63 protein-coding genes, 1 tRNA gene and 2 pseudogenes (2 of these 66 only partly in view) are annotated in these 57,671 nt (G+C 37.1%); 9 read left to right on the forward strand and 57 right to left on the reverse strand.

Annotation, left to right across the window (positions count from 1 at the left end; genetic code table 11):
- Both hslO and dusB read left to right on the forward strand, forming a co-directional pair.
- Positions 1-39, forward strand: the 3' portion of a protein-coding gene (hslO, locus tag DQN23_RS08375) for an Hsp33 family molecular chaperone HslO (RefSeq protein ID WP_043895138.1). Its footprint begins 828 nt before the window's first position; only the last 39 of its 867 coding nucleotides appear in the window; its start codon lies off the left edge, out of view; it ends in the stop codon at positions 37-39.
- The gene (gene dusB / locus DQN23_RS08380) at positions 32-1,009 is read left to right on the forward strand and encodes a tRNA dihydrouridine synthase DusB (protein WP_020917566.1); all 978 of its coding nucleotides are present in this window, start codon (positions 32-34) and stop codon (positions 1,007-1,009) included. The genes hslO and dusB overlap by 8 nt, the downstream gene beginning before the upstream one ends.
- Positions 1,010-1,094: 85 nt before the next feature.
- Here the strand turns inward: dusB and DQN23_RS08385 are convergent, their stop codons facing one another.
- Both DQN23_RS08385 and DQN23_RS08390 read right to left on the reverse strand, forming a co-directional pair.
- Complete coding sequence (locus DQN23_RS08385) at positions 1,095-3,536, reverse strand: ATP-dependent Clp protease ATP-binding subunit (RefSeq protein ID WP_111713028.1); 2,442 nt, start codon at positions 3,534-3,536, stop codon at positions 1,095-1,097.
- Positions 3,533-3,994, reverse strand: a complete 462-nt coding sequence (locus DQN23_RS08390) for a CtsR family transcriptional regulator (protein ID WP_039696152.1) — start codon at positions 3,992-3,994, stop codon at positions 3,533-3,535. The genes DQN23_RS08385 and DQN23_RS08390 overlap by 4 nt, the downstream gene beginning before the upstream one ends.
- Positions 3,995-4,251: 257 nt before the next feature.
- Between DQN23_RS08390 and DQN23_RS08395 the strand changes: the two genes are divergently transcribed.
- Entirely contained in the window at positions 4,252-4,716 is a 465-nt protein-coding gene (locus DQN23_RS08395; protein WP_020917569.1) for a COG2426 family protein, read from the forward strand.
- A 99-nt stretch (positions 4,717-4,815) separates the two neighbouring features.
- On the opposite strand, the gene tsf is transcribed toward DQN23_RS08395, so the two are convergent.
- From tsf to DQN23_RS08410, 3 genes are all read right to left on the reverse strand, one after another.
- Complete coding sequence (gene tsf, locus DQN23_RS08400; RefSeq protein ID WP_020917570.1) at positions 4,816-5,853, reverse strand: translation elongation factor Ts; 1,038 nt, start codon at positions 5,851-5,853, stop codon at positions 4,816-4,818.
- A 108-nt stretch (positions 5,854-5,961) separates the two neighbouring features.
- Positions 5,962-6,729, reverse strand: a complete 768-nt coding sequence (gene rpsB / locus DQN23_RS08405) for a 30S ribosomal protein S2 (RefSeq protein ID WP_043895139.1) — start codon at positions 6,727-6,729, stop codon at positions 5,962-5,964.
- Positions 6,730-7,025: 296 nt separating this feature from the next.
- Positions 7,026-7,096: transfer RNA gene (locus DQN23_RS08410), tRNA-Cys, on the reverse strand.
- Between the two features lie 153 nt (positions 7,097-7,249).
- Between DQN23_RS08410 and DQN23_RS08415 the strand changes: the two genes are divergently transcribed.
- On the forward strand, positions 7,250-8,203 hold the full coding sequence (locus DQN23_RS08415; RefSeq protein WP_111713029.1) for a S66 family peptidase: 954 nt from the start codon (positions 7,250-7,252) through the stop codon (positions 8,201-8,203).
- Positions 8,204-8,290: 87 nt separating this feature from the next.
- Here DQN23_RS08415 and DQN23_RS08420 read toward each other — a convergent pair whose 3' ends face one another.
- The 14 genes and pseudogenes from DQN23_RS08420 to DQN23_RS08480 all read right to left on the reverse strand — a co-directional run bounded on the left by DQN23_RS08420 (position 8,291) and on the right by DQN23_RS08480 (position 18,882).
- Positions 8,291-8,797 (reverse strand): thioredoxin domain-containing protein, encoded by a 507-nt coding sequence (locus DQN23_RS08420; RefSeq protein WP_111713030.1) that lies wholly within the window; start codon positions 8,795-8,797, stop codon positions 8,291-8,293.
- Between the two features lie 373 nt (positions 8,798-9,170).
- Entirely contained in the window at positions 9,171-9,446 is a 276-nt protein-coding gene (locus DQN23_RS08430) for a hypothetical protein (RefSeq protein WP_058832872.1), read from the reverse strand.
- A 226-nt stretch (positions 9,447-9,672) separates the two neighbouring features.
- The gene (locus DQN23_RS08435; RefSeq protein ID WP_061409008.1) at positions 9,673-10,752 is read right to left on the reverse strand and encodes a hypothetical protein; all 1,080 of its coding nucleotides are present in this window, start codon (positions 10,750-10,752) and stop codon (positions 9,673-9,675) included.
- Entirely contained in the window at positions 10,733-10,972 is a 240-nt protein-coding gene (locus DQN23_RS09465) for a hypothetical protein (RefSeq protein WP_231997009.1), read from the reverse strand. The genes DQN23_RS08435 and DQN23_RS09465 overlap by 20 nt, the downstream gene beginning before the upstream one ends.
- 10 nt (positions 10,973-10,982) lie before the next feature.
- On the reverse strand, positions 10,983-11,207 hold the full coding sequence (locus DQN23_RS09470) for a P-loop NTPase family protein (RefSeq protein ID WP_228380497.1): 225 nt from the start codon (positions 11,205-11,207) through the stop codon (positions 10,983-10,985).
- 42 nt (positions 11,208-11,249) lie between these two features.
- Positions 11,250-11,462 (reverse strand): ATP-binding cassette domain-containing protein, encoded by a 213-nt coding sequence (locus DQN23_RS09475; RefSeq protein WP_228380498.1) that lies wholly within the window; start codon positions 11,460-11,462, stop codon positions 11,250-11,252.
- A 49-nt stretch (positions 11,463-11,511) separates the two neighbouring features.
- On the reverse strand, positions 11,512-11,727 hold the full coding sequence (locus DQN23_RS08445; protein WP_043895140.1) for a hypothetical protein: 216 nt from the start codon (positions 11,725-11,727) through the stop codon (positions 11,512-11,514).
- Positions 11,728-12,292: 565 nt separating this feature from the next.
- Positions 12,293-13,183 (reverse strand): helix-turn-helix domain-containing protein, encoded by an 891-nt coding sequence (locus DQN23_RS08450; RefSeq protein ID WP_111713032.1) that lies wholly within the window; start codon positions 13,181-13,183, stop codon positions 12,293-12,295.
- A gap of 230 nt (positions 13,184-13,413) precedes the next feature.
- Positions 13,414-15,309, reverse strand: a complete 1,896-nt coding sequence (locus DQN23_RS08455; RefSeq protein ID WP_058814318.1) for a M13 family metallopeptidase — start codon at positions 15,307-15,309, stop codon at positions 13,414-13,416.
- A 163-nt stretch (positions 15,310-15,472) separates the two neighbouring features.
- Positions 15,473-16,018, reverse strand: a pseudogene (locus tag DQN23_RS08460) (class C sortase); the annotation flags it as partial.
- Between the two features lie 168 nt (positions 16,019-16,186).
- On the reverse strand, positions 16,187-16,816 hold the full coding sequence (locus DQN23_RS08465) for a hypothetical protein (RefSeq protein ID WP_111699131.1): 630 nt from the start codon (positions 16,814-16,816) through the stop codon (positions 16,187-16,189).
- 129 nt (positions 16,817-16,945) lie between these two features.
- Complete coding sequence (locus DQN23_RS08470; RefSeq protein WP_020917583.1) at positions 16,946-17,230, reverse strand: hypothetical protein; 285 nt, start codon at positions 17,228-17,230, stop codon at positions 16,946-16,948.
- Positions 17,231-17,278: 48 nt separating this feature from the next.
- Complete coding sequence (locus tag DQN23_RS08475; RefSeq protein ID WP_111713033.1) at positions 17,279-18,643, reverse strand: SpaA isopeptide-forming pilin-related protein; 1,365 nt, start codon at positions 18,641-18,643, stop codon at positions 17,279-17,281.
- Positions 18,640-18,882, reverse strand: a complete 243-nt coding sequence (locus DQN23_RS08480) for a hypothetical protein (protein WP_111699135.1) — start codon at positions 18,880-18,882, stop codon at positions 18,640-18,642. The genes DQN23_RS08475 and DQN23_RS08480 overlap by 4 nt, the downstream gene beginning before the upstream one ends.
- 391 nt (positions 18,883-19,273) lie before the next feature.
- On the opposite strand from DQN23_RS08480, the gene DQN23_RS08485 reads away from it, so the two are divergent.
- Complete coding sequence (locus DQN23_RS08485; RefSeq protein ID WP_020917586.1) at positions 19,274-19,885, forward strand: TetR/AcrR family transcriptional regulator; 612 nt, start codon at positions 19,274-19,276, stop codon at positions 19,883-19,885.
- Between the two features lie 548 nt (positions 19,886-20,433).
- Here the strand turns inward: DQN23_RS08485 and nrdG are convergent.
- From nrdG to argR, 20 genes are all read right to left on the reverse strand, one after another.
- The gene (gene nrdG / locus DQN23_RS08490; RefSeq protein WP_020917588.1) at positions 20,434-21,048 is read right to left on the reverse strand and encodes an anaerobic ribonucleoside-triphosphate reductase activating protein; all 615 of its coding nucleotides are present in this window, start codon (positions 21,046-21,048) and stop codon (positions 20,434-20,436) included.
- Between the two features lie 40 nt (positions 21,049-21,088).
- Positions 21,089-21,595 (reverse strand): GNAT family N-acetyltransferase, encoded by a 507-nt coding sequence (locus DQN23_RS08495; protein ID WP_020917589.1) that lies wholly within the window; start codon positions 21,593-21,595, stop codon positions 21,089-21,091.
- 11 nt (positions 21,596-21,606) lie between these two features.
- The gene (locus tag DQN23_RS09110) at positions 21,607-21,753 is read right to left on the reverse strand and encodes a hypothetical protein (protein ID WP_006531408.1); all 147 of its coding nucleotides are present in this window, start codon (positions 21,751-21,753) and stop codon (positions 21,607-21,609) included.
- 116 nt (positions 21,754-21,869) lie between these two features.
- Positions 21,870-24,095 (reverse strand): anaerobic ribonucleoside-triphosphate reductase, encoded by a 2,226-nt coding sequence (gene nrdD / locus DQN23_RS08500; protein WP_058832874.1) that lies wholly within the window; start codon positions 24,093-24,095, stop codon positions 21,870-21,872.
- A 100-nt stretch (positions 24,096-24,195) separates the two neighbouring features.
- Positions 24,196-25,770 (reverse strand): glycosyltransferase family protein, encoded by a 1,575-nt coding sequence (locus tag DQN23_RS08505; protein ID WP_111713034.1) that lies wholly within the window; start codon positions 25,768-25,770, stop codon positions 24,196-24,198.
- Between the two features lie 42 nt (positions 25,771-25,812).
- Complete coding sequence (locus DQN23_RS09545; protein WP_260665378.1) at positions 25,813-25,941, reverse strand: hypothetical protein; 129 nt, start codon at positions 25,939-25,941, stop codon at positions 25,813-25,815.
- 125 nt (positions 25,942-26,066) lie between these two features.
- On the reverse strand, positions 26,067-26,384 hold the full coding sequence (locus DQN23_RS08510) for a DUF1292 domain-containing protein (protein ID WP_111713035.1): 318 nt from the start codon (positions 26,382-26,384) through the stop codon (positions 26,067-26,069).
- Between the two features lie 32 nt (positions 26,385-26,416).
- Positions 26,417-26,836 (reverse strand): Holliday junction resolvase RuvX, encoded by a 420-nt coding sequence (gene ruvX / locus DQN23_RS08515; RefSeq protein WP_111713036.1) that lies wholly within the window; start codon positions 26,834-26,836, stop codon positions 26,417-26,419.
- Positions 26,833-27,102, reverse strand: a complete 270-nt coding sequence (locus DQN23_RS08520) for an IreB family regulatory phosphoprotein (protein WP_003066890.1) — start codon at positions 27,100-27,102, stop codon at positions 26,833-26,835. Before DQN23_RS08520 ends, ruvX begins: the two co-directional genes overlap by 4 nt.
- 246 nt (positions 27,103-27,348) lie before the next feature.
- A complete protein-coding gene (gene spx / locus DQN23_RS08525) occupies positions 27,349-27,747 on the reverse strand; it encodes a transcriptional regulator Spx (protein ID WP_004233512.1) in 399 nt (132 codons plus the stop codon).
- Positions 27,748-27,944: 197 nt separating this feature from the next.
- Positions 27,945-29,099, reverse strand: coding sequence for a recombinase RecA (gene recA, locus DQN23_RS08530; RefSeq protein ID WP_020917594.1), 1,155 nt, complete (start codon positions 29,097-29,099; stop codon positions 27,945-27,947).
- 46 nt (positions 29,100-29,145) lie between these two features.
- The gene (locus DQN23_RS08535; protein ID WP_111713037.1) at positions 29,146-30,405 is read right to left on the reverse strand and encodes a competence/damage-inducible protein A; all 1,260 of its coding nucleotides are present in this window, start codon (positions 30,403-30,405) and stop codon (positions 29,146-29,148) included.
- A 296-nt stretch (positions 30,406-30,701) separates the two neighbouring features.
- A complete protein-coding gene (locus tag DQN23_RS09480; protein WP_233422881.1) occupies positions 30,702-30,854 on the reverse strand; it encodes a hypothetical protein in 153 nt (50 codons plus the stop codon).
- A gap of 25 nt (positions 30,855-30,879) precedes the next feature.
- The gene (locus DQN23_RS09485) at positions 30,880-31,107 is read right to left on the reverse strand and encodes an MFS transporter (RefSeq protein ID WP_233422882.1); all 228 of its coding nucleotides are present in this window, start codon (positions 31,105-31,107) and stop codon (positions 30,880-30,882) included.
- A 200-nt stretch (positions 31,108-31,307) separates the two neighbouring features.
- Positions 31,308-31,859, reverse strand: coding sequence for a DNA-3-methyladenine glycosylase I (locus DQN23_RS08545; RefSeq protein WP_058814328.1), 552 nt, complete (start codon positions 31,857-31,859; stop codon positions 31,308-31,310).
- 29 nt (positions 31,860-31,888) lie between these two features.
- A complete protein-coding gene (ruvA, locus tag DQN23_RS08550; protein ID WP_020917597.1) occupies positions 31,889-32,482 on the reverse strand; it encodes a Holliday junction branch migration protein RuvA in 594 nt (197 codons plus the stop codon).
- Complete coding sequence (mutL, locus tag DQN23_RS08555; RefSeq protein ID WP_020917598.1) at positions 32,483-34,423, reverse strand: DNA mismatch repair endonuclease MutL; 1,941 nt, start codon at positions 34,421-34,423, stop codon at positions 32,483-32,485.
- A 119-nt stretch (positions 34,424-34,542) separates the two neighbouring features.
- On the reverse strand, positions 34,543-37,110 hold the full coding sequence (mutS, locus tag DQN23_RS08560; RefSeq protein WP_058814330.1) for a DNA mismatch repair protein MutS: 2,568 nt from the start codon (positions 37,108-37,110) through the stop codon (positions 34,543-34,545).
- Positions 37,097-37,450, reverse strand: a complete 354-nt coding sequence (locus DQN23_RS08565; RefSeq protein ID WP_020917600.1) for a YlbF family regulator — start codon at positions 37,448-37,450, stop codon at positions 37,097-37,099. The genes mutS and DQN23_RS08565 overlap by 14 nt, the downstream gene beginning before the upstream one ends.
- A complete protein-coding gene (argR, locus tag DQN23_RS08570; RefSeq protein ID WP_020917601.1) occupies positions 37,447-37,884 on the reverse strand; it encodes an arginine repressor in 438 nt (145 codons plus the stop codon). The genes DQN23_RS08565 and argR overlap by 4 nt, the downstream gene beginning before the upstream one ends.
- A gap of 189 nt (positions 37,885-38,073) precedes the next feature.
- Here argR and argS point away from each other — a divergent pair, with 189 nt between their 5' ends.
- Positions 38,074-39,765, forward strand: coding sequence for an arginine--tRNA ligase (gene argS, locus DQN23_RS08575; protein WP_111713039.1), 1,692 nt, complete (start codon positions 38,074-38,076; stop codon positions 39,763-39,765).
- Positions 39,766-39,812: 47 nt separating this feature from the next.
- Here the strand turns inward: argS and DQN23_RS08580 are convergent, their stop codons facing one another.
- From DQN23_RS08580 to hisS, 5 genes are all read right to left on the reverse strand, one after another.
- On the reverse strand, positions 39,813-41,231 hold the full coding sequence (locus DQN23_RS08580) for a prolyl oligopeptidase family serine peptidase (RefSeq protein WP_111699143.1): 1,419 nt from the start codon (positions 41,229-41,231) through the stop codon (positions 39,813-39,815).
- 103 nt (positions 41,232-41,334) lie between these two features.
- Positions 41,335-42,201, reverse strand: a complete 867-nt coding sequence (locus DQN23_RS08585) for a YitT family protein (RefSeq protein ID WP_111713040.1) — start codon at positions 42,199-42,201, stop codon at positions 41,335-41,337.
- A 44-nt stretch (positions 42,202-42,245) separates the two neighbouring features.
- Entirely contained in the window at positions 42,246-43,184 is a 939-nt protein-coding gene (locus tag DQN23_RS08590; protein ID WP_020917605.1) for a YitT family protein, read from the reverse strand.
- Positions 43,177-44,925: an aspartate--tRNA ligase gene (gene aspS / locus DQN23_RS08595; protein WP_020917606.1), complete on the reverse strand. Its 1,749-nt coding sequence runs from the start codon at positions 44,923-44,925 to the stop codon at positions 43,177-43,179. Before aspS ends, DQN23_RS08590 begins: the two co-directional genes overlap by 8 nt.
- A gap of 155 nt (positions 44,926-45,080) precedes the next feature.
- Positions 45,081-46,358 carry a histidine--tRNA ligase gene (hisS, locus tag DQN23_RS08600; RefSeq protein WP_111713041.1) on the reverse strand — a complete coding sequence of 426 codons (1,278 nt, stop codon included), beginning with the start codon at positions 46,356-46,358 and terminating at the stop codon, positions 45,081-45,083.
- A 288-nt stretch (positions 46,359-46,646) separates the two neighbouring features.
- Between hisS and rpmF the strand changes: the two genes are divergently transcribed.
- The 3 genes from rpmF (at position 46,647) to DQN23_RS08615 (ending at position 48,517) form a co-directional block, all read left to right on the forward strand.
- Positions 46,647-46,823, forward strand: a complete 177-nt coding sequence (gene rpmF, locus DQN23_RS08605; RefSeq protein ID WP_003066947.1) for a 50S ribosomal protein L32 — start codon at positions 46,647-46,649, stop codon at positions 46,821-46,823.
- A 15-nt stretch (positions 46,824-46,838) separates the two neighbouring features.
- Complete coding sequence (rpmG, locus tag DQN23_RS08610; protein WP_002262412.1) at positions 46,839-46,988, forward strand: 50S ribosomal protein L33; 150 nt, start codon at positions 46,839-46,841, stop codon at positions 46,986-46,988.
- Positions 46,989-47,134: 146 nt separating this feature from the next.
- On the forward strand, positions 47,135-48,517 hold the full coding sequence (locus DQN23_RS08615; RefSeq protein ID WP_111713042.1) for a hypothetical protein: 1,383 nt from the start codon (positions 47,135-47,137) through the stop codon (positions 48,515-48,517).
- A gap of 86 nt (positions 48,518-48,603) precedes the next feature.
- Here the strand turns inward: DQN23_RS08615 and DQN23_RS08620 are convergent, their stop codons facing one another.
- The 13 genes and pseudogenes from DQN23_RS08620 to DQN23_RS09490 form a co-directional block, all read right to left on the reverse strand.
- Complete coding sequence (locus DQN23_RS08620; RefSeq protein WP_111713043.1) at positions 48,604-50,100, reverse strand: tyrosine-type recombinase/integrase; 1,497 nt, start codon at positions 50,098-50,100, stop codon at positions 48,604-48,606.
- Between the two features lie 15 nt (positions 50,101-50,115).
- Positions 50,116-50,364, reverse strand: coding sequence for a hypothetical protein (locus DQN23_RS08625; RefSeq protein WP_111713044.1), 249 nt, complete (start codon positions 50,362-50,364; stop codon positions 50,116-50,118).
- On the reverse strand, positions 50,351-51,265 hold the full coding sequence (locus DQN23_RS08630; protein WP_233422883.1) for an FtsK/SpoIIIE domain-containing protein: 915 nt from the start codon (positions 51,263-51,265) through the stop codon (positions 50,351-50,353). Before DQN23_RS08630 ends, DQN23_RS08625 begins: the two co-directional genes overlap by 14 nt.
- Positions 51,216-51,467: a hypothetical protein gene (locus DQN23_RS08635; protein WP_111713045.1), complete on the reverse strand. Its 252-nt coding sequence runs from the start codon at positions 51,465-51,467 to the stop codon at positions 51,216-51,218. The genes DQN23_RS08630 and DQN23_RS08635 overlap by 50 nt, the downstream gene beginning before the upstream one ends.
- Before the next feature lie 57 nt (positions 51,468-51,524).
- Positions 51,525-51,845: a hypothetical protein gene (locus DQN23_RS08640; RefSeq protein ID WP_111713046.1), complete on the reverse strand. Its 321-nt coding sequence runs from the start codon at positions 51,843-51,845 to the stop codon at positions 51,525-51,527.
- Between the two features lie 195 nt (positions 51,846-52,040).
- Positions 52,041-52,547: a hypothetical protein gene (locus DQN23_RS08645; protein ID WP_111713047.1), complete on the reverse strand. Its 507-nt coding sequence runs from the start codon at positions 52,545-52,547 to the stop codon at positions 52,041-52,043.
- A gap of 620 nt (positions 52,548-53,167) precedes the next feature.
- Entirely contained in the window at positions 53,168-53,689 is a 522-nt protein-coding gene (locus tag DQN23_RS08650) for a ClbS/DfsB family four-helix bundle protein (protein WP_111713096.1), read from the reverse strand.
- Positions 53,690-53,786: 97 nt separating this feature from the next.
- Positions 53,787-55,271: a tyrosine-type recombinase/integrase gene (locus DQN23_RS08655; protein ID WP_111713048.1), complete on the reverse strand. Its 1,485-nt coding sequence runs from the start codon at positions 55,269-55,271 to the stop codon at positions 53,787-53,789.
- Positions 55,272-55,280: 9 nt separating this feature from the next.
- Positions 55,281-55,529 (reverse strand): hypothetical protein, encoded by a 249-nt coding sequence (locus DQN23_RS08660; protein WP_111713049.1) that lies wholly within the window; start codon positions 55,527-55,529, stop codon positions 55,281-55,283.
- 67 nt (positions 55,530-55,596) lie between these two features.
- On the reverse strand, positions 55,597-56,625 hold the full coding sequence (locus tag DQN23_RS08665; RefSeq protein WP_020917611.1) for a replication initiation factor domain-containing protein: 1,029 nt from the start codon (positions 56,623-56,625) through the stop codon (positions 55,597-55,599).
- Between the two features lie 2 nt (positions 56,626-56,627).
- Positions 56,628-57,059 carry a hypothetical protein gene (locus tag DQN23_RS08670; RefSeq protein ID WP_000159997.1) on the reverse strand — a complete coding sequence of 144 codons (432 nt, stop codon included), beginning with the start codon at positions 57,057-57,059 and terminating at the stop codon, positions 56,628-56,630.
- A 44-nt stretch (positions 57,060-57,103) separates the two neighbouring features.
- Positions 57,104-57,337 (reverse strand): hypothetical protein, encoded by a 234-nt coding sequence (locus tag DQN23_RS09615; protein WP_043895152.1) that lies wholly within the window; start codon positions 57,335-57,337, stop codon positions 57,104-57,106.
- Positions 57,334-57,671: pseudogene (locus DQN23_RS09490) on the reverse strand (hypothetical protein) (it continues 117 nt past the right edge of the window). The gene DQN23_RS09615 and the pseudogene DQN23_RS09490 overlap by 4 nt, the downstream one beginning before the upstream one ends.

The raw sequence follows: 57,671 nt of genomic DNA on the forward strand, positions 1-57,671 counted from the left end.
TTTACTGAAGATGATTTGGAGGGCTTGATTAATGACTAATCTCAGCTCATCTTTCATGATTGGTGATGTTGAAATTCCTCACCGCACGGTTCTAGCACCCATGGCAGGGGTGACAAACTCTGCTTTTCGTACTATTGCCAAAGAATTTGGAGCTGGCTTAGTCGTTATGGAGATGATTTCTGAAAAAGGACTTCTCTATAACAACGAAAAAACCCTGCACATGCTACACATTGATGAAACTGAACATCCGATGTCTATTCAACTTTTCGGTGGCGATGCAGATGGTCTAAAACGCGCAGCTGAATACATCCAAGAAAATACAAAAGCTGACATCGTTGACATCAATATGGGCTGTCCTGTCAATAAAGTTGTCAAAAACGAAGCAGGAGCAAAATGGCTCAAAGACCCTGATAAAATTTATCACATCATCGATGAAGTCACTTCCGTTCTTGACATTCCGCTTACTGTCAAAATGCGTACTGGATGGTCAGATAACAAACTAGCTGTTGAAAACGCGCTTGCCGCTGAATCAGCTGGTGTCTCTGCCCTTGCTATGCATGGACGCACACGTGAACAAATGTACACAGGTAAATGTGACCTTGAAACACTTGCTCGCGTTTCAGAAGCCATCACTAAAATTCCATTTATCGGAAACGGTGACGTGCGCAGCGTTCACGATGCGAAATACATGATTGAAGAAATCGGTGTAGATGCCGTTATGGTTGGACGCGCAGCCATGAACAATCCTTACATCTTCACCCAAATTAATCATTATTTTGAAACAGGTGAAGAATTACCAGACCTTCCATTTGTCAAAAAATTGGACATCGCCGAAGATCACCTTAAACGTCTCATCGACCTCAAAGGTGAAAAAATCGCTGTCCGTGAATTCCGTGGCTTAGCTCCACATTACCTTCGTGGTACTGCTGGGGCTGCTAAAATCCGCGGGGCCGTCTCACGCGCAGAAACAATCGACGAAGTCAAAGAAATTTTCAACAGCTTACGATGATATAGAAACTCCCCGATAACAAAAGTTACTCGGGGAGTTATTATAACAAATAACCCTGCTTGTTTTATCCAAGCAGGGTTATTTGTTATGCAATATCAAATTTGAGTTGTCCTTTTGAAACACCAATTTTAAGAGTATTTCCACTTGCCAAATTACCTGATAGGATAAGTTCAGATAGTTTATCTTCGACTTTATCTTGAATAGTACGGCGAAGTGGACGAGCACCCATTTCTGGGTCGTATCCAGCTTCAGCAAGGTATTTAAGCGCTGATGGTTGGAATTTAAGTGTGATATCTTTTTCAGCCAATGTTGCAATCAATGGTTTAACCATAATTTTAACAACATCACGCATATTTTCTTGTGTTAGGTGGTGGAAGACAACTTTTTCATCAATACGGTTGATGAATTCTGGACGATAAGTTTTCTTAAGCTCTTCCATGATGCGTTTTTGCATAGCATCATAATCATGAGCCATGTCACGCGCCCCAAATCCAACTGTCTTATCATCACGAAGGGCAGTTGCACCAAGGTTTGACGTCATGATAATAATAGTATTTGAGAAGTCAACTTTACGACCACGACTATCTGTCAACACGCCATCATCCAAGACTTGAAGTAAGACATTGAAAATATCTGGGTGAGCTTTTTCAACCTCATCAAAAAGAAGCACTGAATAAGGTTTGTTACGAACTTTTTCTGTAAGTTCTCCACCTTCTTCATAGCCAACATATCCTGGAGGCGCTCCGTTAAGACGACTCGCTGCAAATTTTTCCATGTATTCAGACATATCAAAGCGGATAAGTGCTGATTCATCATCAAAAAGTAGCTCTGCTAAAGCCTTAGCTAATTCTGTCTTACCAACACCTGTTGGTCCTAAGAACATAAATGAACCAATTGGACGTTTTCCTGTACGGATACCAGCTTGATTTCGACGAATAGCACGGCTAATGGCAGAAATTGCAGCATCTTGACCAATAACACGTTTGTGCAATTCTTTTTCAAGCGTCAAATATTTCTTACTGTCAGCTTGCGTCATTTTTTCAACAGGAATACCTGACAAACGGCTAAGAGTTGCCATGATGTCATCTTCTGTCACAGCTGTTGGCTTACGTGTCACAGCTTTACGTAATGCTTTTAGCAATTTTGTAGCTTTTTTGAAATCACCTTCTAAGATAGCTTGGTCAGCTGGAGTTAAGTCAGAAGGTGTTTCTTTTTTCACCAAACCTTGAACGGTTGCACTAGCTTCATCAAGCAAATCAATAGCTGAGTCTGGTAGATTCTTACTTGTCAAATAACGGTGGGCAGCTTTAACTGCTGTCAACACAGCATCATCAGAAATCATTACATTGTGGAAAGTTTCGTAAGATCTTTTAAGTCCAAGTAAAATCTGATAAGCATCTTCAACACTTGGTTCTTCAATCGTAATTTTCGCAAAACGACGTGAAAGAGCTGCATCTTTTTCGATATGTTTTTGATATTCTTCTTGAGTTGTCGCACCAACCATGTGAAGTGTACCGCGCGCAAGAGCTGGTTTTAAGATGTTAGCAGCATCCAAAGTACTATCAATACCTGAACCAGAACCCATGATAGTGTGGACTTCATCGATAAACAAAATAATATGACCATCTTCTTCGATATCTGAGATGATTTGGTTCATGCGCTCCTCAAAGTCACCACGGAAACGAGTCCCCGCAACAACACTCATCATATCAAGCTCTAAGACACGCATATCTTGGAGTTCATAAGGAATTTCACCATCGACAATACGTTGTGCCAAACCATAAGCAAGAGCCGTTTTTCCGACACCGGCTTCACCAACTAAGACAGGATTATTTTTAGTCTTACGGCTAAGTACTTGAACCATGCGAGAGACTTCTTTTTCACGTCCGATAACTGGCTCAAGTTTTCCTTGACGAGCTAATTCAGTCAAATCACGAGTGAAGTCTGATAATTCTCCCGCAGTTGACTGAGGTTTCATCATTTCTGAGAAAGCTCCGCCCATTGTAGCTTTTTTAGGCTTACGAAGATCATGGATAGCTTTGATTTTTTCTTTGGTAAATCCAGCATTACGTGACAATGATTTACGTAAATCAAGCAAGCGTGCTGAATCACCATCTTCTTTATTTTTAAATCCAGCAACTTCCAAAAGACGTGTCGCAAACAAATCGAGATTCAACAACATAGCATAAAGGACATGCTCTGTTCCGACTTCAGTGCTGCCAGTCACTTTGCAAATTGATTCAGCAAAAGCTAAGACGTCTTTTAGGGCTTTAGATTGTTCTAAGAACTGCACATTTTTCACATCTGCCAAAGGTGATTTTCCGAGCGCCAAAACAGCCGCCGCTTCGTACTCTTCGTAAGCAATCTTATTTTGGTATTCAGCAAATGTTAACCCTGCCACTGAATCATGAACAGCTACCATGGCTAAAAGCACATGCCAACTTTCTAAATATGGGCTTTCAAATCGCGCCGCCTGATACTGGGCGATACTGAAAACCTCCTGCATTTTCATTGAATATTCACTCATAAATGGAATCCTTTTCTATCTAATCTTTGTAAGATTTTTCGCAACATACGTGCACGAATTTCAGGAGCATCTTTTCCTAAAACCTCATCAGTAGCTGTTGCTAAAATCAGATTTCCTTCACGTTCACTAATAATTTTTTCGTCAAAAAGTAATTGAATCAAATCTGTAAAGACTTGCTCGCTGATACGTTCACCGATATTTGCCATAAGATTATCAAACATTTGGTGTTGGTCTGAAAAACGCACTCTAGCAATGCGAATATAACCACCACCACCACGCTTACTTTCGACTGTATAGCCACGACTTTCTGTAAAACGTGTTTTAATCACGTAGTTAATTTGGCTAGGAACAACTTGAAAGGCATCTGCCAAGTTTGACCGCTTAATCTCAGCAATACCTGATTGGGCAAGTAATTGCTTGATGTATTCTTCAATACTATCAGATGTATTTTTTGCCATTAGCTTCCTCCTTTTCAAGATTAAAGACCATTTCAATATGGACTCTCTTTGACTATAACTGACTAATATTATAACAAAAATATCACTTTTTATAAACGAAAATACACCAAATGACCTGCTATCGTAAGCTTTTCTCACCATTTAAAATAAATAGCGCTTATTAAGCAATAGTATTTTACTATTAGAACAGATTTTAGTTGAGTTTGTTTCCTAGATAAGATACAATTAACCTTGTAACAAATGAAAGGTTTCAAGTAATGAACTATATTATTACATTTTTAATCGGCATGGTGCCACTTATTGAGCTTCGTGGTGCTGTTCCTTATGCTATCGCAACTGGTATTCCAATGTGGCAAGCACTGATTATCGGGGTTGTTGCCAACATGCTTCCAGTTCCAATTATCTTCTTCTTTGCTCGCCGTGTTTTAGAATGGGGAGCTGATAAACCTGTTATCGGCGGTTTCTTTACTTGGTGTTTGAAAAAAGGTCACAAAGGTGGTAAAAAACTTGCAGATACTGCTGGTGACAAAGGAATTTTCATTGCTCTTCTTCTCTTTGTAGGAATTCCAATTCCTGGAACAGGAGCTTGGACAGGAACACTTGCTGCTTCAATTCTTGACTGGAACTTCAAACGCAGTATTACAGCGGTTATGCTAGGGGTTATCCTTGCAGGCTTAATTATGGGAGCACTAACTGTTCTTGGCTTGGGCGCTTTATCTTAATTTGAAAAAACAAGAGCTTGGAAATTCCAAGCTCTTTAATGTTACACACAAAAAAAGAAGACCACTAAGTGATCTTCTTTTTATATTAGCAAGCTAGTCTTATTTGTTAAGAGCTGCTGCCATTGTAGCTGCAACTTCTGATTCAAAGTCGTTAGCTGCTTTTTCGATACCTTCACCAACTTCGAAACGAGTGAAAGTAACAACTTTTGCGTTTACTGAATCAAGGTATTGTTCAACAGTTTTGCTATCGTCCATGATGTAAACTTGTGCAAGAAGTGTGTATTGTTGGTCAACCTTAGTGTTGTCAAGCATGAAGCGATCCATTTTACCAGGGATGATTTTATCCCAGATTTTTTCTGGTTTACCTTCAGCTTTAAGTTCTGCTTTAATATCTTCTTCAGCTTGAGCGATGATTTCATCAGTCAATTGTGATTTAGAACCATATTTCAAGTGTGGAAGAGCTGGTTTGTTAACCATTGCACGTGATTCGTTATCAAGATCGATAGCGTGGTTCATTTGAGCCAATTCATCGTAGATGAATTGTTCGTCAAGTTCTTTGTATGAAAGAACTGTTGGTTTCATAGCTGCAACGTGCATTGAAACTTGTTTTGCAAGAGCTTCGTCGCCACCTTCAAGAACTGTGATAACACCGATACGTCCACCGTTGTGTTGGTAAGCACCGAAGTGTTGTTCATCAGTTTTTTCGATAAGTGCAAAGCGACGGAATGAGATTTTTTCACCGATAGTTGCAGTTGCATTAACGTAAGCTGCTTCCAAAGTTTCACCTGAAGCCAAAGTTACTTTAAGTGCTTCTTCGTTGTTGGCAGGTTTTTGTTCAGCGATAGCTTTAGCTGTTTCTTTAACCAATTCAACGAATTGTGCGTTTTGAGCAACGAAGTCAGTTTCAGCGTTAACTTCAACAACTGCTGCAACGTTACCGTCAACGTAAATACCAGTCAAACCCTCAGCAGCAACGCGGTCAGCTTTTTTAGCTGCTTTAGCCATACCTTTTTCACGAAGCAATTCAATTGCTTTTTCCATGTCACCGTCAGTTTCAACAAGTGCTTTTTTAGCGTCCATGACACCAGCACCTGATTTTTCACGCAATTCTTTTACTTGAGCTGCAGTAATTGCCATTTTTATGTCCTCCAGGATTTTTTTGTTTACCAAATAATAAAAACGAGACAGAGCGGTTTGCTTTCTGCCCCGTTTTAAAGCATATCAAAGACTGTTAAGCCTCTAATCTTATTCGTTGTCGCCTTCTACAACTTCAACGATTTCTTCGATTGAATCAGCTTTTGCTTCTGCATGGAAATCAGCGTCAGCATCTTCACCTTGGCGTCCTTCGATAACAGCGTCAGCCAATTTAGAAGTGATCAATTTAACGGCGCGGATAGCGTCATCGTTAGCTGGGATGATAACATCGATATCATCTGGATCAGCATTAGTATCAACCATAGCTACTACAGGGATACCAAGTTTTTTAGCTTCTTTAACAGCGATTTGTTCTTTGTGTGGGTCAACAATGTACATTACGTCTGGAATACGTGGCATATCTTCGATACCGCCCAAGAATTTTTCAAGACGAGCACGTTGTTTGTTAAGAAGAGCAACTTCTTTCTTAGGAAGAACTTCAAAAATTCCATCTTCTTCCATACGTTTGATTTCTTTCAAACGAGCGATACGTTTTTGGATAGTATCCCAGTTTGTAAGAGTTCCACCCAACCAACGGTGGTTGATGTAGTATTGACCTGCGCGTTCTGCTTCTTCTTTAACAGCGTCAGCAGCTTGTTTTTTAGTACCAACAAACAAGATTACAGCGTCGTTAGCAGCTGCATCACGAACGAATTCGTAAGCTGCATCAGCCATTTTTACAGTTTGTTGAAGGTCGATAACGTGGATACCGTTACGTTCTGTGAAGATGTATTTAGCCATCTTAGGGTTCCAGCGACGAGTTTGGTGACCGAAGTGAACACCAGCTTCAAGAAGTTGTTTCATTGAAATTACTGCCATGAGTAGTTTCTCCTTTATAAAATGTTTTTTCCCTCTTCCAGACTTCATCTTGCAAATCCACTCATAATGAGCAACAGACTCACAATACATCCAGAATGAGTATTTGTTGCATAATACAACTATCATATTCTACCATAAAAGCAAACTCTTGGCAAGCCATATGCGGCTTGAAAGAGTTTTTATTTTAGGCTTTTTGAAGCCTTTTGATAACTGAAAATGACCACTAAATTTTCACGATTTTTTTCCAAGATAAAAACAAAAAAAGCTCGATTAATCGAGCTTACTTGGCATTATGAAGGCGGTAGACGGATTTGAACCGACGATCAAGCTTTTGCAGAGCCGTGCCTTACCACTTGGCTATACCGCCATAACAGATATTATTCTACCCTAAAATCAAAAACATGTCAAGTCTAATTCATGAAATTCTGAAAGAGGATTATGAAAATAAAAGAATTCACGGCTTTACCCTTGAAATTTCAACAATCTATGCTATAATACTAAAAATCTTTGGAGGTGTTTTATGAAAAAACTAAGTCCTGACAGTCACATTCGCGTACTCAGTCCGTCAGATTCAATTGCTCGCTTGGGTGGATTTGAAGCCAATCTTTCTGCCAAAGAAACGTTAGAAAATCTAGGATTTCGTGTGTCATTTTCAGAACATTATTTAGAATCTGATATGCTCGATTCTTCTTCAATCGAAAGTCGCGTCGCTGATTTACACGCTGCCTTTTTGGATGACTCTGTCGACGCCATTTTGGCTACCATTGGTGGCTTTAATTCTAATGAGTTATTACCCTATCTTGACTATGACTTAATTACCAAACACCCCAAAATTATCTGCGGTTATTCTGATTCAACAGCTTTTTTAAATGCTATCTATGCTAAAACTGGAATGCTGACATACATGGGACCTTCATATTCTAGTTTTAAAATGAAAGAAGGTCAAGATTACCAGAGCAAGGCTTGGTTAAATGCCATGACAAAATCAGCTTATGACCTTGTTCCAAGTCAGGAGTGGTCAAGCGACCCTTGGTATGACCCAACACAACCACGTCATTTTATGCCAACAGAATGGAAAATTTACAACGCAGGGAAAGCTTCTGGCACCATTATTGGTGGAAATTTATCTACTTTTGGACTTCTTCGCGGAACACCTTACACCCCTCAAGTCAACGATTATGTCCTTTTCTTAGAAGAGGCAGAAGAAGATGACTATCATGATTTTGATCGCAATTTAGCAGCCATTTTACAAGCTTACCCCAATCCAAAAGCGGTGCTTATCGGACGCTTCCCAAAGGAATGCCAAATGACACCCGAAATATTAACCTATATCCTAGACAAGCACCCACTTCTTAAAACCATTCCTGTCATGTATGACCTTGATTTTGCCCACACTCAGCCACTCTTTACAATCACTATCGGCGCACAAGCAAGCATTGACACTGATACTTTGAGTATTCATATCGAGGAATAAAACTCCTCTATGAAGAATTTTATATATGAGTATGAACTAAAAAACAAAAACGCCTTTTCGTAAAAACGAATTGGCGTATTTTATCTTTCAGCTTTGACTAAATGCAATCATTTTATCTAGGATTTTAACTAGACGTTGTTCTTGATCTTTAGTCATTTTATCTTTAGTGGCATCATGGTCATCGACCATACCAACGTGAACTTTAACATCTCCTGAACTATTAATTGCAACGACAAAAGGAACGTATAATTTGTCTTCTTTGGTATAAGTTTGAGAGAATTTTTTCACGATAGCATTATCAGCGTCGCTATAATGTTTACCTCGAACATCGACTGTATAGGCTTTACCATGGTCTGCTTGTAATTCCTTGTCTAAGACAGGCAATAACTCAACACACCACGGACAGGTTGGAAAGCCAAAATAATACATGCCTTGTTCTTTAGCTTCTAAGCGACTAACCACATCATCTTGATTATCTTTAACCAGCTGAGCCGTTTCATCAACATAAGCACTTGTTCCGTTTAATTTATTGGTAACGATATAACTACCACCAAAAATAATCACAAACAAAATGATAAAGAGACCAAGTTTCACAGTTTTTTATTTTTCACTATTTTTCTCCTTTTGAATCAGTTGAACAATTGACAGTAAAATCACCTCGCCATCTGCTGTGAATGGTAAGAGGTTAAACAGATTCATTAGACAAGTTACCTTCAATACGAGGGTGTAGTAATTTAGAGGGATTAAAATGCCAATTAGAGTTAACAGAAATGGTGATATAAAAGCAATTAAGAAATTGTCTAAGGGACGGTTTTGATTTCTATACTCTACTTGAAAAGCCAGAACACCAACGTGTTTAAAACACGCTTGGTAATGCAGTGCTCGTGCCACCAAGTAATGCAATATCTCATATAATCTGACCGCAGCATAAACTGACAGAATCGTAACAACGACTAGAATGAATAACTCAGTCATATTTCTTTTCACTGAATTTATCAGTGAGATAAGTTAAAGCACAGACAAGGCAAAAAGAAATGATAAATGCAATTAATGTTTGCCAAGACAAGTCAAATGTTGTAGAAATTTTATGCTCAGTAATTTTGTTATCAATGGTGATGCCTAACAAAGTTTTTACTGAAGCTGACGATCCGCCAAGCTGAAATAATTTCCAAAGGCTTGTAAACACAACTAAGGCAGCGTAGGTCACTACACTAATCCCAAGACAACGACTAAAATCTTTCATATCTTAACCTCCTAAGAAGACTATAGTGAATACCTGCTAATAGGATAATAACTATCAAACCCAAGCTCGCGTTTTTCACAACAAGTGTGACTAAGATAAAAATAATCCCTAATAAAAACATTGACGTGATCTCATTGAGATTTCCGCGTGATTTTGGGAAAAGATAGCCCAGCATAAAAGCTGATTGAGCAAAAGCAACTGACACCATCACTTGGTTAATGGTAGCTCAATGAAAGGCAAAGCAAATCAATAAAGGTATTTCCAACAATACAAGAAGTAAATACTGACCAAAGTATTCTTCCCATACTGTAATCCTCAGGAGATTATACTGATTTCGGAAATCCTCTGTGCTATCGCCATGTGAAAGTAATAATAAGCCATTAAACGCAAGTAATGTTGGTAAGACTGCCAGAACTGCTTTTACACCACTCTGATAAGCCATAATGTCAATAACAATCACAGGAAAAATCAAGTAATACCAATTTGTTTTATAACGAAAGGTGACTTTATCAAGAACAGGTACTTTAATAAAGCGACTGCGACTAGTAACTAAAGTGTCAGCCAAAGGCAAATGTAAAAGCAAATAAACAACGACAACTAGACAGCCAAAACTACCAAGGAATGCCCCTAGAATCAACTCATGAATGGAAAATGGAGAAGAAGCTAATCGTGATTCTAGTGCATAACGCCATTGAAAGAAATAAGCCAAACTAGTTATTAAAATTAAATTTGCTAGGAGTAGTTTAATCACAAGCAAGTGTTTTATCTGACTTTGCAAAAGCCTATCTAGCCCTAAAAATAAGCCTTCTAAGCTGATGATAACAAGAAAGAATGAAAAATGTTGACTAAGGAAAAACAAGCCAAAATCTCCCACAGAAGTTGTAACCAACTTGATAGCAGGCGTTGCAATGATCATGACTAATTCATAAATCCCAACCATTAGCAACAAACGAAACAAAGAGTAAGCCCTTTGAATATCACGCTTTCGAAATGGTAAAGCTTTAACGAAATACAAAGATATCTTATCCAAAGCCAAGGTTGCCTCAATAAAAAGAAAGGACAAGCAACCCAAGACAAGAGTATTGCTGAAATAGCTAAAAAAGATTTGTTTCTGCCCAGTTTCCAAAATAGCAAGAGGAACATTTGTTCTGATGGATGATATTTTTGCCAGCTCTTTCATGTTGTAGAGATAATACAAAATATAAAGCAGGTATAGGAAAGTGACAAAGGAACGTCTTACCCATTTTGATTTGAAAATCGGGCGATTTAAGAAACCTTTCAAAGCATTATTTAGAAACATTGTCATCAAAAGTTGCGTATCTTTGAATGAACGTGATTTTATCATGAACAGACTCCGTGCGTAACACCTCTGCTTTCAATTGACTAGCATCACCAGTAAAAGGGACTAATTTCCCATTAGACATCAAAAAGATATGGTCACAAAAGTGATTGATTATGGTCGTATTATGTGAAATTAAGACAAGACTGCAATGACCAAGTAAAGCCTGAACGAGTTTTACTGTCATCAAAGTGGTTTCAAAATCCAAGCCATTTAAAAAATTCATCTCCTAAAACATAAGGAGCATTTGATAAGACAGCAGCGATAATTTGAACTTTCTTTTTCATCCCAAAAGAATACGACTCTAACAGCTGATGCTTAGCTTCCTTCAAATCATATAATTTAAAGAAAGAATCAACCTTATCAAGGTCTGCATTTGGATAACGCGCCAAAACAAATTGAATGTATTCATTTCCTGTCATGTAATCCGGAAGATAAAAATCAGATGGAATGTAAAAGACTTGCTACTTGAAGGCATCAGATTGATTATGGTGACCGTCGATCCAAATCTCACCTTCACTCGGGCGTTTGAAACCAACGACACAATCTAGAAATATCGTCTTTCCACTGCCATTAATACCAACAATAACACTCACTTGTCTTTCAGGAAAAGTCACTGAAATATCATTTAAAACCAAGCGCTTATATGTTTTAGATAAGTGTTCAATCTTAATCATAAATTCCTTATTCTAACACCTTCTCTTAAAAATAAAGAGAAGAGCGATATTATTTAGTACAGTTAAATGTTACATGAATAACATCAGGAACACCTAACTTGATTCCGCCAGTAAAATTCCCTGATCGTGACGTACAATAAGCCGCATAACCAATGACTGCAATGACAGAAATAAGAGCGCAAACTGCCCAAACCCACTTAACAGTCACTTTTGAAGCATATTTAGCTTGCAAAGCAACCAAGTAGTTGTCCATAAGTCCTAACATAATCTTATGTTTTCCTTTCAACTTTTTAAAAATAAGAGGACAAAAAATGCCCATACAAATGACAAATCACTCTTATCTATCAGGTGTTCTTTTTCGAAAAATAATTACCGATAACGTAAACTATTTAAACAGATTACACCAACATCATATCATCCGAAAGTTAAGATTTCTGAAAATTGTATATTTGCTTAACAAAAAAAGTTTATTTGCGTATTTGCAAATAAACCGATTTTAATATTTTCGCTGATACAATGAAGACATAACATTAAGGAGGATACTACTAATGCTTAAACTAACCCTTAAACCATTACTTAAAAGAGTCGTTCTGGTACTTCCATTCTTTGTATATTACCCGTAAAACCCATTCAAAATAATCAATCAGCCCCAAGTAATAACATTCATCCCTTCCCCTGCCCTAAGAAATGTTGTTACTCACAAAACTTATGAATAATACGTAATATATAAAATTTGGAGGATACTTATTATGTTCACATTGAAAAAAACTGCTAAACAATTGACGAAGCTAATTCTAGTTGTGCCTATTTTTGCCGTAGGGGTATTTTTCCTAATTTAAATTAGAAGTTTCATCTTTTGGGGATTCAAAAATACTTTTTAATTGCATCTTTAAAAATGCAATTAAAGTCGGATTCCCAATTTCTTCAACACATTTTAAAAAGTATTCTAAATCAGAAAAATTACTTGAATCATTTTCTATGTGAGATATAATTTTTTTCAGAAATTTTAAACTAGTTATTGCAAACATGTCTTGATAAGTCAAAATTTTTTCTAGACATTCAATGAAATAGTTAGCCTGATAAATTTTTCGGTAACTAATTAATAATAAAATTAAGTTTAAAAAAACAATTTCTGCATTCTTCTTATGACTTGGAATAGATAAGAATACTTTATCCCTATCAACAAATGCTTTTCCCAAAAAAATTAAGTCTGACTCAGATAAAATTGACATAGTATTTCCAAAAATAAAAAGTTCATATTCTGTCCATTCTTCAATTTCATAAAGGTAAGATGTCAGGAAATTCTTCTCTTCTTCTGTTATCGTATATGTCGAATCAAGTGTATATATGTATGTTTTAATGATTAACGTTGTTAAGCGATTATAAACATCAAAAACCTCAGTCTCCATATCTGACTCCAATAAGCCACGTAACCCTTCAACATCTTGCTTATTGTATAGCTCTGCGGCTTTATTTACCAAATGATATAATTTTGGTTCTTGATAGTTGTTAATCGCGTGTCCAAATTCTGCGAAGGTCATGTGGATGCCTGAAATGGCGATTAAGAGTTTATCTGCGGCAAGCATAGATTGGCCATTTTCAAAACGTGAGAGTTGAGATACAGAGAGATTTTCTCGTGCAACGTCTTTTAGTTTCAAACCACGCGCGATTCGCAGTTCACGATAAAGTTCACCCAATTGCATTGATTTTTCGAGTTTCATACAGTCTCCTTTTTTGAATCTATGATTTTCAAATTCTCCCAGCAAGAAAGGTCTTTAGCTATTATCCCAAACAACTTAGAAAAATCATAGTCTATATTTCTATATTAAAAATCTAGGTATATTCTAGGCATACTAATGTTTATTGTATCACATTTTTAAAAAAGGAATAGCAAAAAACAAGAACTTGGTTAAATCAAGTTCTTGTTTCTAACGATTTTATCGGTAACGACTTACCAAATAATCACTCGATTTTCTGGTGCACGCCACATTGGGTCACCTGCTTTGATGTCAAATTCTTCATGGAAGTCATCAAAGTTTGGCAATGTGACATTGGTACGAAGTTTGGCTGGCGCGTGCACATCAATGCTTGCTAGCATTTGCATGTATTCATCACGTGCCTTCATGCGCCAAATGGTTGCAAAGTTGATAAAGAAATCTCGTGCTGAGAAATCGTCATCCTGTTTTGCTGCTTCAAGCGCACAAGCCACACCACCAAGGTCAGCCACATTTTCAGAGACTGTCAATTTACCATTGACCTTAGCGCCATAAGAATCTAGCCCCTCAAATTGTTCAACGATTTTATCAGTACGTTCCGTGAAGGCTGTGTAATCTGCTTCTGTCCACCAATTGTTTAGGCTACCATTTTCATCAAATGAAGCACCGTTGGTATCAAAAGCATGTGAGATTTCATGGGCGATAACCGCTCCAATCCCACCATAGTTAGCAGATGAACTTTGTTCCAAGCTATAAAATGGAGCTTGTAAGATAGCCGCTGGGAAGACGATTTGGTTTTGTTGTGGGTCATAATAAGCATTTACCATGTGAGCTGGCATGTGCCATTCACTACGATCAACAGGCTTGTTCCACTTGCTCCAGCTGTGTGCGATAGAAATTTTAGCAAGGTTACGTGCATTTTCAACGAGCGACAAAGACTCATCAATGATTTTCTTCGCATAAGTTTCTGGTAATTTTTCCGGATAACCAATATGAGGAGTGATGACATTTAATTTCACAATAGCCTTATCACGAGTTTCTTTGGCTAACCAATCTGCGGATGCTAGACGTTTCTTGTAAACATCAATCATCGTTGCAACCTTATGTTCTACGTCAGCTTTTGCTTTAGGTGAGAATTTTTGACCTGCATACCAAAGACCAAGAGCTTGGCTATACGCACCAGATGCTAGATAATAAGCTGCTTTCTTCTTATCCATGGCTTGTGGTGTTCCTGAAAGAGCACGACTGTAAGTCCCTGAAAGCACTCGAATCTCATCTGTCAAATAGCTGTTGTAGCTTGTCGCTGCTGAAACAATCAAATCTGCTTTAAGCAATTCCCAGTTCTTTTCAGAATAATATTCTGCCGCAAATTCTTTCCAAAAACGTTCTTCTGGAACAATGACTTTGTCAGGAATTTCCCCAAGAATTTGTGTGAAAATCCTATCCAAAGGAAGATCTGGTGCTAGTTTGGTAAAATCAGCCCAGTCATAAGGATGATAAAGCTTAACATACTCAGAAGATTCTTCACGTGACAAGATATATTTAGCTAATTTGGCATCAAGTTCGATGGTTTTATTCAGCAAATCTTTGATTTCTTCTGCTGAAAAATCAAATTTTGCTAGCAATTCTTCTTGCATCTGACGCCATGTCGCTAACAATTCTTTACCTTTATCGTTGTCTTCAGCGTAATAAGTTGTATCAGGCAAAATTGTTCCAGGTGCATCTGCCCACAAAACATTAAGCTGCGCATTCATGAAATCCGGCGCCACACCAAATGGAAATTCATTTGGTTTTCCAGCCATTTCAAAATCCGCAATTTGTCCGGCAAAATCTGCAAAAGAAGCCAATTTCTTATATTCTTCAATCAAAGGAAGAACTGGTGCTACACCAACAGCTTCACGTTTTTCATAATCTGATGTCATGCGGTGGAATTTAACAAAATTTTGCAAAATGCTATCGTCTGGAAGATTTTTACCAGCCAACCACTCATCTGTAGTTGCTAACATTAAGTCTTCAATCTCATCAGCTAAATCTGAAAAACCACCAGTACGCGGTTTATCATCAGGAATGACAGCTGTCTTTTCCCATTCGCCGTTGACGGCTTCATAAAAATCATCTTGGTATCGAGTCATAGGAATCTCCTTCTAATCTGTTAAGAATATTCTATCAAAAATTCAGAAGAATAACAGTTACAAGGATTTTCAAAGATAAAATATCCAAGCTCTGCTTTTATCGCCCAAACAAAAAATCCAAAAGCCAGCCTATCTCTAAGCCAACTTTTGGATAACTCACAACTTAGTATCGCAGTTTACGATAAACGGTAATCACCAACAAAAGCAAAATGAAGATAAAGATTGCTAAAATCGGTGCAACCAATAACGGTTCAACACGACTAGCCTCAGAAATCACACGCGCATTCTTAATTTTAATTGGAATACGGTGACCACGCACCAAGAGACGGTGACTATTAACACCATAAGGCGTACACGTTACCAAGGTTACATAATCTTGATTTGGGTCAATGGCTAGCGCTGAAACATCATCTGGCAAGACCGTCAGAATTTGGTCAACCTCATAAGTCAAGGTTTCATCTAAGACCTAAATCATGAAGGTATCACCATCAACCAAACGGTCGATGTCTGTAAAGAGCTTAGCCGATAGCAAACCACGGTGACCTGAAATCACAGCGTGTATTCCCTTGCTACCAACTGGTAAAGATGTTCCAGGAATATGCCCAACGGCTACCTGCAAAATCGCATCATCCGTACCATGGTAGATTGGCAAAGTCGTGTTAATCTTTGGAATTTTGACATAAGCTATAATTCCTGTACCAGTCACATCACTGGTTTAAATTCTTTACCGTCTTTGTAAAGTGTGAAGTCGGCACCTTTCAATTTATTACCATCTTGGTCAACTTTGTTAATAATTGTTTGGTAGGTGAAAACTTTTACAGTATCTTTTGGAGTTTTACCAGTATCTGTAAATTCTACATAGTAGTGATTATAATCATCAACATGTTTTTTTAGGTAATTCTGCTGTCAATTGGAATGGAACAGTATCACCCATATCATAATCAGCAGCATCTTGCCACTTAGAGTTTGAATTTTCTTTTATTTTCTTTTGAACAGTTGGAACGTCATTTTTAACTTCGACAGATTCTGCACCAGTTACTTGCAACATAAAACGAGTATAAGCTCCATTTTTACTATCTTGTGAGCCATCTTTATCTTTTACCAAGTAATAACCAGGGGCATCTACTGTAAGCTCAACTGTATCACTAGTACTTTCTTTAGATGTAGCTGCAGTTGCAAGATGTTTGCTAGCTTTCTTTGCGAAATCTTTTGCAGTTTCTGAGTCAAATGCTTGACCTGAAAGTTTTTCAGCAATTTTAGCAGCATCTGATTTACCGTCGTATGTGAAGCCATTTTCATTTACACCAGAACCCCAGTGAATATTTGAAAGTGTCGGTGTCTTTGCACCGTTTTCTTTATAGAGATCACCACCAAAAATTTGGTAAGCTTCATAAGTGTGATCTTTTGATACATTATTAATTGTAATAGTATAAGCGGATACTTTCACACCAACGAATGCGAAAAGCGTAGCAACAAAAGCTGCTAAGAATAGCTTAAATTTCTTCATTGTAAAATCCTTTTCCTTCTTTCTTTTTTTAAACAAAAACTAAATTGTGTAAACTCCAAAATTGAAGTCATAACCTAAATCCTTACAGTAGTGAATCAGACATCACCACCTTTACCAGGAACTCTATCATCAGGAGTCACCTCCTTTTTGATAATCTCTGTAAATTTTTAGGGTGATTAATCCTAGGGAGAGCAGTGCCAAGCTTGCACCAATCACATAGTGCATCTCCACACCACTACCACCAGTCTCAGGCAATTCATATTGCTTCTGAGCTTTATTTTTAATGGTAATCTGACCATCCTCAGCACCTATTTTCGTATCAGCCGGATTATCAGAGGTCTTATAACCATTTGAATAAACAGTATTATAGCCAGGAACAGACGATGTTTCTTTAACATAGTAAGTGTAACCCACTTTATTACCACAGTCGTCCTTACCAGAAACTGGTAAATTCTTATATGTTCACGTCCAGTTATCAGCATGGGTCAATACTTCACCAGCTTTATAAACAGATTCGAAAGAGTAACCACATTGATTTGTCGCTACCTGAATCACGTCATAAGTGATTGAACCATCCGTACGCTCAGTTTTAGTGCCGTTAGATTTTAACCATTCTTTTTTAACGGTTAAGTTCATTTGCTTGATCTTTTTATTTTCAACATAAATCGAAGCACTCGTCTTGGCTAAGTTTACAGCTCCATATACCTTTTTATAATAATCATCATAAGCATCACATTCATTTGGAGAATAGTAAAAATAATGCTTTTCTGGATTCTTAGGTAATTCATAACCAAGTGGCGCAGAGGTTTCTTTGAAATAATAGGCTTGATTATCTTCAAAATTTTCTTTTAGATAGATCCAACCTACTGTAATCCCTCCAAGAAACGGAACATAAACTTGATAACATTTACCTGCTTCCATCAGTGTTTTTGAAATCGAAATATGTCCATTTTCATCACTGACATATTCTCCGACCACTTCATCATTGCTATCATCACAATCACCATCAGCCTTACAAACTGTAAAAACCGCACCTTCAAGCCCTTTAGCATAGTTACTTGAATCAACTTTGTTGATAACATAGGCATGCTCAGTATCAATACCAGCATCAGTACCAATTCTTTGCCAAGCTACGGCGGTTGTCGTATCAGTAGAACCATCACTAACTCCTGATAAAGTTGTCGTATTCTTAGGCCAATAAGTAGCTATTAAATCTGGATTTTTCTTAATCAAAGTGTAATCATATTTCAGCTTATAAGCTATCTCATCTTTTAGATTAATGGTTAAAGTACTTGTTAAATTACCCCAACCATCATCTGTTGATGACACTTTCCAAGACCAATCACTAGAAGGAACTTCTTGATTGCTGTCAGCATAATAAAGCTTAACGGAAGCTTGGTTTAAAGCAAGAGATATGTCCGTCCCGTAAATACTCATGACATCTGTCAAGGTTAACTTATCAGTACCATCTACTAAATCCTCAGCTTCTGAGTTAATTGATAAACTGTAGTGCAAGATACGGTTGATGTTATCCCAGCTACCTGTCTTAGTAATTGGTTTGACAACTTGCTTGTCTTTACCAAAGGTAATGATTGGAGTTTGACTATCTGAACCGTAATCTTTATTACCGTCAACAAGAACAGAAACCGTATTAGTTAAAGTATCTGTTACTTTCTTACCTGCTTCAGGTAACTTATCGTAAGCTGTCGTGTAAGTTAACCAAAAATCATTGTTATGACCAATGCTTTGTTTAAGGGTTCTAACATCAGTTGTTGAGAAATTCAATGTGACAACATTATCACCTGAAATGCTCCCATCGACCTTCATGTTCGTAGCCCCCACTCATACTGACCAGTTATAGCTGAAATGCTATTACCAGAAATCGTTGCAGGTGTTTGACTGTAGTGACGACCAAAAACCAGACCGGTTAGGTGAATACCATTTGGTAAATTATCTGTTACCGTCATAGTCTTAGCATCATCACTCAAATTAACCTTAACTTTCCAAGTAACAACACCATCCGTGCTAGTTTTCTTAGTAGTTGCATGATTTTCATCACCGTCCATTTTGATAACATTTGAATTATCAGTATGGTGATACTTAGCTTGGCTGGAATGGTCAGCAGAACTAATCGTATTCCAGAAATCAATATTAGCATTGCCATTTAGCTTAGCCGTTGACTAATATTGCAGAACAATATTTTTACTTGATTTGAAATCATCCGTTAGAATAAAGTGATACTTTTTTAGATTTTGTTTCCTAGTTCTAATTTTCTTAATATTTAGTCCCTAATCATTGTTAGGAAAGCTAACGATGATAAATATCTAAAGTCAAATATCGTTATTTTCGTAGGATTGATGTAGCTTAATTTTTTTCTTTATGTTACAATGCTAAGATGATTAGGTATAATTTTTGGTCTTTTCAGAAATATTACATCATTCAAGTAGAGGATTGTTTATGACAAATTTATCAAAAAAACACCAACAAGTTTTAGAAACTAAACAACGTTTATCAAAAGCACTTTATCTACTGATTACTGAACGACATTATGACAAAATCACTATCTATCAAATCTTAGACAGGGCCACTATCTCACGTCGAACATTTTATCGCTACTTTAATGATAAAGCAGACTTAATGGATTTCTGTCTAGAAAACTTTGTCAAAGGATACTACCTTCAACGCGATAACTTTATCGTGGCAAAAAAACCTGAAGATGTATTCTTAGTTACTTTGAATTTTATGTATAAAAACAAAGCCTTTATTTCATCACTTGTTGAAAGTGGTCACTTTGCACTACTTACAGAAAAATTCAATCAAAAATCTGCTCAAATTTACAAAAACATTAACCTGCCATGGTGTGTTGATGATACCGTAGATAGCAACATCGATTACATTTCCAAAGGTTTATTCGGTGCTTATCTTAACATTCTACAATTTTGGCTAAGTAAAGATGAGCCTGAAGAACCTGAACTCATTGCAAAAAACTTATCCCTTCTTTTTAATTCTATCCCTAGTTACTTCAATGCCCCTTCAGAAGAACATACGAAGATAAGAAATAAAAGATAGGGATATTTATTTTCTGAAATTTTCGTAATCATGCCTATAACCACCTTTCTTGACACCTTTTTACTATAAAGTTGACAAGAATTCAATGCTTAGTTAGCTAAACAATCAATAATAGTCTTAACTTATCCACAGATTAAAAGGAAATCGTTCAGTAAAACTTGCTTGATAAACCCAGTCTTTATTTTGTGTTCCCGCTGATAATAGCTTTCCTTTGGAAATCTAAAATAGATAAAAGTCGGTAAATTGACCGTTACCAGCTTTTTTGCATGAAAATTTCACCTTATTTAAGCTTTTTTTATTAGAAATAGAAAAATAGCTTGAAAATTCGCTTATTTTTACACAATTTACACAGAGTTATTCACAAGTTGTGTATAAGTGTGGTTATATACTGGGGATAACTTGTGTATAAACTAATAAGAAATGCCTTTATATCAATCTTTGAGAGCTATCCAAATTTTTGGAAAACTTACTGTTAATAACTTCAATTTTTAGCTTATTTTGGACAAAAAAAGGAGCCGATTCTTGAAAATCAGCTTCTTTTTCCACATTTATAGTAAGTCTTCACGACTAACTTGTTCAAATTTTTGATCACCATCATTTAATTTATCCCAAATCACAACTTTTCCGGCTTTCAAAGACTTTTGAACATCAATAATACGTTGGTTAGATGACCCACGGAATTGTAGCATCAAGTTTTTCTTAGTGATATCAAAGCGACCATCTACCAAAATATCAATTAGGCTTAGCATTTCTAGTTTATCTGGTGTTTCTTGCATCATTTCTTCCCAAGTATATCCAGTCCAAGACCAAATATCTTTTTCAGGAAGTTCTCGGCGCACGCGCTTAATTAATGGTAAGAGAAATCCTGTGTTTAAGAAAGGTTCACCGCCAAGAAGCGTCAAGCCTTGAACATAGGGCTGCGCCAAGTCAGCCATAATTTGCTCTTCTAACTCTTTCGTGTAAGGTTGCCCTGCCTTAAATGACCAAGTCGCAGCATTATAACACCCTTTACAGTGGAACATACAACCTGACACATAAAGGGAGTTACGTACCCCTTCACCATCAACAAAGTTATAGGCTTTATAATCGATAACGCGACCTTGACTTAATTCTTCTGACCTCCATTCACCAGGCTTGGGAGTATTCCAATTTTTTTCTTCCATCCTAGCCTTCCTTCTATCTTTTTATTTCTATTTATACTGATTAATCAGTCTCCAAGCTTATCCAGTAACGCTCAACAGCATCTAAAACATCTTCAAGCTGGCCACCATTGGCTAATATTACCTTATGGCTACCTTCATTGTCATCATGACATGTGACCAAAGCTTTAGTGATGTTTTTCTTCTTCGCTTCTAACAAACCTAAGCGTAGCTGTTCTTTAGCATATCCTTTACGACGTTCAGATGGACGGATAGAATACCCAATATGTCCACCTTGCTTCAAAAGATTCTCATTTAAACGTAAGCGCAAATGCAAAAATCCTAAAGCCCTACCATCATCAGAAAAAGATACAAACTGAACAGCTGGAACAAAGTTTTCAGGCACATTAATCCCCATCTCACTCAGGCGATTGCTTTCAAGCCAATCCTCGTAATCAAAGTTATCCACATCCCAGAAACCACCATCGTGGGCAGACTGGCTCATTTCAAACTCTTTCATCATCTCAATAACGGCTGCTTTATCTGATAATTCAGGTCTTCGTAATTGCATAAGCTTACCTCTTATTTACTTTTTTTCTTCGCTTTTTCCAAAAATTGTGCTTTCAATTCATTGACACGCGCTTTTTTATTACCTTTAGCAGTTGAATGTTTTTCATGAAAACGCTCGACTTGTTGCATGCCTTTATAATCTAATTGGTATTTTCCCACGATTTTTTCCTTTCTTCAAGTTTTTTATCAATATAATAAAGAAGCTGGGACAAGCGTCTCCAGCTTCAATATGTCATGAAACTGTCTAAACCATAATTATTGGTTAACGAGTCTTATTAACAACTCTTATCTTTGTGCATATGGTAGTCGCCAGGGTTTTTAATTGTTGATCCATTCATGTGTTTAACACGAGCAGAAATTTCTTTGTGACGACCATTAACCATTGGACGAGCTTGAGGGTTACCAAGGTATCCACAAGTACGTTTAACAACATCTACTGATTTTGGATCGCTGTTACCACAGTTTGGACAAACAAATCCACGTTCTGTTGGTGTGAAGTCTCCTTCAAAACCACATTTATAACAACGGTCGATTGGTGTATTTGTACCAAGGTATCCGACACGTGTATAAGCATAATCCCAAACAGCTTCTAGAGCTTTTGGATTTTGTTGAAGAACTGGATATTCACAATAATGAATGAATCCACCAGTTGCACCAGCTTCTGGGTAAACTTTTTCAAAGTCCAATTTTTCAAATGGTGTTGGGTTCTTACGTACATCATAGTGGAATGAGTTTGTGTAATATTCTTTATCTGTAATATCTTTAACAATACCAAATTTCTTAGTATCAAGACGACAGAAGCGGTCTGTCAAACTTTCAGATGGTGTTGAATAGATTGAGAAGTGATAATCGTATTCGTCTGACCATTTAACACAGTAATCTTTCATCTTACGGATAATGTCAACTGTGAATTCTTTAGCTTCTGGGTTAGTTTCCCATTCTGGTCCGAAGAAGACTGTACCGACTTCGTAAAGACCGATGTAACCAAGTGATACTGTGGCACGACGGTGACGGAAAAGTTCATCAACGTTATCGTATTTACCAAGACGTTTACCAAAAGCACCATATTGGTAAAGGATTGGAGCATTTGCTGGAGTAGCTTCTTTAACGCGTTCAACACGGTAAACAAGCGCATCTTTACAAATTCCCATACGTTCGTTGAAAAGTTCCCAGAATTTATCCATATCACCATGCGATTCCATAGCAATACGTGGAAGGTTAACTGTAACAACTCCAAGGTTCATACGGCCTGAGTTCACTTCAACACCATTTTCATCTTTCCATCCTTGAAGAAATGAACGACATCCCATTGGTGCTTTGAATGAACCAGTCAATTCAACAATTTTATCGTATGAAAGCACATCTGGATACATACGTTTTGTTGCGCATTCCAAAGCTAATTGTTTGATATCGTAGTTTGGTGTGCCTTCTTCAAGGTTAAGACTACTCTTCAATGTGAAGATAAGTTTAGGGAAGATAGCTGTACGGTGTTCGCTACCAAGACCTTGGATACGAATTTTAAGAATAGCTTTTTGAATTTCACGTTCAAACCAGTTTGTACCAAGACCAAAACCAAGTGATGTAAATGGTGTTTGTCCATTTGATGTGAACAAAGTATTAATTTCATATTCAAGACTTTGCATTGCATCGTAGATATCTTTTTTCGTTTTTGTGCGTGCGTAGTCTTCGCGGCGGTCTTCAGCAACCCATTCTTCAGCATCTTTTAAGTGCTTTTTGTAGTTGAGTTCAGCATATGGTGCCAAGAATTCATCGATACGGTCTGCTGTACAACCACCGTATTGACTTGACGCAACGTTAGCGATGATTTGTGAAATTTGTGCTGTTGCTGTTTGGATTGATTTTGGACTTTCAACTTCAGCATTACCAATCTTAAAGCCGTTACCCAACATTCCCTTGAAGTCAATCAAACAACAGTTTGTCATTGGAGTATATGGGCTGTAATCAAGATCGTGGAAATGAATATCACCTTTTTGGTGAGCATTAGCAACGTGAGCTGGCAACATTTTAAGACCGATTGATTTACCAACGATACCTGCAGTCAAGTCACGTTGTGTATTGAAGACTTCACTGTCCTTGTTAGCGTTTTCATTAACGACAGTTTGATCTTTGTTCAAAAGTTTATCAATCGAAAAGTTGATATCTGTCGCTTGAGAGCGTGCAAAATCGCGTTTTGTACGATAATTAATATATTCTTGAGCAATTGCATATTCATTAGCTTCTAAAAGTTCATGCTCAACGATATTTTGAATTTCATAAATTTTGACGTTGTCTTTGAAGCGATCAAAAATTTCAGCGATGATATTATCTGAAATAGTTTCCAATTTTGCTTCAACAACCGGTGACATTTTTGTCACATTATTGCTTGCTTTAACCAAAGCATTATAAATTTTATCTGAATCAAAGTTTACAGAACGTCCATCGCGTTTGATAACTTTTACAGTAGGTTGTGCAGCAATTTTTTCTTTTTCTAATGTAATCATATGAACACTCCTTCTTACTCGTCTATTATAACACGGGACAAAAAAAAATCAATATCTTGTGGCAGCTTTTTTTGTTGACCACAAGATATTGCGTTTTTCTTTATTTTTTATGATAGATGGTAAATCCTGTAATACCGCCGATTTGGACCTCTTCATAGTTAGAAGAAAAATTATTTTTAAGTGAATCAGAAATTTTTTGGTCCTTATTGACCACAATATATGACCCCATATTTTGTAGCAATTCATCTTCTAAAACTTTTTCATTAGCAGATTTAGCGGTATTCACAACTGGAGATGTAAATTGTGAACTACTTGCTAGTTTACTATTGATTCCAATTTTAGATGAGTCGTCCCAAACGTAAACAGTATCATCTTTTGTCGTATTTTTGGCAAGATAAGTTGCAATGATACCACGTTCACTATTGGCATTAGCAGATAAAACAGTGTGCACCAAAGGCTGCCCAACACCAAAGACAAGCACTAAAATTGGCAAATAGAAGTGACGTTTAAGATATAAACCAAAAATTCCAGCATTGTCTGATGCTTTTCTGCGACGGTGTGATATTTTAGTCAAACTACGTTGATATTGTTCACCCAAAACGATAGCAGTCAACACCAAACCAAAAGGCAGTGCTGCCAATAAGTTATAGAATTGATAACTTTGTGTAAATAAATCAATCGCAAAGAAGACGATAAAGACTAGTAAAATAAGCCATTTAGCTACCTTGTCTTCACCTTTGACAACTTTTCCAAATGACACCGCACCAAGTAAAAGCCCTGATGCCAAAGCCAATACAAGTTGGAACAACAATGTCAAAATCAAATTACCATCACTTACTGCAAAATTAGTAAATTGGTAAACAATAGCTTGTGTAATATAAGGTGACAATACCTGCGCATTCAAGATAAAGTATCCAGCTGTGTAAAAGACTAAAATAGTACCGAAAATGATACACAACAATTGGTAAAAACCACGCGCAAAATGTCTTTGTTTCAAATTAAAGACAATAATTGTTAGGAAAGAAAGCGCCCAGAACACCAAAGTACGTGGTTCTAGAAGCATAGCTGCAGCGCCCGCAAATCCATATAAAATAAAAGCTTCATCCTTGATAATATCAGCAAAATATTTTGTTAAGAACCACAATGAGACCATAACAAAAGGCATTGCAAATTGGATAGGATACAAACCACCAAAACCAAGGGCAACATTAAGTAGATAAAAAGCCCCACTAAATGCCACTGCCACACGTTGGCTGTTGGTGAAATAGTTAACCAATTTATAGAAATAGGTTCCTGATAAATAGAAAGTAACGATTTGAATTGGAACCAACCACAACGTTGAACCAAGGTAATAAGCCAAGGCAATCACTGCATAGTACAAGAAACCACCTGTCGCAAACATATCTGTAAATGGAAGATGTCCTTGTGTAAACATTAATCCAATATAAAGATTTTGTGATTGTAGGCTATTTGCCATGTCTGTACACATTGGCACGGCTACTGATAAGCAGCTCACCAAAACACTCAATAACAAAATATAAAGTTTATGAGGTTGAGGTACTTTTGTTCGTCTAGAAGGTTCTAGATGACTGCTAACTTCACCGATTTTACGAGATGAACGACTGTATGATGACACAGCGGTCTGATCTACATTTGCTTGTTCTGATGTATTCACTTATTCTCTCCTTGAATTGTCATACTCTAAGTATAACAAAAACTAATCATTAGTCAATTTACTAAGGATAGTACAGTAAGCTAAAAGTTCCCTAAAACGGTGATGGCAATTGGATTGGTAGCGTTTTAGGAAATCCTTTTCTTCTTTACTTAAACGACTATTTTTGTCCATAAAATAACCTCCTTTATTTTACTTATTCGTAAAATAAAAAAAGCCACTTTTGGGCTTCCTTAGTAGAGAGTTCAATACTAACAAAAAAGAGGCTAGGAATACTTCTAACCTCTCATCGTACAAACTTAGTCTTCATCCAAGAAGCTGTTGAAGACTTCTTCAATCATATCCCATTCAGCATCTGAATCTTCAGGGATTGGTTGAAGGTCACCTTCAGTACCATCTTCATTTTCAGTGAATGAGTAAGCTTGAATTTCAATTTGACCTTGTTCATCTTCTTCAGCACCTGCTGGTATCAAAAGAACATAGTTTTTACCGAATTCTTCGCGACCGTCGATTGTCAAAAGAATTTCAAAAAGAGTTTCATTACCTTGTTCGTCCACAAGTGTAATAACTTCATGTTCGTGATCATGGTTATAATCATGGTTATGGTTATGTGCCATAATATTCTCCTTTAAATGAGTTAATGATTAGATTAAAACATTCTATCTAAATAATTTTGCAAAATAAGCTGTGCAGCTAATTTGTCGATAACTTTTTTACGTTTACCACGACTAACGTCAGCCTGTTCTACTAACATACGTTCTGCTTGAACAGTTGTTAAACGTTCATCTTGATAATCCACAGGAATATTGAAAAGTTCTTTAATTTGATCACCGTAAGCCCTACTTGCTTCTACACGAGGTCCTTCAGTATAGTTCATATTCTTAGGTAAACCAACCACAAACTTATCAACTTTATACTGTTTAACTAACTCTCCAAGTCTTCCAAAGCCAAACTCGCCAGCTTCTTCATCAATTTTAATAATTTCTACGCCTTGTGCTGTAAAGCCAAGTGGGTCACTAATTGCCACACCAACAGTCTTCGAGCCGACATCTAGTCCCATGATTCTCATTTCAAATCGATTCCATTTCCTTTGAGATAATAGCGGACAAGCTCTTCAACAATTTCGTCACGTTCGTATTTACGAATCTGATTTCTAGCATCATTGTAACGAGGCACATAAGCAGGGTCACCACTTAGAACATAACCTACAATCTGATTAATTGGGTTATAACCTTTTTCATCAAGAGAGCGATAAACCGTTGTTAAAGTTTCACTAATTTCTTTCTTGTTGCTATCGTCTAAATTAAAGCGTACAGTTTCATCTGTAAATCCCATACTTACACCTTCTTTCTAAATAGCTGTCACCAATTATTATAGCTTATTCACTAAGATTTAACAAGAATCTGACTTTATTTAACCAAAGTTTATTCAGATTCTTAATCATTTTTAGCAAAAGTGGTCAGAAAAGCTGACATAAAGAGAATGTAAACTTTTTCATTTTTACACTTTTTAAGCTTTATTTCATACTAATTAAGAGTTAAAAAAAGACACCTAAAGGCATCTTTTCTACTATATAATATATTACAAAGCTGCGCGAAGACGAGCTTCAGCATTTTCCACATTACGAATTGAGCGTGGCAAGAAAGCACGGATATCATCCTCTTTATAACCAACTTGAAGACGTTTATCGTCAATCAAAATTGGGCTTTTTAGGATACGTGGATTAGCTTGGATAAGGTCGATAACCTCACTTAAACTTAATTCCTCAATATCGCAGTCAAGTGCTTTTGCATAACGGTTTTTAGATGAAACAATACTTTCAATACCGTTTTCTGTTTTTGTTAATATCGCTAAGATTTCTTCTCGTGATAGTGGTTCTTTTCCTAAATTCTGTTCTTTATAAGGGAGCTGATGAGCGTTGAGCCATGTTTTGGCTTTCTTACAGCTTGTACAACTTGAAATTGTGTAAATTTTAATCATATGCACTCTCACTTTCTATCCCATGATAGTTGTATTATAGCACACATACATAATGGAGCACATGGGACCTAAGACCTATTTTTTTCGAAAAGTCAATTAAAAAGAGTTATTTTTTTGCAAAAATTAACGACTTTTGAGCCACAAATAACCAAAAAAGCCTGAAACACATCGTTTCAAGCTTTAAAGTGCTTTCAAAATTATTCTTCAATTTCAATCGTATCATCCAAATCAAGAATAACTTCATCTACATTTTCAGTAGTTGCTGCTGATTCTTCAGAAAGTTTTGCTGCTTTTTCATCTTCAGTTTCTTCAACAAGTCCATAATGAACACGAACTTTGTGGTCGATTTCATCAAAGATTTCTGGGTGATCTGCCAAATATTTCTTAGCATTTTCAGAACCTTGACCAATCTTCTCACCATTGTAAGAGAACCAAGCACCAGCTTTTTTAATGATATCCAAGTCACTAGCGATTTTAATCAATTCACCAGTACGCGAAATTCCTTCACCATACATGATTTCCACTTCTGCAGTTTTAAATGGTGGAGCGACTTTATTTTTAACAACTTTGATCTTAGTTTCTTTACCAATGTTGCTATCTTTTTGGTCACCAGTACCTTTAATTTGTGTGTTTCCACGCACATCTAAACGAACTGAAGAGTAGAACTTAAGGGCACGACCACCAGGTGTAGTTTCTGGGTTACCAAACATAACACCAACTTTTTCACGCAACTGGTTGATAAAGATAGCAATTGTTTTTGTTTTATTGATAGATGCTGATAACTTGCGCATAGCTTGACTCATCATACGAGCTTGCAAACCAACGTGGTTATCACCAATATCACCATCGATTTCGGCACGTGGAACAAGGGCGGCAACAGAGTCGACAACAACAAGGTCAACAGCACCTGAATCGATCAATTTTCCAGCGATTTCAAGACCTTGTTCTCCTGAGTCAGGTTGTGACAAAAGAAGTTCATCAATATTAACACCAAGGGCCGCTGCATAAGCTGGGTCAAGGGCGTGTTCAGCATCGATAAAGGCTGCGATACCGCCTTCTTTTTGGGCTTGTGCTACAGCATGAAGGGCAACCGTTGTTTTACCTGAACTTTCAGGACCGTAGATTTCAATGATACGCCCTTTAGGGTAACCACCTGCACCAAGAGCGATATCAAGAGCCAAACTACCTGAGCTCATCACTTGAACTTTTTGTTCAGCGCGTTCACCAAGGCGCATAACAGCTCCCTTACCAAAATCTTTTTCAATTAGTTTCAAAGCATCATCAAGTGCTTTTTTACGCTCATCACCGAATTTCTTCGTGATAGCTTCTGTTTTCTTTGTCTTTTTAGCCAAATTTTTCCCTTTCTGTTTGTTCAAACTAGCTCTATTATAGCAGAATTTAATCCTGTAATAAAGCTTGACGTACCAAGTTAAAAGCATACAAACATGCAATATGACGCACGTCTGAACGTCTTCGTCCACCTATGAGAACACGAATAGAATGAACTTTTTCTCTAGTAGCAATACCAATGAAAACTGTTCCTGCTGGGTGACCTTCTAAGCTATCTGGTCCTGCAACTCCTGTCAATCCAATCCCAAAATCAGCATCTGTTAACTTGCGAGATTGCTCAGCCATTTTCTCAGCTGTAAAGTGACTAACAACCCCGTGTTCTTGCAACTTTTCTAATGGAATCTGAAGCATTTTTGATTTTTCTTCAATGCTATAAGTCACAAAACCACCATTAAAGACTGATGAAGAGCCTGAGAAGTCTGCAATACTTGATTGAAACAGCCCTGCTGTTAAACTTTCTGCAGCTGTAATGGTCTTGTGTTTTTTCTTAAGCAAATCAAAAACAACACGCGCCATACTATTGTCATCACCGTAACCATAAAGCAAATTCTCAAGCGGAATGCTATTTAAAGTCTTCTTAGAAAGAATTTTTTGCTCTAGCTGGTCTAGTTTTTCCTTAGCTGATTCAATGTCGTCTGCTTTCGTTGACAAACGCAGCGTTACTTCACCTGTCTTAGCATATGGCGCAATGGTTGGATCAGTTTGGTTGTCAATCAAATCTGATAAAACAGTTACCAGTTGGCTTTCTCCAATGCCAAAGAAACGCAAAACACGTGAATAAAGTTGCTTATGGTCGCTAGATAACAAAGGCACTAAATAATCCCAGACCATGGGCTTAAGCTCACTTGGTGGGCCAGGAAGAACAACATAAGTGACGCCGTCAACTTCAATCACTCCACCTACAGCCAAACCAGTGCTATTTTGCAAAGGAGTTGAACCTTCAATCAGTTGAGCTTGGCGTTCATTGTTAGCTGTTCTTGTAAATTGAGGACGTGTCGCAAAGAACTCATTTAGACGTTTACTTGCCTGTTCATCAAAGACCAGGTTACGCCCTAAATATTTTGCTAAGGTTTGCTTTGTCAAATCATCCTCAGTTGGTCCTAAACCACCACAGAGAACAACTAAATCGCTACGCTTATTTGCCAAATCAATGATAGACAAAAGACGCTCTTCATTGTCCCCAACAGCTGTTTGGAAAAAAACATCAATCCCTAACTTGGCAAATTCTTCAGATAAAAATTGCGCATTGGTATTTGTGATTTGTCCTGTTAAAATCTCTGTTCCTACAGCGATAATCTCAGCTTTCATAATTGCCACCTACTTATCTATTCGTAATTTAGTTTTATTCTATCAAAAAATACTGAAAATTAATGACTTTTTGCAAAAAATGACAGCCTAACTACAGAAAAAGGCTGTCAATAATCTTTACAAGCTTGTCAATTTCTTTTTATCTTAAAAAAGAAAAAGCTAACCAAGGTTGAAGCCGCTAAAAAAGTCGTTCTAAGGACATAAATATTGATACCGATGAATTGATAAAGGATACCACCTAAACTACTCCCAATTAGAAGCCCAATGATTTCCAAACGATTGCTAAGCGCCAAAAATCATTGAAGGTCACTTTCACGATGAGCCAGTTTTAATTGGTTAATAATATAAGCATCAAGAGTTCCACTATCCAGAGCGGCAGCTATCCCATAACAAAACCAAGCACCAAAAATCATGTAAAAGTTATAGCTGAAAAGCACAATCAAAAACATGACAATCAAAAATACCTTAGATAAGCTATAAAGATTTTTTCCGTGAGTGGTTATCCGCCAACAAACCACTTGGAAGTTCAAATAAGACAATCGCAATACTATAAGCAGATTGAATGAGTAAAATTTGCGATACACTTAATCCCTTTGCCAATAAAATAACCGTTAAAATCGAATGTGGCATGGAATAAGCTACTATCACTAAAAAATTTGCTAGCAAATAAACAAAAGTATTTCTCCTAATGATTGTCATCATCTCCACCTACCCTTGATTTGGTTTTCCTATTAAGATACAACCTTTTACAGGGAATATCAACAAAAAATCCTTATTTTATCAAGCAATAGCACCAGTTTTTAAAGACAAGGTGTAAAGAAGCGTTGACGCTACTTGACACTGTTGTCAATTTTTAAAAAGCCATAAAAAGCACCTGAATGACGTTTTCAGATGCTTTATCATTATTTAAAATCACAGTCGACTTCATGGTCATTAACCAAACCTGCCGCCTGAAGAAAGGAATAAACACAGACAGGTCCGACAAATTTGAAACCTCGTTTTTTTAAATCCTTAGAAAGCTCTTCAGATAAAGACGTGCTGGCAGGAAAGGTCGCATAATCCTCAACATCATTTACGATAGGTGTGTTATCAACCCAAGACCAGAGATAAGCATCAAAAGAACCGAATGCCTCTTGAACCTTCATAAACACCTGTGCGTTACTTCTGGTCACATAAATCTTACGACGATTTCGAACGATTGCTGGATTTTGCAACAAAGCCTCAAGTTCATCATCAGACATCTGCGCTACCTTTGCTACATCATAATCATAGAAGGCTTGGTTAAATGAGGCGCGTTTATTAAGAATGGTCTCCCACGAAAGTCCAGCTTGATACGTTTCAAGACATAAAAGTTCAAACAGTGCTTGATCATCGTGCAGTGGCTTTCCCCACTCCGTATCGTGGTAAGTAACATATAAAGGATTACTTTCTTTTACCCAACTACAACGTTTCATGTGAAACATCTCCTAAAATTCCTTGATTCTTAGCCTTTCATCAACATCTTAAGGCTTAATTTGATGTATTGTTCTGCTGTTTCATTTGTGCCTTCAAAGAACTTACGGATTTTCTTAAGCTCTGCTGCTTTATATCCAAGTGCCAAAAGAGCTTCCATGGCTTCTTCAAGCTGCTCGTTTGCTGCCGTTTTGGTCTGAGAAGCTTTGCCATTTTCCACAGAAACATCGACAAATTTTCCTGCCAAATCCAAAACCATTTGTTGGGCAGTTTTTTTCCCGATTTTTGGGAATTTCATCAAGTATTTAATGTTGCTTGTGTCGATGGCATTAACCAAACCTTCGTTATCATCCACCGCGATAATAGCTAGCGCTGTTGTAGGACCAATCCCTGAAACTGAAATCAGATTAAGAAAAACAGCCTTTTCGTCTTCAGTATGAAAGCCAAACAAAAGTTGAGCATCTTCACGAATTACTTGATGAAGGTAGACTTGGATATCTTGATTCATCACATCTGAAAAGCTGTACGGATTGGCAACGTTGACAATATAGCCTAATCCCCCTGCTTCAATAATAATGTATTTTGCAGTAATTTTAGTTAATTTTCCTTTGATATAATCGTACATTTAGTATTTTCCTAACTCTCTTAAACTTGTATGATTTTCTTGAATACGACGGAACATCTTTTCCATGTCTGACTTGGTGAAATTAACAAGCACTGGACGTCCGTGTGGGCAGTTATAAGGATTCTTACATTGTGATAATTGAACGATGAGTTGTCGGGCTGAATAGTCATCAAGGGTATGGTTAGCCTTGATTGATCGTTTACATGACATCATAATCGCTAACTCAGCACAGTATTTCTTGACAGAAACTTCATTGGTCAACAGTAACATGTCGCACATTTCATAAACAGCTGTCTCAATCTCCCCTTCCTTCATCCAAATAGGATGCTCACGAAGGATAAAAGTGTTATTGCCGTATGGTTCTAAATTAATACCAACTTGCTTTAGAAGCTCCATTTTTTCTTGAAGTTTGATGAAATCTGCCCCAGAAAATTCAAACAGATATGGCATCAGCAACTGTTGTAATGAGTCATCAACTTCGCCAATTTTGTCACGATAATACTCATACTTGATACGTTCCTGCGCCGCATGCTGGTCAATGATATAAAGCCCACCATTACCTTGTGCAAAAAGATAAGTACCGTGCATTTGCCCAAAGTACTCTAACTCAGGGAAAGTAGAGATTTCCTCCTTATCAAGACTTTCAATCATACGATTGATTTTCGTTTTATTTTTAAAATCAAGACTATCATGCTCATCATACTCTTGATCTGCCGCTGAACGCTGTGCATACCTAACCGAAGATTGCTTGTCAACTGGATTGACACCTTTGTCAACCTCATTAAACAACTGCACTGGCTCTTCTTCAACCGTATCTGATTTCACAAAGAAATCGTGACGTTCCTTATCATAGTAAAAGTTGGTTTGTTTTAAAGGCAGACTCGTTTGCTGGGGTTTTGGAAGACCTCGTGTACTTGACTTAGCTAGATTTTCAAGAGCATCTGGAATCAAATCTTGCTCACGCAAACTCTCTGCAATAGCTGAACTGATTAAGCTCATGAGTTCTTTTTCTTTTGAGATACGAATTTCTTGCTTGGTTGGGTGGACATTAACATCAGCAAGGTAAGGATCGATTTGAATATCGATGACAGCAATTGGGAAGCGACCAACCATCAATTTTGACCCGTAACCATCCAAAATCGCACGGTTGAGCAAGAAATTTTTGATGTAGCGACCATTGATTAAAATAGTAATGTAATTGCGATTGGCACGCGTCAATTCTGGTAAGCTAATATAACCTGACACTTCAAAATCAAGGTCGGCATTTGAGATTTCAATCATTTTCTTAGCTGTATTTAAACCGTAAATACCAGCAATGGCTTGACGCAAATCACCTGTCCCAGAAGTCGTTGTCATTTGATGACCATCATTAATCAAAGTAAAGGCAATTTCTGGATGAGCTAGGCTCAAGCGATTAACCACATCAACGATATGAGCCAACTCTGATTGCAAGCTTTTCATGTACTTAAGACGAGCAGGAGTGTTGTAAAAAAGATTTTCAACGGTAATTTTTGTCCCGACAGGCGTTGAAATTGGTTCTTGTCGCTCAATCTCGCCCCCTTTTGCCACTAAAAGCATTCCGTAGTGTTCATCAGCAGTCGCTGTTTTCACTGTGAAATGGCTAATTGAGGCAATGGAAGGGATGGCCTCACCGCGAAATCCCAAAGTTCTGATACGAAAAAGGTCTGCTTGGCTTTTAATCTTACTTGTAGCATGACGATGCAAACTCAACGCTACATCCTCTTGAGAAATTCCCTCACCATTATCAGTGACTTGAATCTTCTTAAGACCTGATTCTTCAATCTCGATGGTAATCTGACTACTTCCAGCATCAATCGAATTTTCAACCAATTCTTTAACCACACTAGCTGGTCGTTCAACAACTTCACCTGCAGCAATCTGGTTGGCCAAAACCTCTGGCAACTCAATAATTTTACTCATAATTTATCTGATAGAATGCAGTTTTGAAGCGGCATTCCTTTTCCTTTCATTCAGGATTGTTTACCTTTAATTATAACACAAAGTAAAAAGGCAATCTGCTTTTAGATTGCCTCTTACTTTTATAACATGTTTTTCAATTCATAAATGACATTCATGGCTTGCATTGGTGTTAGATTCATCAAGTCCACTTTTTTAAGAGCTTCAATCACTTCTTGGTTACTTGAGTCATCTGCAAATAAGCTAAGCTGCTCTGCAACAGGTTCTGCCGCTTCTGTCTTCACTTGAGTTTTCTCTTCAGTTTCTGCTGTCAAATGAAGCTGCGCAGCACCTGATTCGAGATTGGTTAAAATACTACCTGCTCGTTGCAACAAATCTTCTGGCAAACCTGCAATTTTCGCAACGTGAATACCATAAGATTTGTCAGCTGGTCCTTCTGCGATTTTATGAAGAAAAGTCACATCACCATTACGTTCAAGCGTTGCAACATGGACGTTTACAAGATGTGTCAAGGTAGTTGACAGAGATGTCAATTCATGATAGTGAGTCGCAAACATGGTCTTAGCACCAATGTGATCATGGATATACTCAATGATAGATTGTGCTAAAGCCATTCCATCATAAGTCGCTGTCCCGCGTCCCAATTCATCAAAGAGAATCAAAGATTTTTCACTAGCACGTTTAATGGCTTGGTTGGCTTCCATCATTTCCACCATGAAGGTTGACTGACCTGAAATCAAATCATCCGCCGCACCGATACGTGTGAAAATCGCATCAAAAACTGGAAGACTAACACTCTCAGCAGCAACGTATGACCCCATCTGTGCCATGATAACCGTCAAAGCTAACTGACGCATATAAGTTGATTTACCACTCATATTTGGACCAGTAATCAGCTGAATATTGGTATTTCTGCCAAATGTAATGGTATTTGGAATATACTCTTGCGTGCCCATGACTTTTTCAACAACTGCATGGCGACCTTTATCAATCTTAATTTCATGATTATTGTTGAAAGTTGGACGCACGTAATGATTATTTTCCGCAACCACTGCCAAACTTTGCAGAACATCGACTGTAGAAATAGCTTTTGCCAAATCTTGCAGACGTGAAATATAACGTTCCACCTGTGCGCGAACACGCATGAAAATATCGTATTCCAGACTCGCTGATTGCTCATGCGCTTCTAGCATTTCACCTTCAATTTTAGCCAATTCTGCTGTACCAAAACGCTCTGAATTCTTCAAAGTTGCTTTACGGAAGAAGTAATCTGGCACCAAAGAAAGGTTAGAATTTGTGACATGGAAATAATAGCCATCTTTTTTATTGTAATCAATTTTTAGATTGGTAATGCCACTTGCCGCACGTTCTTTAGCTTCAATCTCAGCAATCCAGCTTGTCCCTTCGCGCATGACTTTACGGTATTTGTCCAAAGTCTCATCAAAACCAGTTCTGATAATACTTCCTTCCGTAATCACCGCTTGAGCATCTGAATCAATAGCAGAGCTAATCAATGACTTTAGCTCTGGTAAAGTGTCAATGCTGTTGACAAGCTTGTCAAGGTACGGACTATCAAAAGACTCCAAGATAGCTTTAATCGTTGGCACTTGCCCCAAAGTGTGACCAAGTTGAAGCAAATCTTTTGGATTGGCTTTTCCAAATGACACGCGACTAGCCAAACGTTCAATATCATAGACACCTTTTAGACTGTCCGTCAAATCACTACGTTCAAAGAAGTTGTCTAAGAAAACTTGAATAATATTTTGACGTTCTTCAATTTGTTCTTGGTTAACCAATGGACGATCAATCCAGTTACGCAACAAACGCATCCCCATGGCAGTTTTAGTCTCATCAAGCAACCAATAAAGACTACCGTGTTTCTTGCTAGTACGGGCATTTTCTAGCAAATCAAGACTTGATTTTGTCGTATAAGACATTTGAAGATAGTCTTTGATTTCATAGTGAACAAGCTTTTGCAAGTGACTAAGTTCACGTTTTTGTGTTGTGTGAACGTATTGAAGTAATTTTTCAGCAGCAGAAATCTCTAACGCTGTTAAATTAGGGTCAATCAAATGCACATCTTCATAGCGCTCTTGCTCAAACGATAATAAGAGATTGAGTTGTTTAACCAAGCTGTGTTGCTCATCTTCAGAAAGGTCATAACCAACCACGATTTCACGAGCCTTGAGATTTAAAATCTCACTTTTTAGGCTTGTAAAATCAGACAAACTTGTCGCGTAAAACTCACCCGTTGACACATCCATGTATGCCAAACCAAAAGTTTTACCATCTGAATCGATGGCTACCAAGAAATTATTAGCATTATCTGGCTTAGAAGAATCAACCGCTGTCCCTGGTGTAATAACCTGAATGACTTCACGCTTAACCACACCCACTGCCTGCTTCGGATCTTCCATCTGCTCAGCAATGGCAACCTTATACCCCATCTCAACCAAGACATCAATGTATTGTTGGGCTGAATGATAAGGAACACCAGCCATCGGAATAGGATTGTCAGCATTTTTATTACGACTAGTTAAACTAATCTCTAAAATCTGTGCCGCCTTAACGGCGTCATCATAAAATAGTTCGTAAAAGTCTCCCATGCGGAAAAGTAAAAAAGCCTCTGGATAGTCTTTTTTGACATCCAAATACTGTTGCATGCCTGGAGAAATTTTATCTTTTGCCATTACTTAACTCCTCGTTAATTTTCGTTTCCAAGCTATTTGTTATATATTGAACTAGATCACTGGCATCTTGCATTTTTGCACGATAATCTTTGACAATTGGAAGGTCTGATAGTTCTTCTTGCAACTGGTCAGCTTGCTCACCAGCTTTTTTCTCAGCGTGCGCTTTATCAATCTTGTGAAAAAGCACAGCCTCCTGCTGATAAGCCTTCATATCTTTGACCAATTCTTCTAGTTCTGGAAAGTCCTTTACCCTTTCTTCAGCCTTCTGAAATTCGATGACGCTATCATGCTTTTTTATGACTTCTAGCAATCGTTCTACGGCTTCTTCATAGTTGCTCATAAGCCTATTGACAAGATACTTTCAAAGGCTTTTGCTGTTTCTTCATCTTTACAAATGACCAACAAAGTATCAGCGCCAGCCACAGTTCCTAAAATTTCAGCAATATCGCTGCTGTCAATCAAGTTGGCTAAAACATCTGCTTCACCAAGATTAGTATGTAACACCAACATGAAACCTGCACGAGCTACCTTTAAAATATATGAACGGATATTTGCTCCAAAAGTTGTCTCTGAAGTTTCTGATAGGCTGTAGTAGAGTTTTCCTGAAGCATCGCGTAATTTCAACAGTCCAATTTCACGAAGGTCACGTGACAAGGTCGCTTGAGTGACGTTAATGCCTTCTTCCTGCAAATGTCGCTTGATTTCCTCTTGCGTGCCGATATGGCCTGATTGAATCAAACGTTTGATTCGATTTTGACGTTCTATTTTATTCATTTAACTTTCCCTTTGTGTATATTTATCCTTAAAATTATACCAAAAAAATGGAATTTTTTCACCTTTCCTTGGGCTATCTTCCTTATAAAGTCTTAATGTTTACTCCTTCAAACGTTTTCTTATCACTTACCTCGTTTATTTCTTATTTTTATGTTAAAATAATATGACTAACTAATTTAGGAGAAAATCATGGATACTAAACGTACAATTGCAGAACGCATTCACACTATTGTTCCAGAATTAGACCAAGAACAAATTGTTAATCTGCTTGAAGTGCCAAAAAATTCTGACATGGGGGACCTTGCCTTTCCAGCATTCTCATTGGCTCGAATCCTTCGTAAAGCACCACAAATGATTGCAGCAGATATTGCTGAAAAAATGGACACAGCTGGCTTTGAAAAAATCGAAGCTGTTGGACCATATATCAACTTCTTCCTTGACAAAAAAAGCATTTCTGCTGATGTCCTAGGGCAAGTTATCGCAAACGGAAGCGACTACGCTAGCCAAGATGAAGGACACGGTCGCAATGTTGCTATCGATATGTCTAGTCCAAACATCGCTAAACCATTCTCAATTGGACACCTTCGTTCAACTGTTATCGGTGATAGCTTGGCTAATATTTTTGAAAAACTTGGTTATAAAGCTGTTAAAATCAACCACCTCGGTGACTGGGGTAAACAATTCGGTATGTTGATTGTTGCCTACAAAAAATGGGGTGACGAAGAAGCTGTTAAAGCTCACCCAATCGACGAACTCTTGAAACTTTACGTTCGTATCAACGCTGAAGTTGAGACACAACCAGAACTTGATGAAGAAGCTCGCGAATGGTTCCGTAAATTGGAAGTAGGCGACGAAGAAGCTATCTCACTATGGCAATGGTTCCGTGACGAAAGTCTTGTTGAATTTAACCGCCTTTACAATGAACTTAGTGTTTCATTTGATAGCTTTAACGGTGAAGCTTTCTACAACGATAAAATGGATGAAGTTGTCGATATCTTGACTGAAAAAGGTCTTCTTGAAGAATCTCAAGGTGCTCAAGTTGTTAACCTTGAAAAATACGGTATCGAACATCCAGCATTGATTAAAAAATCTGACGGTGCAACACTTTACATCACACGTGACCTGGCTGCCGCTCTTTACCGCAAACGTACTTATGACTTTGCCAAAGCCATCTACGTCGTTGGTAACGAACAATCAGCTCACTTCAAACAATTGAAAGCCGTTCTTAACGAAATGGACTTCAAATGGAATGAAGATATCACTCACGTACCATTTGGTCTTGTTACTAAAGAAGGTAAAAAACTTTCAACTCGCAAAGGTAACGTTATCCTTCTTGAACCGACAATCGCTGAAGCTGTTAAACGTGCTGAAGATCAAATCAACGCTAAAAACCCTAACCTTGCTGATAAAGAAGCTGTTGCTCATGCTGTCGGTGTCGGCGCTATCAAGTTCTACGATTTGAAAACAGACCGCTTGAACGGTTATGACTTCGACCTTGACGCTATGGTGTCATTTGAAGGTGAAACTGGACCTTACGTTCAATATGCTCACGCTCGTATCCAATCAATCCTTCGTAAAGCTGAGTTTACACCATCTGTAAACGACGTTTACAGCCTTGATGATGCTGAAAGCTGGGAAATTGTGAAACTTATCCAAGACTTCCCACGCATTATCAAACGTTCAGCTGATAACTTTGAACCATCAATCATTGCGAAATTCGCTATCAGCCTTGCACAAAGCTTCAACAAATACTACGCACACACACGTATCCTTGACGAAAGCCCTGAACGTGATAGCCGTCTAGCACTAAGCTACGCAACTGCTACAGTTCTTAAAGAAGCCCTTCGTCTCCTTGGCGTTGAAGCTCCTAATGAAATGTAATCATTTCTGACAATCATAGTCAAAAAGACCGTTTTAACGGTCTTTTATTATGCTTTCTTCTGGTCATTTAACCAATCAAAGATATTGTGATAGGTTTTCCCTGAGACTTTAGCTATGCTTATGCCGCCTTTTCCCTTATTACTTGGAGAAAAGCCTGATAAATCTTTCGCACTTTTGATAGCAGAAATATCCTGCACCCCTGACACTTGATCTTTAAAGAAATAAATCCAAGATAAATGCCCAAGGTAAGAGACACCTTGCATGTCTGTTCCCTCGACACTTTCAAAGTATGAAAACCACTTGTTCTCAGCTCCGCTATCTAGCAAATTCTTATAAATAGGCAGTGAATAATCCTTTGGATTAACAATCGTGTCATTGGCTGCGTGGATAAACCACATCGGTATCGCTTTTAGCGATAGTATTTTTTCCTCATCAAAATAAAGGGCATCGTTACGAATGAAGCTATTAGAAAAAGGTGAGATAGCGTATGAAACGTCAGTATTTCTCTCATATTGATAATAAGAATAGGCTGCCGCTTGAGGGACTAGAGCCGCAAAATAACCAGGATTTGAAATAGCAAGATTAATCGTCATGTAGCCGCCATTTGAACAACCTGCTAGGTAAATGCGCTTGGTATCCACAGCTGGCGTGCTCGCAACATAATTTTTGATAGTATCCATCAAAATCTCTGTGTAACGCGAATTACCAGCGCCCGCACCATTGGTCCCATCGCCCTCATCCATCCAATATGTTGGCGATTGAACCGCTAAAACATAAACTCCTTTTTGATCATTTGTTGAAAAATGTGATTGAATCTCAGGTCTTGCAAGAGCTACTACTTCATTTCCAAGAAGGGTAATATCCGTGTCTACCCCGCCTTCACCTTGACCATGAAGCCAGATAAGTAAAGGAAAACTCTCTCCCGATTTTAAGGGTTTAGGTTCGTAAGCCACATAGTGAAGGGTGAGTTTTTCATTTTCTTTCGTCAATGGATTAAGATAAGTGCCAGAATAAAAGCCACGCTTATTAAAGTTATCAGTATCCGGCGATAGACGGTTATGGATAATATCAAAAGTTCCAGATAGTTCAGCCACTTCACCACCAAAAAATACTTCTAATCCCTTTATAGTAACTGGATAATCTTCTACCCAAGTGTTGTGCAAAGTTTCTAGATTGTAATAAAATGGACAAGCTACAGCAGTATTTTTTTGACTATCAAAAGTAACAGGCATTTGGATAACTAGATACTCACTGGCACTGCTAACTTCTTGTCCCTTGTCATCTGACAAGTATACTCGACTAATCTGACGATCCTTACCTGCAGTCCCGACTAGGAGCTTATCAGCGATAACTCCTGACACTTTATGCGTTAACTGTACCAAAAATTTTGGAACACCTGGTCCACATTCATAACCTTTAATAATCATGGAAACTTTAGCAATTGTGACATTAATTCTTTTAACCATCTCAAATCACTCCTATACACTGTAATCGTTTTCCTTTAGTTTATGAATTTTCCGCATTTATGTCAATCAAAAAAAGACGGGTGAAACCACCTCGCCTTTTTGACTATTTATCGTAGTTCTTTCGTCTGATTTTAAAGTCAGAGGAAACAACTTCGTCAACATCTATAATGGAAATAAAAGCATCTGGGTCCAGATCAGCCATGATAACTTTGACATCACGAACTTCACCTGGATTCAAAACAACGTACAAGATATTTTTTTCATTCCCTGAGTAAGCCCCCTGTCCATTTAGGTAAGTGACCCCACGGTTAATACCATTTAAAATAGCATCCGCAGCTTCTTGCGATTTTTGGGTAATGATAATCATTCCGCGTACTGTATAACCACCATTTTGCACAATTGTTAGCACTTGACTGTACACAAAACTTGCTACCAAAGTGTAAAGCATGTGTTGTAAATCAATGTAAACAAGTGACGCTGTCAATACAAGAGCATCCACAAATAGAAGCGTTTGACCTAATTTAAAGCCAAATTTTTCCTCAATCACGCGTCCAATGATATCTGTACCACCTGTTGTTGCACTATATCGGAAAACCAGTCCACTACCTGCACCAGCAAATAAACCAGCAACAACAGCAACCAACATCATGTCATTTTGCAGCACAATTTTCACTGGTACTTGTTGCCAAAACCAGATAAAGAAGGAAAGTAAAACTGTCCCATAAATGGTCAAGGCTAATGATTTTCGCCCCAAAATTCGAGCTCCCATGATAAACAAAGGAATATTTAAAATGAGAGAAGTATAAGCTGGGTCAATTTTATAAAGCGCATGGATAATCAAGGTTACCCCTGCAACGCCACCTTCAGCAAGAGCATTTGCCATATTAAATTTAACAAAACCAAAGGTATACATTGCTACACCAAGAGCAATCAACAATAGGCTTCGTACTTGTCTAAGCTTTTGAGCCATATTACACTCCTCCTAAAACTGATTATTGGAAATTAATCAAAAGGTTAGTCATCGACAAAACGTCCAATAATATGAACATTTTCAGCAACCGAAACAAAGGCCTTAGGATCTGTTTTCCTCATCAAATATCTGAAATCATTGTATTCTTCACGAGTAATAATAGCTAGCAGAATTGCTTTCTTTTCATGATTGTAAGTTCCCTCAGCATTATTTATCTGTGTCACACCGCGATGAAGTTTAGTGTGAATCATAGCGATAACTTTTTCTGGGCAGCTGGTTACAATCATTGCCTGCATTTTCTTTTGTTTTGTGAAAATCGCATTCGTCACACGACTTGAGACGAAAATAGTCACCATTGAGTAAAGAGCATACTGCCAACCAAATAGGATGCCCGCAAAAATCATGATAACGCCATTTACCATGAGGGCGATACTTCCGACATCACGTCCCGTTTTTTTACGAATGGTCAAGCTGACAATGTCAGTACCACCACTGGAAATACGTGATTTCAAACTAAATCCAACCCCAGTACCCATAACCAAACCACCAAAAATAGCATTGACAAGTGGATCAGTTGTTAGCGTAATCTCTGGAACAATTTGGATGAAGAATGAACTCATGGAAACTGTAATCAGGGTAAAAACGGTAAATTTATGGCCAATTTTATACCAAGCCAAGATTAATAGCGGCAAGTTAATGGCATAAAAAACGATAGAAATCGGCAATCTAAAGCCAATCAAACGCTCGCTAATCGCTGACAAAACCTGTGCCAAACCTGTTGCACCACTTGAATAGACGTGTCCTGGTTGGAAGAAGAAGTTTACCGCGATAGCTGAAAGCAAACCATAAAAAAGAGAAGCGGAAATTTTTTCCGCGTACTTCTCTCTTGAAATGCTTTGCATCGTTTTTAAGAGGCCATATTTCTTAGCCCGACGGCTAACGATATACTTTGTTTTCTTTTTTAAGGATGCTTTTTTAATCATTAGTTTTAGTTGCTAAAGCCAATTCTTCTAATTGTTTGTCTGAAACAAGGCTAGGTGCTTGTGTCATTGGGTCAGTTGCTTTGTTATTTTTAGGGAAGGCAATAACTTCACGAATGTTGTCTTCACCAGCAAGAAGCATAACGAAACGGTCAAGACCGATAGCAAGTCCACCATGTGGTGGGAATCCGTAATTCATAGCTTCTAGCAAGAAACCAAATTGGTCAGCTGCTTCTTCAGCTGTAAAGCCAAGAGCTTTGAACATACGTTCTTGCAATTCACGTTGGTTGATACGTAGGCTACCACCACCGAGTTCATAACCGTTAAGAACGATATCGTATGCAATGGCACGAACTTTAGCAAGGTCACCTTCTAATTCGTGAGCTGATTCTTCAGTTGGCAATGTGAATGGGTGGTGAGCAGACATATAACGTCCTTCTTCTTCAGACCATTCAAACATTGGCCAATCAACAACCCAAAGGAAGTTGAATTTAGAATTGTCAACCATATCAAGTTCTTTAGCGATACGTGTACGAAGTGCACCAAGTGTGTTGTTAGCAACTTCAAGTGTATCAGCAACGAAAAGTACCAAATCATTGTCTTCAAGTTGTAAACTTGCTGTCAACTTATCTTCAATACTTGTCAAGAATTTGGCAACAGGTCCGTTAAGAGAACCATCAGTAAATTTAACCCAAGCAAGACCTTTGGCACCAAATTGTTTTGCGAATTCTGTTAATTTATCAATGCTTTTACGTGAGTATTTATCTGCATTACCTTTAACAACGATTGCTTTTACGACTGGAGCTTGTGAGAAGACTTTGAAGTCAACATTCTTGACAAGGTCTGTCAAGTCTTGTAAAAGCATTTCAAAACGTGTATCAGGTTTATCTGAACCGTAGTTGTTCATTGCATCATCATAAGACATACGTGGGAATGGCAATGTAACATCGATTCCTTTAGTGTCTTTCATGACTTTAGCAATCATTCCTTCAGTGATATCTTGGATATCTTTATCTGACAAGAATGATGTTTCCATATCGACCTGTGTAAATTCAGGTTGACGGTCACCACGCAAGTCTTCGTCACGGAAACATTTAACGATTTGATAGTAGCGGTCGAGACCAGCGTTCATCAACAATTGTTTTGTGATTTGTGGACTTTGTGGTAAAGCGTAGAAATGACCTTGGTTCACACGGCTTGGTACCAAGTAGTCACGCGCGCCTTCTGGAGTAGATTTTGTCAATATTGGTGTTTCAACATCTATAAATTCTAAACCATCCAAGTAGTTACGGATTGAGTGAGTTACTTTGGCACGCAATTTGAAGTTGTTAAGCATTTTTGGACGACGAAGATCCAAGTAACGGTAACGAAGACGGTTATCATCGCTAACTTCCACATCATCTTTGATTTCAAATGGTGTTGTTTTAGCGGTGTTCAAAACTGTCAATGCTGATACTTTCAATTCAACAGCACCAGTTGGCAAGTTAGTGTTTTCTTGTTCACGTTGTGCAACGACACCAGTTACTTCGATAACGAATTCGTTACGAAGACTTTCTGCAGTTGCCATAACATCACTTGAAACTTTCTCCGGGTTGATGACTAATTGCATGATACCTTCGCGGTCACGAAGATCGATGAAAATAAGTCCCCCTAGGTCACGACGACGTCCGACCCAACCTTTTAGAGTAATTTCTTGGCCAATGTGTTCGCTGCGAACACGACCAGCATACATTGTACGTTTCATTTGATATGATTCTCCGTTTTAAATTTATTCATTCCCATCTATTATAGCAAAAAGCAAAGAAAAACCCCACCCATGTGGGGGAGTTTTTCAAATTCTTTTCTCATTAAGCCTTTTCATTAACAAAGAGCTCATAACTTTTTGCAAAGATTGCTTTTTTAGCTTAATTTAGCAAGGATTTCTGCAAAGTTTGTTTCGATATCTGCAAAGCTGACTGAAACTTCTTCACGTGTTTTATTATTTTTAACAGTGGCTTGACCTGCTTCAATTTCGCTTTCACCTAATGTGATGACTGTTTTAGCATTGAAAGCGTCAGCTGATTTGAATTGTGCTTTAATCTTGCGTCCAAGGTAATCACGTTCAGCTGAGAAGCCTTGGTTACGGATAGCTTGTACCAATTCCAAAGCTTTAATGTTAGCACCTTGTCCCAAGACAGCAATATAAGCATCCATTTCTTTTTCAACTGGTAATTCAATACCTTGTTTGTCCAAGATAAGAAGCAAACGTTCAAGACCAAGTCCAAAACCAAATCCTGGTGTTTCTGGTCCGTCAAAGTATTCAACAAGGCTATCGTAGCGACCACCTGCACAGATTGTCAACTCAGATTTATCAACAGTTGTGATGAATTCAAAGATAGTGTGGTTGTAGTAGTCAAGTCCACGAACCATATTAGTATCAATCACATATGGGATGTTAAGTGTTTCAAGCATTTCACGCACGGCATCAAAGTGAGCTTGACTTTCTTCATCAAGGTAATCAAGGATTGATGGTGCATTTTCAACAGCTACTTTATCTTCTTTTTCTTTTGAGTCAAGAACACGAAGTGGGTTTTCATCCAAACGACGTTGGCTATCTGCTGACAATTTGTCACGCATTGGTGTCAAATAATCAATCAAAGCTTGACGGTAAGCAGCACGGCTAGCAGCACTTCCTAGAGTATTCAAGTGAAGTGTGACATCTTTAATGCCCAGTGTTTGGAACAATTGGTAAGCCATAGCGATTGTTTCAACGTCTGTAGCTGGATTTGCTGAACCAAAGCACTCAACACCGACTTGGTGGAATTCACGTAAACGACCAGCTTGTGGACGTTCGTAACGAAACATTGAGGCAATGTAGTACATTTTAACTGGTTTTTGAACTTCTGGTGCAAATAATTTATTTTCCACAAAAGAACGAGCCACTGGCGCTGTTCCTTCTGGACGCAAAGTGATATGGCGGTCACCTTTATCATGGAAATCATACATTTCTTTTGTTACGATGTCAGTTGTATCACCGACTGAACGACTGATAACTTCGTAATGTTCGAACATTGGTGTACGAATTTCACTGTAGTTGTATTTTTTGAAGGTTTCACGTGCAACAGCTTCGACATATTGCCATTTAGCGCTTTCGCTAGGTAAAATATCTTGTGTTCCTTTAGGTTTTTGTAATTTCATAAATAAGATATACCGGCACCAAATTTTTGTAAATTCAGCCCATTAATTCCTTTCTACTATTGTAGCTATTCAATCACTCTTTATTTTATCATAAAAAGGGCAGCTAAAGAAGAAGGGACTATTTATTTTTCGTATTTTATTAAACCCAAACTCGCCTGAAAACGTTAAATTGCCAACTTTTTCAATTTTTTTGTCAAGTAACTTTACTTTACAAAAAAGATATGTTATTATGTTAAAGTTGATTCAAAATCAAGAACAAATTAAAAATATTATCGGAGGAAATAAAACATGGCAGTACCTGCACGTCACACTTCAAAAGCGAAGAAAAACAAACGTCGTACACACTACAAATTGACTGCTCCATCAGTTAAATTTGACGAAACTACTGGAGATTACTCACGTTCTCACCGTGTATCACTTAAAGGATACTACAAAGGACGTAAAATCGCTAAAGCAGCTAAATAATAGAAGGGAGATACCATGCGCGTAAATATTACACTTGAACACAAAGAATCTGGTGAACGCTTGTACCTTACTTCAAAAAACAAACGTAACACTCCAGACCGTCTTCAATTGAAAAAATACTCACCAAAATTGCGTAAACACGTGATCTTTACTGAAGTTAAATAATTGAGATAAGAAAAGCCTATGAAATCAACATTTCAAAGGCTTTTTTCTTTTGGTTTTAGCAAAATAACTGAATTTTAACTGATTATAATTTGATCACACTAAATTTTGATATAATTATCGTAAGAAAATTTTTGAAGGTAGATAATATGAAGAAGACAAATAGCATCAATTTCTCTGAAAAAATTCCTGAAATTTCCAAACAAATTGAAGAAATTAAAATCACTTGTTTTTATATGCTAAGCACCGACTTATACAAAATAGAAAATAATAAATTAACGGAAATAATAACTAAGAAATTTAAAAATCATCCTGCTACAATTATGGAATTAATAGGTACGGAAGATAACCAACTTTTTTCTAAAAAACATGAATCATGGATAGTTCCAAAAAAGTTACAACATTTAAAAAGCAAAATAGACGAGAAAACTAACTACTATTTAAATTTATATTTCGAAAAACTAGAAAAAGAGAAACAAAATTGTCTATATAGTTCCAAATCTAATCCATTTGTTAAATTTGTCTTCACTCCTCTTATAGAATTTAGTATAGAAGGGGAAATATACCTTTACTTTGTTACACTTACCGTTTATCAAAATGGATCAATAATAATTGAATTATTTGAGGATTTGAGAAATTCCTTTTATGATATTGAGTTTTTACACCCTTATACCAAAATGGTAGCCAAACTATTTCCTGATTTTAAAAAGAAAAATAAATCTTACTCTCTAAACTCTTCACAACAATTAGATGATATTTTAAATTATATAAAAAAAGAATTGTCTTCAATAAATGGGGGAATACAGTTAAGTGAACGTTTCTTTTTTTTACATTTTATTACCAATATGAGTGAGATGAATAAAATGGATTTTTTTAAAAAAGACAAATTGTATACTTGGATGATTAATGCCCCATATAGCATACAATCTCTATCTTCTAAAGAGAAATCAAAATACTATTTAACAAACTATTTTGATTTAGATTCTATCAACTACATAAACAAAGGAGCAAATTATATCATTTGGAATGATGACAATTCTAATGATTTTGAATCTAATTTTCTACAACAAGCCGGTCTCTTTTTAGCTTCTGCTACTCCGTTCTTTCAATTAGTGTGTTTAGATGAAACTATTATGGATGGACTCGAAAAATTTAAACTTTCAAATGATAAACAACTGATTAAATTTAATGAGTGGATTCACAACTATAAAAGATCTTCTCTTTTTATCTATCGAATCAATCATCGAGCAGTTTTTGATCTATTTACCCATTTGCAACAAAATTCTTATTTTAAGCACGATGAATATATAGAGAAAATTAAACAAGAAGAATTTGCCTTATTAAAAGATCGAAACCAGTTTAATGATTTACAAAAAAATAAAATGATGGAAATCATATTGTTCCTTGTCGGTTCTGTCTCTGTTCTTGAAGTTGTAGATATTTTTACTGATAATATTAAAATTTTATCAATAAGTGCTTTGATTACTATCCTTTTGTCTATTGGAATACTAATTTATAGAAATCACAAATGATGTTTAAAACCTTTGAAATGTTGATTTCAAAGGCTTTTTTTCTTTTTACTTTAGCAAAATAATTGAATTTTAACTGATTGTAATCATTAAGAGATAATTTCAGCCAAATCTATCATAGCTTGTTCAATCTTATCCTTTCCTTTTTGCATAACATGAAGGTAGATTTTTTCTATCTCTCTACTATCTTCTGAATGTCCTACAAATTCTCTAATAACATTTAGGCTTACATTCTTCTCTGCCATAACTGAAACAAAGCTATGTCGAAACATGTGAGGAACTATATGAATAGGTCTACCAAAATCTACTAAGTCATCAATATCTTTATAAGGTTTTCCGCTTTTCTTATTATACTTTGCCGACTGGCTAGCTCCACCTCTTAAGAACATTGAAATTTCTGTATGGTACAGTGGGCTACCTTGTTGATTCTTGCCTTTAATGTAGATTCTAGTAAATATATAGCCCATATCTTTATAAGTTGGATTGAATTCTGCTTGAAACTTATTTCGTTCAATATATTTCAGTAAGATTTGTTCTACTTTTGGTGACATTGGGATAGTTCTAACACTTTCTTTAGTCTTTAGAATTGCTCTGTATCGTTCCTTCTCATCACGTAAACCTTCCTCTGCCATTTCTTTGTCAGTCTTATTATGACTTGCCCTTTGCCAATGAACCTTAATGAGTTTATTCTTGAAATCTAGAACATCTTCATTCAAACCTAATGCCTCACTCGGTCTCATACCTGTCAAGTAAATTATTCTAAGTACATCAGCAACCAGTTCATTATTATGTCGCTTAGTCCAGTTTTCAATAATCTTAAATACTTGATTAGCCTCGTCAACTTCAAGATATTTTTCAGCTATATCTTCCCTAAGTTTTGCCTGCTCCTCTGCACTTGTTAGCGTCTTACGTTTAACCCTCTTATTCAGAATAGGGTGTTGCGACGCTGTCAATTCTCCTTGTTCTACTGCCCAATCAAATATCATTTTAAGATAGATATGAATATTCTTTGAAGTCCCCTCACTTGCATTATTTATAATAGCTTGCATTTTTTCCTGTTCCATACAGAACTGTTTAAGACTCATATTTTCGTTGAAATATGGGGAAATATGCTGGTTATAAACACTAACTCTAGTCTTTAGAGTATTCTTGGCAGGCTTAACACGATTGACCCACCACCTAAAAGCTAAACCGTATAACTCGTTATTTTCATCATACGGTCTAGCTATATCTTTAAGGCATAAAGTTTTACTAGGCTCTAATTTCTTTGGTTTTTCTCCAGTCAAATCTAATATGGTTTCATCAATCATTTCATTTAGTAACTTTGAAACTTTTGTTATCAGCTGACTATTCTTTATGTCCGAAATAAGTAACTTCTCGTGTCCCTTACTGTCCTTTCCTGTTGGTGTTGCCTTAGTAGAATACCACCCTTTATTTTCCCCTCCTGTAAGATACTTATAGCGACTTTTTGTTATCAAGGGGTGAGTATACCTCATTGCAAATTTAACAAGTACATTACCTTTCTTAGAAGGGTCTGGTTTCCATTGATAGACCGTTAAAACTCGAGTAGTCTTACCTACTTTCATTTTCCCCTCCTTGTGCTAAGCAATAACTGCCTCGTTTTCATGGAAAATTTTATAATCAAACCAATCTTTGAAAACTTCTGCATGTATAAAGACATTCCCATGAGTTCCACAAATTCCAAAAGAATAAGGACTACTTCTCATTTGGCGAATGTAATGATCCAAAGTTGGCAGTTTCATACCCTTCCAAAGTTCATCTAGAAACTCTTTTTTCCGATACCAATTTTTAGTCAAATCATAATCTGACTTTGTCTTAATCTCTACCATTGAACACTTTCCCTTTGGAAATATAGGTATCTGGATTATCAGCCATGACTTGAAATCGCCTATTCATCTCCTCAACTGCCTCTCTTAAAGCTCCTGCAATTTGAAAAGGGCTATTATAGACCACTTTATAACCTAGTCTATCCTCCAACTTTCGACCAACAAGCCAAGAAAGTTCTCCTTTTTTGGGGTCGAGTAATTTTATTTCAGCCCCTAAAGTTAAGTATTGAGCCACAAGATTTTCAATCATGACCGTTTTACCTGACTTCGTTGAACCAGCCAAAAGCACATGAGGTGGAGATCCAAATTGCCAACTGACCTTTTCTGAAACAGTTATATTATTGATTAGAAGCGTATCTTCCCAAGTTAATCTCATTTCGGCAAATTTAGGAAAAATATACCTTACTTGACTGATTGTTTCTGTCATTTCCCCCAATTCTAGAGAGAGTGAACTAGATAGAAGAGAACCCAAATTAGAGGCTAAATCATTATACTTATCGCCATATTTCATAGCATAAATTTCTATATTCAACTCAGTTTCTCTATATTTTAGAACTAAATAATTTGTGATTTCTTCTCTGCCATTGACTACCTGACTATCATAAAATTTATTGGAGACAATCATATATTGTAAATTATAGTTAATTCCATTTAGATATATTTGCTGAAACTTTTTCCAAAAACGGAATATAAGGTAAAACATCCCTAAAAAGAATATGCCAACAATTGAACTAATAATATTTTCTTGAAATAATAGGACACTAGCTAAAATTAAAACTGCGAAAACACAATAAAAATATCTTGAAATTATTTTGCTATATATGATAGGAATGTATAGGTTTGGCTTAACCGTTCTAAGCCTCTGTTTGTTCCATCGTAACACTCGCCTTATTATTCTTCTCATTATCAGCACTCTCTTCCTTCACGCTTTCAACTGATATAATGTCCAACGACCATAACAAAAGTGGGATAACTAAGAACCCCCCAGCAACAAAAACCGTTTCTATTAAAGGAGTTCCGTATTCGCTTGTCATATCTAATAGCAAGTAAATAGAAAAGACTAACGCTGGATAAGTTATATAAAACAATAGTTTGTAGATTTTCATGAAATTTGTCCTTTCTTAAAACAAAAGGGGGAGGGGTTAGCTCCCCTTATATCATCACTAAGCTTCAATTATTGAGGTGTAAAAAGAAGCTTCCCTGTAACCTTGGTAAATCTCTTTGTTCATCAAGCTAATCCTAGATTCATCAGAAATACGGTGTTTTTGACGATTAAGAATAATGATGTTTTCTGCTAACTTCTTCAAAGTAGGCTCATAGATTACCCCCTCAATTGGCAATTTTTCCTTTAAAAGATCTCTGGATTCATCATCTAAGAGAAAATTTACTGATACATCTGAATTAAAGCTTTGTACTCGCTTAATTCCATTATTATTCGGCATTTTCATTCCTTCGTTGAGGAAAATTTCTTTAAATTTTTTCATCTATATATTTCTCCATTTTCTATTTTGTTGTTATAGTCAATATTTTTAATAAGTAAAGGCGAAGCTCTTGCTTTCATTTTTTTACTCCCTGTTTGTTTCTTTGTGTAACACTCTATAGAACTTTTATCTTAAAAATATAGTGTATGACACTATAGAACTTTAATTAATAAATAATAAAGATGAAAACCATCCTTATTATTTATTAATTCGTTTTGCCTTAAACAATTCAATTTCTTCTGTCTTCGAACGATAATAAAGATATATAAAAATCTTAATGACGTAATTCAAGTTAATCACCCTCTGCATAGAGTCTGGTTTTAATTTATACCTATAATCCTCTAAACCTTGTAACACATCACTAAACAGATAGAATCTTGGAGTAATCGTCCCAACTTCTTGCGAATAATCTACTTTCTGGCTTGCTATTTCTGCAAAGACTTGAGACCACTCAATCTCTTTCCTATCATCTTTTTCTTTTACAAAATAATATGCTGCCTCCAAGATACTTCCACTTGAAACCATGATAGATAAAGTTGGTGAATATCCCTGAGAAAAATCTTCATATTCTTTCAATATTGCCTCATACTTATCTATTAAAAAATTCTTTTCACTTTTTAGTTGCTCTTCCTTTAAGAAAATAAGTTCATTTAGCCAATATTTTGTCTCATGAGCAACTCGAACTGTTTTATACTCTCTACTCATTTTCTCTCCCCTTTATGTTCTATCGTATCTTACACTATAATATCACATGGGATATCTAAATGCAAGAAAAAAGTTATTTTTCAAGACAAACGTATGAAGAAAATCATTTATTGAAAAAGTTTTGAAAATATCAAAAGTCTAAATTTTTAGGTGTTTTGTGAAATTTTACTCAAAAAATTTGGTTTCTTTTCTATCAATAGTTCTTGAAAAGATTGCTTTCTGTAACTATTGTTCTTGACTCCTTAACTTTTTAGAATAAATTTTTGTATTTCAGAAATTTATTGGAACTTTTTTCTTCATGCGTTTGTCGTGGTTATTTTTTTATAACTGATTCCTAACTGATTAAAGTTCAAGTAATCTACAATTCACTATATATCACTCGCTTTCTATCCGATATAAATCCTGTCAGATAAAGCTTTCTAAGTATCATAATACTTCATTAAAATAACATTTTCTTTACTGAAGTAAAATAAGACATCATACAGAAAGCCTATGAAATCAACGTTTCTAGGCTTTTTTGCTTGCTTAAAATGTAGTTTTGTCTGATTTTTGTCTGATTAAAAGTATATTATCTATTCAAACATCTCCTATATCCGTCATACTTCCAAGTTTTTATGGAATCACTTTAAAGCAACTTTTTTCCACTTGCGAATCTTAGTTCTAAATGTTCCGAAAGGAGCTACCGTATTAATATGAATAAACTTATAAACTTCCCAGACTGCATTCTTAGTCGCACTATCAGCCCATTTTCTCATATGAGGTTTAAATAGGACTTCGTCGCTCATTGAATCAATCATGTTACCTATAGTATCTACATTATCATTGAGTTGAGCCGTAAGTTCTTTGATGGTTAGACTAGCGTAGGTCTCAGTAAAATGCTGATATAGCTCTCCAAGTTGATTCCATTTAAACGTCTCAGTTGGTGTTTTAACTTCTAAGCCACTCTGTTCATCTGACTCCCATTTTAGTATCAGGGTAGTCCAGCCAACCTGATAGGCTAGATTCTCCGCTGGTGTCCTATCAACCTCATCAATTCTTAAATCTTTCAACTTCTCAGGAATGTCATTGAATTCAGCAATATATTTTTTATATGATTTTAGTACTTCTTCCTTAAGTTCGTTTTTATCTGAATATGTTCTCATTTCTTTCCTCCTTAATTTAGTCAAGTTCATTGTATCATATTCTTTTCTCTTTTTCTTAGGAAGTACAGCTTTTATAATTCTATATATCAAATGAATTTTATTCAATCAACTTTTCTAGCTTTTCAACTGCCCCTCTCATGGTATCTTTTTGCTTCTTAATCACATGGAGGTAGACACGCTCAATCTCCTTGGAATCCTCCGAGTGTCCGACAAATTCTCGAATAGTAGGGAGGTCAATACCTTCGCTAGCCATAATAGAGATAAAGCTATGGCGGAACATATGAGGGATGACATGAATCGGTCTGCCAAAGTCTAGAAAGCTATCGATATCCTTATAGGGCTTGCCTGCTTTCTTGTTATACTTTGCTGACTGACTAGAGCCACCTCTCAGGAATTGTGAGAGTTCGTTGTGATAGAGCGGAGAGCCTTGTCGATTACCTGCCCTAATATAGGTTCTAGTAAAGAGATACCCTAAGTCTTGGTAAGTCGGACTGAATTGAGCTTGAAATTTATTTCTGTCAATATAGTGACGTAGAATCTTTTCAACCTCAGGGCTCATTGGAATCGTGCGGACACTTTCCTTGGTCTTAAGGTCTGCTCGGTAGCGTTCCTTTTCGTCAAGATTGAGTGCTTCCATCATATCATCCGATTTATTCTTACTTGCCCTCTGCCAATGAACTTTTATCCACTTTTTCTCAAAATCAAGCATGTCTTCATTTAAGCCTAAAACCTCACTTGGTCGCATGCCTGTTAGAAAAATCATTCTCAATACATCTGCGATAAGTTGGTTATCAGGTCGATTAGTCCAGCTCTCTATCAGGCGGAGAACATGGTTAACCTCACTTGCTTCTAGATACTTCTCTGCTATATCTTCACGCTTCTTGTCCTGCTCCTCACTCTTTGTCAGAACTTGCCTTTTAACCTTATTGCTGGCAATCGGGTCTTGTGTAAGAGTTATCTGTCCATTTTCAACTGACCAGTCAAAAATCATCTTAAGGTAGATATGCAGATTTCTCGCCATGTGCATAGAAGAAGCATTGATAAGATTTTGAATTTCATCTGTCATAAAGGCAAATTTCGTGATGGACATTCTGGTATCAAAGTTCGGCTCAATATAGCGATTATAGATAGTAACCCTTGTTTTAAGGGTATTATTGGCTGGCTTGACCCTTTCATGCCATGCTTTAAAGGCTTTACCGTAAAAATTTCCATCTTTATCAAATGGCTTGGCGATTTCTTCTAGGGTTAAAAGTTTCTTGGCTTTCTTAGGCTTAATGCCCATTAGCTCGGCGATATAGTCATCAACTAATTTATTCAGTTCTTGCGTGACCTGAGTAATTAATCGTGTGTTTTTAATATCGCTGACCAAGAGACGTTCTTTCCCAGAAGGTAACTTTTTGCTCGGTGTTGCCTTGGTGGTAAACCACCCTTTACTAGCACCTGTAGAAAGGTATTTCTTATGAGATTTTTTAGTAATAGGGTGGGTGAATCGCATAGCGAATTTCACCAAGACATTACCCGCCTTATAAGGGTCTGGTCGCCAAGAACTGATGATAAGTACTCTTGAACCATTATCTCTCATAGGGACTACCTACGCCATCCTTGCGACATACTGATTGGCAATTTTGTAGTCAAACCACGCCACAAAGACTTCTGAATGGATAAAGACATTGCCGTGTGTTCCTTTGATACCGAAAGCGTAAGGGCTGTCTTTCATCTGACGAATGTAACTATTAAGTGTTGCAACGGTCATGCCATGCCAGAGCTCATCTAGAAAGACGGATTTGCGGTACCAGTTACGGGTTAAGTCAAAATCATGTTCTGTTTTTAATGTTGCCATTGAATTCTCCTTCTGTTTTAGTTATAATCAAGTTAGTTATTTTTTTGGAAAGGCGATTTGTAGCTTGCTACAGGTCGTCTTTTCTTATGCCCCAATAGGCTGAGCTTAGTTGCTCTTGTTTGTACTGCTGAATGTCAGTCTCGTCTGTTTCGGTTAGCTTAGAAATCCCCAATTCAAGTAAGTGCTGGATATAGCTATCTGCCTTTTCTTGCCCGTGAGATTCCGCCTTAGCGACATAGAGTTTTCCGAGTGTTCGTGAGACTTGTTTCTCTGTCCACTTCTCAGAACGTTTTAGGGTAGGTTTTGTCCGTTTTACGCTTAAGACCGTCTTTTCTTGTGTCTCTAGATAGTCATTCCACCATTTTACCGCCTTTCTTCGCCAACGGTTAGAATCCTTGTCCCTCGGGCTGACAAAACGGTAGTGTCCGTTAATAACTTCAAAGTAAATCTCTTTGAGCGGTCGCCCCTCTTTAATCTGTTTAGCTAGTAAATTTGCTTTTTCCTGCCAGCACCTCAGCTCTGCTCTTGTCCATGATAAGGGCGTATTTGGCAATTCTTGGTCTAGCTTTTGTTCTAACAATTTGTTATAGACACACCATTGCTGAGTACCTCTAACACCAATCGTAACCATTTCACCGACCTTTTCACCATTTTCAAGAAGGCTCTTTTCATGGTAATCAAAGGTTTTAGCGGTTGATATGCAGAGTTGCTTTTTACAATAACTGTAAATGAGTGGGACGGATAGACTGTCATCAAAGATATCGTTGGCAATATCTAGTCTCGTAACGTTACTATGACATTCAGAAATGCATTTCATTAAGGTTACCCAGTTATTGACATTGTTTTCCATATATTCTTCATACTGACGGCACCCCCGCCCTCTCAGTTCGATAAAGACTCCCATCTTTGATTGCCAGTCCTTATTGAAGTAAACCTTTATCTCTGAGAAGGAATAATGTCGTTGATACTTGTTTATCCCCCATTCATTGAGGACAAACTTGTCTTTAGGAAGAATGAGGATTTTCTCAATGACATCATCTGGAGCCAAGCCTTTAATCGTTACGGCTAAATAGTCTAACATCACTGAGTTATCCATGTCTAGGCTCCAATAAATTTAATATCGGTTGCCACTAGCTTTAAGCCACCCCAATTCCCTCCACCATTATTGTTGGCTCGCCAACCAAGATGGACTTCTGGATTGACAAGTTCTACCACAAGGGAGTTTAACCCATCCTTTTCAACGGATTTAGCCAACTTGTCAAGATTGTCTACAATCTCCAAGCGAATGCCCTTAAGGTCATCAGAAGAATAGCCCAAGTCTTTCAAGGCTTGAATTTTGTCTGTATCTTGTACAGAGCAAGTGATTTTAGCCACTTCATCTGTCGCAATGCTTTCGCCATTGACATTTTTATAGACTGGTGCAACCCGTGAAGAAAGGATAGTCACTTTCTTTGGAATGTCAAATTGTGATTTATCTAATTTCAAATCACCAACTTTTATGGTTTCGTCTGTTAAGTTAAATTTTGTCATGTGTTTTTCTCCTGTTCATAAAAGCTACGCCTACATGAAATCTGTCATAAATCGTTGATATCATGGGCTTTATAAAGATTTTTTCGTGAAATTTGCTTCAAATCGCTGAACCCCTTGCTTATCAAGGGTTTTGACCATATTTCGTGTATATGTGCACCCCCTAATAGGGAACGGGGTGCAATTTCAATTTCGATTTCAGCCGTTTGCCACCTTCCCCACCTGCTCTGGGCTACCGTATTGACCACTCGCCCAGCGGTGGGGTGGCGAACCGTCTTCATCGATTGAAGAAACCAATTCTCTTAGATGTTTTATCCCCTGTCTCTTTCTCTAAGTTCTGAATTCTGACAAGAAGCACTTCTAACTTCTGTTTCAACTCAGTTAGGTTTCTTTGGTAATCCTCTTGAATTTCCATAAAAGAAACTTCTAGCTCGTCTACAAGCTCTCTAATGGGTTTCTGATGGTCTTTTCCCTTGGAACTCCCATAAACGCTTAGAATTGCCCTCTCAAGCCCTAATGAGGACTTCTTATCCGCGACCGCTTGAAAGTAGCAAGGTCATCATCTGTAAAGAGATAGATTTTAGAATAAGATTTCCGACCCGTTCTCACTCTACT

Source organism: Streptococcus lutetiensis (genome assembly GCF_900475675.1).
Lineage (GTDB): Bacteria > Bacillota > Bacilli > Lactobacillales > Streptococcaceae > Streptococcus > Streptococcus lutetiensis.

Bases quoted from the DNA above. Each gene is read 5' to 3' on its own strand.
- aspS (WP_020917606.1), bottom strand. From the start codon at position 44,925: ATGAAACGTACAATGTATGCTGGTCGTGTTCGCAGCGAACACATTGGC.
- DQN23_RS08435 (WP_061409008.1), bottom strand. From the start codon at position 10,752: ATGACAATGTTTCTAAATAATGCTTTGAAAGGTTTCTTAAATCGCCCG.
- DQN23_RS08565 (WP_020917600.1), bottom strand. From the start codon at position 37,450: ATGAGCAACTATGAAGAAGCCGTAGAACGATTGCTAGAAGTCATAAAA.
- DQN23_RS08430 (WP_058832872.1), bottom strand. From the start codon at position 9,446: ATGAAAGATTTTAGTCGTTGTCTTGGGATTAGTGTAGTGACCTACGCT.
- DQN23_RS08510 (WP_111713035.1), bottom strand. From the start codon at position 26,384: ATGGCACATAACCATAACCATGATTATAACCATGATCACGAACATGAA.
- DQN23_RS08645 (WP_111713047.1), bottom strand. From the start codon at position 52,547: ATGAGTAGAGAGTATAAAACAGTTCGAGTTGCTCATGAGACAAAATAT.
- DQN23_RS09615 (WP_043895152.1), bottom strand. From the start codon at position 57,337: ATGAAGACGGTTCGCCACCCCACCGCTGGGCGAGTGGTCAATACGGTA.
- DQN23_RS08450 (WP_111713032.1), bottom strand. From the start codon at position 13,183: ATGAAACTCGAAAAATCAATGCAATTGGGTGAACTTTATCGTGAACTG.
- hisS (WP_111713041.1), bottom strand. From the start codon at position 46,358: ATGAAATTACAAAAACCTAAAGGAACACAAGATATTTTACCTAGCGAA.
- DQN23_RS08455 (WP_058814318.1), bottom strand. From the start codon at position 15,309: ATGACTCGATACCAAGATGATTTTTATGAAGCCGTCAACGGCGAATGG.
- DQN23_RS08625 (WP_111713044.1), bottom strand. From the start codon at position 50,364: ATGGTAGAGATTAAGACAAAGTCAGATTATGATTTGACTAAAAATTGG.
- DQN23_RS08520 (WP_003066890.1), bottom strand. From the start codon at position 27,102: ATGGGATTTACAGATGAAACTGTACGCTTTAATTTAGACGATAGCAAC.
- DQN23_RS08580 (WP_111699143.1), bottom strand. From the start codon at position 41,231: ATGGTTAAAAGAATTAATGTCACAATTGCTAAAGTTTCCATGATTATT.
- DQN23_RS08535 (WP_111713037.1), bottom strand. From the start codon at position 30,405: ATGAAAGCTGAGATTATCGCTGTAGGAACAGAGATTTTAACAGGACAA.
- DQN23_RS09480 (WP_233422881.1), bottom strand. From the start codon at position 30,854: ATGTTTTTGATTGTGCTTTTCAGCTATAACTTTTACATGATTTTTGGT.
- ruvX (WP_111713036.1), bottom strand. From the start codon at position 26,836: ATGAGAATCATGGGACTAGATGTCGGCTCGAAGACTGTTGGTGTGGCA.
- spx (WP_004233512.1), bottom strand. From the start codon at position 27,747: ATGATTAAAATTTACACAATTTCAAGTTGTACAAGCTGTAAGAAAGCC.
- DQN23_RS08415 (WP_111713029.1), top strand. From the start codon at position 7,250: ATGAAAAAACTAAGTCCTGACAGTCACATTCGCGTACTCAGTCCGTCA.
- argR (WP_020917601.1), bottom strand. From the start codon at position 37,884: ATGAATAAAATAGAACGTCAAAATCGAATCAAACGTTTGATTCAATCA.
- nrdG (WP_020917588.1), bottom strand. From the start codon at position 21,048: ATGGAAGAAAAAAATTGGAATACTCCCAAGCCTGGTGAATGGAGGTCA.
- DQN23_RS09485 (WP_233422882.1), bottom strand. From the start codon at position 31,107: ATGATGACAATCATTAGGAGAAATACTTTTGTTTATTTGCTAGCAAAT.
- argS (WP_111713039.1), top strand. From the start codon at position 38,074: ATGGATACTAAACGTACAATTGCAGAACGCATTCACACTATTGTTCCA.
- DQN23_RS08445 (WP_043895140.1), bottom strand. From the start codon at position 11,727: ATGTTAGGACTTATGGACAACTACTTGGTTGCTTTGCAAGCTAAATAT.
- DQN23_RS08385 (WP_111713028.1), bottom strand. From the start codon at position 3,536: ATGAGTGAATATTCAATGAAAATGCAGGAGGTTTTCAGTATCGCCCAG.
- DQN23_RS08390 (WP_039696152.1), bottom strand. From the start codon at position 3,994: ATGGCAAAAAATACATCTGATAGTATTGAAGAATACATCAAGCAATTA.
- DQN23_RS09465 (WP_231997009.1), bottom strand. From the start codon at position 10,972: ATGACAGTAAAACTCGTTCAGGCTTTACTTGGTCATTGCAGTCTTGTC.
- ruvA (WP_020917597.1), bottom strand. From the start codon at position 32,482: ATGTACGATTATATCAAAGGAAAATTAACTAAAATTACTGCAAAATAC.
- rpmF (WP_003066947.1), top strand. From the start codon at position 46,647: ATGGCAGTACCTGCACGTCACACTTCAAAAGCGAAGAAAAACAAACGT.
- DQN23_RS08545 (WP_058814328.1), bottom strand. From the start codon at position 31,859: ATGAAACGTTGTAGTTGGGTAAAAGAAAGTAATCCTTTATATGTTACT.
- DQN23_RS08655 (WP_111713048.1), bottom strand. From the start codon at position 55,271: ATGAGAGATAATGGTTCAAGAGTACTTATCATCAGTTCTTGGCGACCA.
- rpsB (WP_043895139.1), bottom strand. From the start codon at position 6,729: ATGGCAGTAATTTCAATGAAACAACTTCTTGAAGCTGGTGTTCACTTC.
- DQN23_RS09545 (WP_260665378.1), bottom strand. From the start codon at position 25,941: ATGGACAAAAATAGTCGTTTAAGTAAAGAAGAAAAGGATTTCCTAAAA.
- DQN23_RS08590 (WP_020917605.1), bottom strand. From the start codon at position 43,184: ATGATTAAAAAAGCATCCTTAAAAAAGAAAACAAAGTATATCGTTAGC.
- DQN23_RS08585 (WP_111713040.1), bottom strand. From the start codon at position 42,201: ATGGCTCAAAAGCTTAGACAAGTACGAAGCCTATTGTTGATTGCTCTT.
- nrdD (WP_058832874.1), bottom strand. From the start codon at position 24,095: ATGATTACATTAGAAAAAGAAAAAATTGCTGCACAACCTACTGTAAAA.
- DQN23_RS08485 (WP_020917586.1), top strand. From the start codon at position 19,274: ATGACAAATTTATCAAAAAAACACCAACAAGTTTTAGAAACTAAACAA.
- mutL (WP_020917598.1), bottom strand. From the start codon at position 34,423: ATGAGTAAAATTATTGAGTTGCCAGAGGTTTTGGCCAACCAGATTGCT.
- DQN23_RS08480 (WP_111699135.1), bottom strand. From the start codon at position 18,882: ATGGACGGTGATGAAAATCATGCAACTACTAAGAAAACTAGCACGGAT.
- DQN23_RS08635 (WP_111713045.1), bottom strand. From the start codon at position 51,467: ATGAAAATCTACAAACTATTGTTTTATATAACTTATCCAGCGTTAGTC.
- DQN23_RS08620 (WP_111713043.1), bottom strand. From the start codon at position 50,100: ATGAAAGTAGGTAAGACTACTCGAGTTTTAACGGTCTATCAATGGAAA.
- mutS (WP_058814330.1), bottom strand. From the start codon at position 37,110: ATGGCAAAAGATAAAATTTCTCCAGGCATGCAACAGTATTTGGATGTC.
- DQN23_RS08615 (WP_111713042.1), top strand. From the start codon at position 47,135: ATGAAGAAGACAAATAGCATCAATTTCTCTGAAAAAATTCCTGAAATT.
- dusB (WP_020917566.1), top strand. From the start codon at position 32: ATGACTAATCTCAGCTCATCTTTCATGATTGGTGATGTTGAAATTCCT.
- DQN23_RS08495 (WP_020917589.1), bottom strand. From the start codon at position 21,595: ATGCAATTACGAAGACCTGAATTATCAGATAAAGCAGCCGTTATTGAG.
- DQN23_RS08630 (WP_233422883.1), bottom strand. From the start codon at position 51,265: ATGAGAAGAATAATAAGGCGAGTGTTACGATGGAACAAACAGAGGCTT.
- DQN23_RS09470 (WP_228380497.1), bottom strand. From the start codon at position 11,207: ATGACAGGAAATGAATACATTCAATTTGTTTTGGCGCGTTATCCAAAT.
- DQN23_RS08395 (WP_020917569.1), top strand. From the start codon at position 4,252: ATGAACTATATTATTACATTTTTAATCGGCATGGTGCCACTTATTGAG.
- DQN23_RS09475 (WP_228380498.1), bottom strand. From the start codon at position 11,462: ATGATTAAGATTGAACACTTATCTAAAACATATAAGCGCTTGGTTTTA.
- DQN23_RS08465 (WP_111699131.1), bottom strand. From the start codon at position 16,816: ATGAAGAAATTTAAGCTATTCTTAGCAGCTTTTGTTGCTACGCTTTTC.
- rpmG (WP_002262412.1), top strand. From the start codon at position 46,839: ATGCGCGTAAATATTACACTTGAACACAAAGAATCTGGTGAACGCTTG.
- DQN23_RS08670 (WP_000159997.1), bottom strand. From the start codon at position 57,059: ATGACAAAATTTAACTTAACAGACGAAACCATAAAAGTTGGTGATTTG.
- tsf (WP_020917570.1), bottom strand. From the start codon at position 5,853: ATGGCAATTACTGCAGCTCAAGTAAAAGAATTGCGTGAAAAATCAGGT.
- DQN23_RS08660 (WP_111713049.1), bottom strand. From the start codon at position 55,529: ATGGCAACATTAAAAACAGAACATGATTTTGACTTAACCCGTAACTGG.
- DQN23_RS08665 (WP_020917611.1), bottom strand. From the start codon at position 56,625: ATGGATAACTCAGTGATGTTAGACTATTTAGCCGTAACGATTAAAGGC.
- DQN23_RS08475 (WP_111713033.1), bottom strand. From the start codon at position 18,643: ATGAAGGTCGATGGGAGCATTTCAGGTGATAATGTTGTCACATTGAAT.
- DQN23_RS08640 (WP_111713046.1), bottom strand. From the start codon at position 51,845: ATGAAAAAATTTAAAGAAATTTTCCTCAACGAAGGAATGAAAATGCCG.
- DQN23_RS08650 (WP_111713096.1), bottom strand. From the start codon at position 53,689: ATGAGAACATATTCAGATAAAAACGAACTTAAGGAAGAAGTACTAAAA.